Origin of the sequence: Roseobacter sinensis (assembly GCF_025755255.1) — a bacterium.
Lineage (GTDB): Bacteria > Pseudomonadota > Alphaproteobacteria > Rhodobacterales > Rhodobacteraceae > Roseobacter > Roseobacter sinensis.
In genome coordinates, this window is record NZ_JALIEB010000013.1 from 56,459 (window position 1) to 112,670 (window position 56,212).

Sequence of the window (56,212 nt, forward strand, 5' to 3'; positions counted from 1 at the left end):
GACCGCAATCTGCGCATAGGTCGGTAGCTGAACTAACCTGCCTAGGTGTTCAGTCCCGGCATCTGGTGGATTGGGTCTAGGCTGAATCGGTCCGGCTTTGATGTCCGGATTTTGCAGATGTATTCGTAGGGCTTGAGCCCGTTTAGTGTCTTGTGTCTGCGGGCGAAGTTGTAAGCTGCCATGAAGTCCGCAAGATGGGTGCGGAGCTGGTCGGGGCTGTCATAGTGGAAGCGCTTGACGGTCGCGTCCTTGATCGTGCGGTTCATCCGCTCGACCTAGCCGTTGGTCCAAGAATGGTTAGGCTGTTGATTGTCACTGAGAACTGACCCGGCATTTTCATCGAGATCTGACCCACCCAGTCGTTATGATCTGCTGATTATGATGGCGTCAATGCTGTTGCCTCCTTTCGCTTTTTCTTTGCTATTTCGGAGCTGGCCTTGAAGCGGTAGCTGTCATTGCCGGTCTCGAGGATGTGGCAGCGATGGGTGAGACGATCGAGCAGTGCTGTATTGCTGCTCTGACGGCGTGCGTTGTCGTGGCGCTCCCGTGACAAACTTGTCCCATAGGGCTTCTTTCCATTCCTGAGAAGGATCGCACCATCAAACCGTGGGATCAAACACCTAGGCCACCGCTGAGTAGCCTAGGCCCTCTTAAACGTCGGTGCCAGAATTCCAGAAACTTCAAGAAACGTAAGGTGCGTAGAGGGTGCGAACCCAAAAACTGACCGCTGTTCTGCGCAACATGAACAGTGGCTTTGCGGAACGGCAATGTAACGGTATTTCCCAAAGTGGTCGTTCGCCGCGCGGGCGACATATGTCTCACAAGCGGACGGAGCGGACGCTCGCATACAACGTCTTCCTGCTCGCTATGTCACGTTTTCGCCTGCTACATGCCGGACCAGAGCGTCCATCGCGTTGCACGTATAGTCATGGAAGTACCAACTGTCCGCTTCCGGCTGGCTTGATTGCTTGATGACCGCAACCTCCCTGTTTCGGTCAATGTAGATCCATTGGCCGTTCACTCCGAGCGCCATAATCGCTTCCGACCCGGGCGTGTTTCTGATCCACCATTGTGCGCAATAGCTCCAATGGCCATTTGCCATGTCTTCTTCCGCACTCGGGCCCCTCAGGAAGGCTTCGGTGGACCCCCCTTGCGAAAGGGTGTCGATCACCGCTCCGGGGATGATCTGGTCACCGTCCACACGGCCATTGCGGAGCATTGCCGCGGCAAAGCGCGCCATGTCCTCTGCCGTGGCGTTCAGCCCACCCCCGGCGACGAGATTGCCCGTGGCATCCAGAAGGACATATGCCTCACCGGTCATGCCGAGTCTTGACCAAAGGCGGGTTTCCAGCAGGGTCACAAAATTCTGACCGAACAGTCGACTGACCGCCCAGTTCAGGACATCGGTCTGCGGCGTCTGGTACTCGAACACCGAACCATGCGCGCGTCCCTCGAGCTTGGTCAGTGTGGTGGCATAGTCATAGAGGCTCTTTGGTCCGTCCCAATCGACCGCCTTGCTGCCGGCCCCAAGAACCGCAACGTAATCGTGGAACTCTGCGTCGGGGTCTTCATAGTCCTCACTGAATTTCAGCGATGCCGTCATGTCGAGGACCTGACCGAAGGTGGCGTCGGAAAACCCCGATCCGTTGTCGAGTTCCGGTATGATATCCACGATCGGGGTGTCCCGCGTGACCAGCCCCTCTTCGATCGCGGTCAATGCGAAGAGGCCGATGAAGGACTTGGTGCAGCTGAACATGATGTGCGGCGTGTGGGGCGTCATGCCATTGAGGTAACGCTCGTAGACGACCCTGTCCTTGTGAACTACGATCAGGCTGTCGGTGAATGTCTGCCGCAGGAAGCAATCGAAATCAGCGAGAGTGCCATCCTTGCGTCGAACCGACAGGCTGCCGATGTCAGCGTCGATCTCGCGCCTCATCGCTTTACCGTCATCGCTGGGCCGCACACGTGCTGTCGGCCAGATCCGCCGCATATTTTGGTAAGCCCACCGATTGAATGGCGGCTCCCACATACCATTGAAGCGATCCACCCGCTTATCCGCAGGCGGCGGAAACCCCTGCATAAGGCCAAGCTCCAGATGAGTTGCGGTATCGAAGGGTTCGGGGATCGCCATGGCAGTAGTCGCCTTTCCAAAACTGTCTTTCTTAGCTCCCACACCAGAGGTGAACGGCTAGGCTCGCGCGGGTCTGACTAACAGGTTAGCATTGCGTTGTAGGCATGACGACTCTCGACACCGCACATGTCCGCTTGGGGCTCGGAGCTGCCCTTCATCACACCTGATTCCAATGTCCGTTCTGAGCGCAACAGTCGCTTAAGACCGATGCGCGAGACCCGAAAGCTCACTCTCTAGTTGCTCTAATTCATTCAGCGCCTCCTGGACAGTGGCCACGTCATCTTCGTTAGCAGCCTCGACATCAAGTTCCGTTCGCGCCTCGAAATCCATCTCGAACTGGCCCTGATCATCCGCGATGACTGCGGCGCGCGCCCGCCGCGCATCCGGAGCAGAGCCAAGGTTGACACGCGAATTTCCACCGGGTTCGCCAAACCCCATCCTGGCCTCGAGATCTCGTTCCGACAGGCCTGATCCCCGCGGGGCCGTGGGCGTCGCCCTTACGCTCAAGGGTAACTCTCCCATCGGCGCTACGGGTCCTTCCGGAAACGGCAGATCCCCCTCTTGCGCGGCATGGATCTTCCTGAAGAATGGGTCCTCGTAATACACCACGCGCTTGGCCCGGACCGGCATCTGCGCATCGACGACCATAATGATCTCATCCAGCGGCAACCGGCGCGCCTCGTCCTCGGGCAGGAGCGAGACCTCCTCGGTCCGTTCGGACTGGCTCCGACCTTCGAAGGGATTCTTGCCGATGGCGCGAGATCGCGTGACTACGGTCTTCGTGGTCTTGCCCACGGCCTTGCTCAGCTCCTCGACGGTCTTTTCATCCGAAGGCGTGAGATAGAGCTTTATTCCAGCATTGCCCTGCAGCGCGCGCCGCGTGTTCTCGCCGTAGATCTCGTCAATGGCGGGGATGGTCTGGGTGACGATCGCGAGATGCCCGCGGTACTGGCGCAGGATCTCGATGCTCTCGGCCACGATGGGCATCTTGCCGAGGCGATTGAACTCGTCGAGCAGGATCATCACGGGCCAGGGCTCATCCGGGCCCGGTTCCTTGTCCTGGAGTGCCGAGAGCAGATCGGAGAAGAACAGCCGGATCAGCGGCGCCAGGGATTTTACCATGAGCGGCTGGACCACGAGATAGACACTGAACGGCTGCTTGCGGATCGTCCGGAAGTCGAAGTCTGAGACCGACGTGGCCTCATCGATCGCCGGGTTCTGCCATTGATCGAGCCCGGACGTCATCAGGAGCGAGACATAGGAGGTCAGCGTGTCGTTATTGGTCGACGCGAGCCGGGTGAAGATCAGTCGCGCGGCCGGGTTTCGGACCTCGTGAGCGCGCGCGAGATATTCCTTCTGCTTGTGCCCGCCGGAAGCGGCAATGCGGTAAATCTCGCCCAGCGTTGGTCGTTGCCGCTGAAAGGCCAAGAGCCCCGCAGCAACAAAGAGATCGATCCCGCCCTTGAGAAGCCCCTGCACACGGTCGTTGTCGTTCTGCAAAAAGAGCGTCGCGAGGAGCAATAGTTCCATCTGCTGGCGTGCCGGGTCTTTCAATTGATAGATGCGCAGAAGCGGGTTGTAGCGATGGGTGCGCTTGGTCTCCCAATCCGTCGGCGCGAAGCGGTAGACCTCGTCGCCCACCGCGGCGCGGTGACGGGCTGAGGCCTCATAGCATTCGCCCTTCACGTCGAGGACAACAGCCGAACCCTGCCAGACAAGCAGGTTCGGAATGACGAAGCCAGTTGTTTTGCCGCGCCCGGTGGGCGCCACGATGAGCGCGTGCGGGAAGGTCTTAGAGCAGAGAAATGGCGCGCGGGAGGCGGGCTTGCCAAGCTTGCCAATCACAAAGCCCGTCCCGGGGTCACCGAAAAACCCGTTCTGTTTCATTTCCCGGCGGGTCTGCCAATGGGTGGTGCCGAAGCGGGTGAGGGCCGAGCCGGACATCGCGAGGCTCATGAGCAAGCCCAGCATCCCTGCCCCACCCATGATCAGGTTGACCAGTCGGAAGTCATCCGGCCGGGTATGTCGGAACGCAAGGTAATTCTCAGCGATGTAAAAGAAGTCAATATCAGCCTGAAACCCCAGATCGCGGAAAGTCAGAACGGCGGAGGCGATCGCGTAGCCCATCGCCATGGCGACGAGGGTCACCAGCACCACGCCGACGGCGAGCCTTCCTCTCCCCATGCCATCCATCAGTGAGTCTCCCCGCGTTCTTTCTCGCCGTCGGTGAGATCGGCGCGCTGAAGTTCGTATTCCCGGTCAGCTATTTCCTCGACAACGGCCCGCGCCGCCTCACTGTTGGCCGTTGCCTCATCGGACTGAAGGTAGACCTTTGCAGCGTAGAGCCGGTCGAGACGATCCGAGATTTGTTCTTTCAGGACGTCTACGTCGCCGTCGCTGAGCCGATTGATTTGATCCGCATTGAGATCCCGTTCCACCGCCACGCGATAGTCGGAACGATGCCACGAATCCTCGAAGAGCGATGAGAGACTGCCCGCGCGCTCATGATCAATGACTCGCTGGATTTCCTTTCTCTCTGAGAGACGTATTGGACCGACAAATCCATGCTGCCGGAAGAGGTCCCGCAAGCCATCCCGATCCGACTTGATGTCTTGAAACTCTTGTTCAGTGACGATTCTGTCGCCATCGCTCCCCATTTGCAGGGCATCTTCGTAGAGGCTCAGCCTGAGGTTGTAGTCTTGTTCGACATCCCGCTCCATCCGTTCCCCAAACTGTTGCAGGGTATCCCGAATCAGAACTTCCGCGCGATGCGCCGACCTAGCGTCCAAATGTCCTTGCGTCCGATCCATGTTGAGATCAAGAACAGCTGCGCTGAGCTCGACGCCGCTTCCGTCATGCGGCCGGTCATTGGTCAAGCGACCACGTTCGAAAACGACCTTTTCGAAATACGAATACTCATCAGCTGTTCTATCAATCTGCTTCTCGACGCCGCGTTCGACATCTCGGATTATTTGGGCGTCAGAATTTGAAAATTCTGCCATTTGCACCTCATCTCGCTCCACCACGGCCCGCGCCGCCTCACTGTTGGCCGTTGCCTCATCAGACTGAAGGTAGACCTTGGCGGCGTAGAGCCGGTCGAGACGATCCGAGATCTGCTCCCTCAGGACGTCCCTGTCGCCGTCTTGCAGCCGTTCGATCTGCTCCGCATCGAGTTCCCGCTCGACGGTCTCCCGATAGGCCAGCCGCTGTTGTGTATCTGTAAAGGGCGCGGTCATCTCGCCGGACCGTTCGTGCTCGATGACCCGCCGCAATTCAGCGTCGTCGACAGGCTGGCTGACGACCTCCGGTCTCGTGGACCGCGCGAGGCGCGCGCCCTGCGCCGTATCGCTTACGCCGTCCCGCAGTCTTTCGCGCATCTCGGTCTCCCGCCGAAACTGATTGATGGCCGCGGTATTGTGCGCCTCAACAACAGCCGCATAGGTCGCGCCAAGACCGCGCGCGAGATGAACTGGCATGTCCGGATAGCGCGCCCGGAACTCATCCGTGACGGCTTCGGCAACAGGCGTCCTGAAGTCACGCTCTGCCATAATTCTATCAACATCGCGCGCAATCTCCTCCGCGCGATCCTCGTCGGTAATGTGTTCCCGGAAGGGTTCGGATCTGTCGATCACATCGCCGGGCCGTGCGAGCAGCTGCGGGTGCGCGTCGATATAGGCGCGCTGCTCCGTCTCGATCTGCCGTTGGGCCCGGAAGGCAATCCGCCCTTCACGGTCTTCGATCTGCTGCTCGGTCAGGCCCTCCGCGCGCATCGCTCGCCGGATCGTCTGTTCCATCGCCTCAGCGGCCTCGCGATGGTAATGGATCCGCTCCAAGATGGTTTCCCCTTCCATTACACGGTCCTCCCTCAGGACAGCTGCCCTCTCAAGCGTGATACCAACCTGGACATGCGCGCGGTTCAGCGCCTCGCGCGCGGTCTCAAGATCGGCGCGCCGCTCGAGGTTGAGACCGCCCGTCTCTGCCACCCGCGCCAGATCATCGGCGATCCATTGCCGCTCGAGCGCGGCGTTCTGCGCCCCCGTCTCCACCCGCGCGATGACGACAGAGGACCGGATCCCCGTGCCTCTGAGCGCGGTGTCGATCTGCGCCCGGACGTCGGATTCCTGCAACCGCACCAATTGGTCCCTGTCGATCTTTGCCTCGGAATAGATCCCACCATCCGACGGACTTTCGGTCAGCGTCCCCGACCGAAGCCCCAGCGGTTGCATATGGGCGAGCCGCGCCTGGATCTCGTTGAGCTTCCGTTCCAGCTGCGGGCGCTCCGTCTCTTGCTTCGCGGCGATCATGCCCTGGACGCGCGCGACCTGATCGGCGTAGCGGATCCTCAGATCGTCAAAGCTCTGCTCCTCAGCCATGTAGACCCCTCCCTCCAAATTAAGTCTGCCACCCCTCGCGAGAAGCTCACCGGCCCGGAAGAGCGCGGCGGAGATATCTTCACGGGCGTCGCGCGAGGCCTCCACCGCGAGCGCATGATAGACGGTCCGGGTATTGGCGATCTCAGCCAGCGCACGCTCCAGATCGGCGCCCACGCGCGGCCGCGGCGCCGCCACCCGGCTCTCCTCTTTCGCCGCATAGACCTCGCGCGTTCTGGCGGGGTAATGCACCACCCCCCGGTCCAAGCGTCGGGTCGCTTCCAGACGCACCCCGAACCTCTCGGCCTCCTCCACCATGGCGAGGCGGAAGTCGTCGTAGTTGAATCGGTGGTCGCGGCCGAGGAAGAAGAACTCTCCTTCCTGGGACCGGCGGTTCAGGACAATGTGCGCGTGCGGGTGCGCGCGGTCCTCATGCACCGCGATGATGTAATCGAAATGCGCCTCATCGGTCTGGAAGAAGCGCTCGGCGACATTCGCCGTGATGTCGCGGACGTCCTCGCCCCGTGTGCCGATCGGGTAGGACAGAAGCATATGGGTCGTCTGTCCGAGCTTTGGTTTGAAGCCCGCGCTCCAACGCTTCGCGAAGCGTTCTGTCAGCTCCTTGATCTCCTTGTTGTTGAGCTTTGCCTTGCCATCAAGGAATCCGGAACTGTCGACAATATGGGTGGACTTTGTGGTGAGATAACCAAGCTGGTTCGAGAGCTCGGATTTGGAATGGGTACCCCCGCCCCGGATGGCCTTGAAGACCGCCGCACGATGCCCTGCCGCGGCCCGAATGAGCTGCCTCTGCTTCTTGACATGGAGCCCCTGCATAGACCCGCGGATCCGGCTCCAGCCCTCCCGGAAGACCTCGCCGGTCACGTCATGGACCGCAGCGGCGGCCCGTATGGCATCATTCAGCGGCATGGGCGAACTCCCTCAAGGCGGCTGTGGCCTCCAGTTGCATCGCGTCGCGACGCCGCCGAACCAACAGGTCGATTTCGTCGGCGGCATCGAGAATGAAACGCGCCAGCCCCCGCATCTGGGCGAGCCGCAGATCGGAGAACGCGGCCGCCCCCTGCCCTGTCCGGTTGGCCTCCGCCATACATTTGGAGAGCTGCACAACGCTATTGCCGACCTCGTGCAAGGAAGTCCGGTAGCGCGCCATCTCGGCTGCCAGCGCCACATCCGGAACGAAGGTTCCGCCGGCGGCCTGGATGAGCCGTCTCAGCCCCTCTGTGCGGGTCTCGATTCCCGCCGCAAAAAATACCGCATCCAGCGCCTCGAGCTCATCGGGTGTCAGCTTCACGGTCACCGCTGCCGTCGCCACGGCGGTGTCCTTCTGCCGCTCCGCATCGGCTTTGAGCGTGTACTGAATGGCTCTCTGGGATACCCCAAACCGGTCGGAGAGAACCGCCGTCGAGACGCCTTCTGCGGCCTCACGCACGATCTCCATCTTCTGGGGTGCGGTCAGTCGTTTCATCTGGGACACGCGAAGAAAGCCCCCCTATTTCCTGCCACCTTCAGCAGCGACCTCTCCACAATCACAAAGCAAACGGTTTGTGTCAATACTGCATTATTGCAACCCGACAGGATTTCTGTTTCTGGGCCGCTTTTTGCCGAGCACCCGTGGGGAGGGGCGGCCATCGAAACGCCAAGTTTCATGCCGCCTGATGTGCGCCTCGCGGCTAACCTCACGTCAAGACTTCCGCCCGGCTTCACTTATGCCCGCGCCAGAGCTTTTGACCGAACACGCATGTGTTCGGACGGAAGCGAGGGGGCGGCGCAAATCCCCTCGGATGGGGCGGTCCAACGGCGTCAAGGGTGGCCAGATTTGGCCCCCAAATCTCTGCCGGAAAAACCCGGTAGGCGTAGCCGACGGGTTATTCCGGATGGCACCCTTGAGGCCGTTGGACCGCCCCATCACGAACCATCTCTATTCTTCCACCGGGACCGCTTGCGGTCCCGCCAACCATGACTTGAGCCGGGCCACCGGCCCGGCTCTCCTTCCCTCGCGCAGCGGTCCCGGCAACAGGCCAGGGCCGCCCGGGGGGCGACCCATCCTCGTCGGAGGATTCAGTCCTGCGGCTCCTTTGCGCTCGGCGGGAACATCACCAGCTCCGAGACCGCGACCGGGAAGTCGAGCTTGAGGCTGAAGAACTCCGAGCCGTCCCCGTTGCGGGTGTTGCGGAACATCGCACCCACGCGCTGAAAACGGGTGCGCTCCTGGCCATCGGTGTCGGTGAACTTGACGGGGACGGTGGCGACGTAGTGGTTGGTCATTTGGGTTACTCCTTGTTGCGATGGGGATCTGCCAGCACGGGGGCAAGAGGCCCGGTCGCAAGCGCAAATGCGGAGGGTCCGCGGCTCCGCCGTGGAAGCCGTATTTGTGCTTGCCGAAGCGTGAGCTGAGGGCACGAACGGGCCGACCCCGTGCGATCCACATCTATGAGCAAAAAGGAGAGACCCGGATGACCCCTGCCATCACGCCGACGCCACCATCCGCGTCCCACCGAACCTGGCCGGGGTGCTGACGAAGCGCGCCCGCGTGGGTGCGATGTTCCGCAACGCAACCCGAGGAACGCGCAAGTCTTCCGCCTAAAGTGCGACGTCTCGACCCCTCGCGTCTTGAACTGTCGAGGATACCCATGAGGCGCGCATAGCCTCCAGCCAGACCCCGATGCGGATGGACCGAACGCTGACGGACCGGGTAGAGGGATGACGGTGCTGGACGGCGCAGCCTGTCGATCTTGATACACCGACCGCACGCGCCATGAGACATGACGAAAGGGCCGCGCCAAGCGCGACCCCCTCTCTTCAATCTTGTGCAGTCTTCTTCGCCGGGTCCGCAACCCGCATGACCGTCAGGCCTTTCGCTTCCGCCTTCTGCCCTAGGTTCAGCGCGACTCCGTTGCCGCCGAAGAGCACAACCCCTGTCGCCGCGAATTTGTCGTCCAGTATCTCGTCGTTGCACTTGAACGGTGCTGCCCGCCCGTGTGCGGACCAGCGCGGATCGAAGCGCGCCTGCGCCACTCCGCGTGCCCGGGCCCACCGCGCCGCAATCATCTCCGCCCCGTGCTTGCCACCCTTGTGACAGAGGAAGATCTCCTGATTGCGGTTCTGCTTGATCCGTTCGCGAACCTTGTCGAGCGTGTTGAAGATCACATCGACATCGGTCCAGTCGGTGGCGCCCGAGACGATCAGGGGCACCCCCTCGACTTTCGACTTCTCGGCGGTTTCGCGGTCATGCTGCTCCAGCAGCTGCCGCGCCTCGAAGACCGCCCCGGTCTCTTGCGCCCGGACGCTTGCGCGCGACCCAGCGGCCGGGATGAAGGCGTGGCCGGTCTCGATCTCATAGCATTCCGCCGCCGCCTCGCTCATCACCTCGATGGCGCCGACAATCTCGCGCAGCTGCAGGAAGCGCGCCTGCGCCTCTTCGAGCGCGGTCTCGGCGATCTCCGATCCGTCGTGGGATTTTGCCAGCGCGCCGATTTTGTCGGCGGTGCGGTCGATCTCCTTGCCAAGTGCCACCTTGCGCCGCTGCAGGATCGTGGCGAGCCCATGGGCCAGCGGTTCGATTTCCGCTTCAAGCCCGGTCCCGCGCAGCGGCCCGAGCAATGCATCGAAGCATTCGCGGATGATGCGGTCGGTCAAGACGTGATCCTCGGGGATCGGCAGCTGTGCGTCCTTCTCGGTCAGCCCAAAAAGCTCGATGGTCTCGTAGGTGTTCGCAGTGTCGTAAGCCATGTCTGGTCTCCAGTATTCGGTTGAGGAGCCACCACGTGAGTGCGGGGGCATGGCCGAATGTCTGGTTTCCGAATCTGCCCGGGTCAGGGACGGCGCAGCCGCCGGCTTGCCGGGCGCGAAAGTTTTCCGCGTGCAGCAACTGACACATGCGCGCCCTCACGCACGGGACCGCCCCAAGCCACAGGCCCCGTCCTCGCCGAAAAGTTTTGCGATCCTTGACGCGGGCTGATTTGGGGGCCATCCGGAGGATATGCTTCCGCACTCATGTGTGTGTGTTTTGAGGGTAGGTTTGCCCGACCCGAGCAGGCAAACGGACCGACCGGACGCGGGAGACGGATGAAGTGGCGGGATCGTTTTGGCCTCGGGCCAAAACAGACCAGAGCGCAATCCGGCGGAGCGGCCAGGGAGAGACGTGCTCGCGAGGCGGGCAAACCGGGATGCCAGGCGCGACGCCGCGGTGAGGCCGCATGGCCGAATGCGCGACGGACCGAAGGGCCGTTCTCCCCTGCGACACGCGAAGCCGAGCTGGGGGGCAGAAGCCAGTAAACTACCAACGCGCAAGATACCATCACTGAGGAGGAATAGGTTTGCCTCGATAAGCCTTTGTGTTTCATTGATTTACGGCTACTCTCGCAAAAGGTGTGCACCGGTATTTAAGCAGAAGAATGACTTCACAATCGCAACACGACGCAACAGCTTCGGCACTAGGGTTCCGCTACCAGGAACGCTTTGCCCTTCTCCAGCTACTCGAGACAAACGATGATGAGGCCGCAGTAGCAGTTGAGGCTCTTGATGACGTTCAGCTTAAGGCCAACGGCGTAGATATTCTTGAGCAACTAAAGCATTCGCTTGTTCCAAACCCCAAGCCACTGACAACTAAATCGGTGAACCTTTGGACAACCTTCAGGATCTGGTGTGAGCTACTTCCAAACCTAGATCTAGAATGTACCAAGTTTGCGTTGATTGCAGTTGCTCCGATTGCCTCTAATTCCACTCTTCGTTGCTTAGAAACGGAAGGCTCAGACCGCGCTTCTTTGTCGTCTGAGTTACAAGCAGAGGCGAAGCGCGTCATTGAAGACGTCGAAACAGCAGAACCTGAAGGCAGAACAAAGCCTCATAAGAAGAAGGCTTCTGGGGCTGCGGCATTTCTTGCATTGTCTGAAAGTCAGAGGGCAAGCTTGCTTCAAAGGGTTTCGATACAGTCAGAAGTAGGGACGATCAGTAGCTTGGAAGGCAAACTTGCTCAGCGTCTTGACACCTACCCGAAAACTCAACGGGCGACGCTCGCGGCGAAACTCGGTGAGTGGTGGGATCGGCAGATGTTGTTGTCTTTTGACGGTAAGCGAGATCGCTTCATTAAAAGGTATGAACTGCTCGAGCAACTCTCCGAGATTAGCGCAATGCTTACATCAGAAGCTCTATTGGATAGCTTTAGCAGCAAACAACCGCCTCCTGTTTTTGATACTCATGAGATGTTGGCGAAACAATGTGAGCTAGTGGAAGCCAAGCCAGCAATGGTGAAGCTGGCTCGTATTTCAGAATGGCAAGCTAGAAATCAAAGAGCGGCTTGGTCAATTGAAGCCCCATCCAAACATAGCAAAATCGTGGAATACGACGAAAGACTTGTCTCCGAGTGGACCTACAGGCACGAAAGTGCATGCGAAAACACCGAGGCCGGAAATGAAACTGAATTGGTCACTAACGGGCAATCAGTACTGCGATGGGTCTTGGAAGAAGCTGCTCAAGAGGTAGGAACTATTGAAAGCACAGTGACATCGCCCTTCTACGTGCGAGGAAGTTATCAGGTTTTGTCAATTGAGGGTCGGGTCGGATGGCACCCTGACTATCGCAAACGTCTGGGGTTTTCAGAATGAGAACGACTTATGACCTTTTTGCTGAAACAAACCCGGCCTTCGTGTCATTTCTCCTCTATCGATTTGTAAAAAGCTATTCAGGCGATAGTGATGAGGCCCCACACATAAGTCTAGCGTATCTTGTTGTGCCCTTGGCCGTGTCACAACGCTTAGAAGCCAGTTTTTCTTCAACAAATTCTGCAACAGGTTTTCTTTCTTGGCTCAACCGTTTTCCCGAAGTCCGTATCGGACTTCAACAAGACATTGAGGTAGCAAGAAATACTACTGATCAGGGAATTCGTGCCGCCCTCTTCAGCCAATTGTTAGAGTTAGGGAACAATGGAACCATGCAGTTGGGCGGCGCGAAGAAGCCCCCAGAAAACACCAAAAGCAAGCTGTCTAATATGCCAAAGCAGGCTGTCTCGAGGGCTGAGCGACTTGGGACATGGATGTCTGGTATCGGCGGCCCGGCTACTATCTTTTCTGCCTTAGAGGTGCGACCATGACACGTTGGAATACCTCTGAGATCGCGTTCTTTGGTCTGGAAGGCCGGAGAAGAACAATCCAGTTGCGCCCAAATGAAGTAGCAATACTTACTGGCCGCTCCGGAACAGGCAAATCGGCCATCATCTCAGGAATTGATTATTGCCTTGGCTCCAGAAGCTGTGAGCTCCCTGATTATGTGCGGCGACGTACTATCGGTGTCGCAGTTCACTGGAAAAACGATCAAACCGACTTGATAGTTGGACGCGTCGTTCCCGACAGTGGCGTGGGAACAGAAAAAATGTTCGTTAAGACGGGGCGCAATTTACAGTTGCCTACTTCGTTCGAACAAATTGAAGGGCCCGCCCCTCGCGCGACTGCCAGAAAACTAATCGAACGAGCATTCCGGATCTCCGACATAGACGATGCGGACGCAGACGAGAAGTCGACGGTTGGAAAGGCCACAATCAGGCACACCACACCCTATCTGTTTCTCACCGCAGACGTGATTATCAGCAACAAGACTGTTCTTCATGACCTGAATGATCCCGACAAGGCAAAGGACATCAGGGCAACATTGCCTTACTTCCTTCAAGCGGTTGATCAGGAAACTGTCTTGGCACAAAGACGATTGCGCCAATTAGAGGCGGCGTTAGCGCGGCTTGAACGTCAGGACAAGGCAAGAAAGAAAAGCCGATCTCTGCTTACCGAGCGAGCGATAGCATTGCTTACCCAATCCGCTGGCCTAGGAATGTCTGACGCACCAGACCCCACCCTCCCAGAACATGAACTTCTTGATCTTCTGAGAGAGGTAACATCTTTCGAGATCACTCGGACCGATACGGAGACTGGCGATCAGCTTGGCGCCTTAGAACAGGATCGGCGGGAAACAGTTCGATTGGCTTCAGAAAATCGCCAAAAGCGAGATGCCTTGAAAGCGCTAGTCAAAGACGCTTCTGGTTTCGAAACGACAACCTCTGGGCAGTTTCAGAAGTTGAACCTAGTAAATCACCTGCACCTCGACAACGAAACTTGCCCAGTGTGCCAGGAAAAGAGTCAGATAGGTGCAAAAATTGCTAAGGACATTGCTGCCTCTCTTTCGCTCATTGAGAAGGAAGTTGCCTCAGTTCAGCAAGTGACCCCAGAGTTGCTTGATCAATTAGAGCAGGCAGAAGAAAATTTGCAGTCCACTAATAATCGGATCAGGGAAATTGAGCGCCAGATTCGAAGTGCCATTCAGCAAAGCGATGCCCTTAGACGAGCTGATGATCTGGCTCAGGCGCGCGCAATCACTCTTGGCCGCGTAGAGCAGTTTTTAGAAACGACCGTTGAGGATTTCGAGCAGGCTCCGGTTGATTTTGGCAGTCTTCGAAGTGAAATCGAAGGGTTAAGAGAATTTGTCGATCCGCAAGCTCTTCGCGACAAGATCGCACATGCCGAAAACATGGTGTCTAACTACGCATCTGAGATGCTTCCTTCCCTTCCCTCAACCGCTCCACTCACAGATGCCCGCCTACAATTCTTTGCTGATGGCAGAATTCGCATTATTGAAGCGGAGCGTCAACGCCAGCTCAACCTCGTCGATGTTGGTTCAGATCAGAACTATCTCGCAATTCATTTGGCACTACTATTTGGCTTGCACAAGCACTTTGAGCAGGTTGCATCGCCGGTGCCCGGCCTGCTCGTTATCGATCAGATTAGCCGTCCGTATTATCCCAAGGATGAAAAGGCTCGCGACGAACGCAGCTTGGAAGAAATGGCGCAGGATGATGATCGTCGTTCCATGGCAAGAATAATGGACTTCATCTTCAAAGAGACAGCCAAAGCTAATGGCCTCCAAGTTCTACTAATCGAACATGCATATATGGAGAATGATGATCGCTATGTTGACGCCACAGTTGAACGTTGGACTAAAGCCAACGGTATCAAGCTGATCCCAGACGATTGGCCTGTACGTGAGGCCTAGGTATTGCGGGTTGATCTTTGAGCTGAAACAACACGACCAAAAGGGGAACCGTGGTCCCACGGCTCCCCTTTCGGTTCAGATCGTCTCCTCTCGCGCGCTAATCACGCGACCAGCGAGAGCCCCGCGCCTGCGTCCTGCGGCTGCTCACCGCTGTCGATGAACGGGATGATCGAGAAGGTCTGCCCGCCGCGCTGTTCTTCGTTCTGCACGGCGTTCACGCGCAGGTCGCCATCGGGCGTGTTGATCAGCAGCGACAGGTAGTCATTGCCCGTGCGGCTGCTTTTGGCCATCCAGGCCGAGCCGACGCGGATCGGTGTGCCCCGGGGCGAGCTGACCTCGATCCGGTAATCGGGGTGGGTCTCCTCGGATTTGTAGCTGTTCTCGATCAGCATGAACTCCAGATCGAACATCATGTTGGCAATGTAGCCGGTGAAGGCGTTGTCAGCGTCCATGGCGGTGAGCTCGCCCGAGATCGAGCCGGATTTCATCAGGCCGTTCGAGACCAGCGGGATGATCTCGAACGCGCCGCTCTGGGCCGCGCGCGCCTCTTTCGTCTGCACCGCGTTGACACGGAACGGGCCCAAGCCGACATCGATCTGCATCGAGATGTAGGGGTTGCCGCTGGTATTGCCGGTCTCGTTCCAGGCCGTGCCGATACGCACCTTGCGGCCTGATTTGTTGACTGCCGTCACGTCAAAATCCGGGCTGCGTTCGGACATCTTGGCCCGCGCCTCCAACTGGATGGCGATGTCAAAGCGCGTCGAGTGGATCATGCCGGTGTACTGAGCGGCTGCGGTCTCGACATTGCGGGTGAGGGTTCCTGCGAACATGGGATGGTTCCTTTTGGATTGGCCGGTGTCTGACGTCCTTGCCAGCGCATCCGGGATTGCTTTCTCGACCCCTTGAGGGATCACAAATCAGAAAGCTTGCTTTCCTTTCAGCCCCGCCCTCGGGTCAGAGCTGCCGTACGAGTGGGAAGGCCCCCGCGCCTCCGGGTGCTACGCCCCTCCCCTGCCCGTTTGGTCTTGATTGGCTGCCCGGATTTTCCGCGCCGTCCTCCGATCGCGCGATAAAGAACTCCGCCTCTTTTCCGTTCAACCCGTGCCCGCCCCGGTCGGTCAGACCGATGCAGCTGCTGTTCGGCTGATAGGTGATGAGGTACTGACCGAGCCGGTCCTTGTGGACAACGTAGCCGGTATTAGCCCAATGCACGGTATGGCCGGCATCGACGGCGGCCTTGATTTCATCAAGTGTCATGATCTTTCCCTCCCTTGCCTATTCTGCTGCCACTGAGGGGGCATCTGGTGCCTGCCCCACGATCCGGGCCAGAATGCTTCCCGTGTCGACCCTGTCCCCATGCGGCAGGAACACCCGTAGCTGAAAGGCGATGATCTCCGTGAAACACCCCATGGCCTTGAGACCTTCAATCATGCCCCGATCCGCACCGCCCAGCTCGAGACGCATCTCGCCTGTGACCCGGCGACGGGTCAGGGTGAGACCCCGGCCCAGATCGACCGGCGCCGTGGTGCCGAGGGCGGCGGCCAGCATCTCCTGCGGCGTTTGCGGGTCGGAGACGAGGAAGCGGGCGCGGAGGGCCGCTGCCCCTTCCTCGCTCAGCGTGCGCCCGATCATGGCTTTCGCCCCATCGGGCGTGACCCGGTAGATGCGCTCATTGGTGGTCGGAATATCCTTCCAGATCGGCAGCAGCAGCCCAGTCAGCAGGTAAAGCTTGGTCGTGGTGGTTTTTGGCAGCGATGCAGCCTCGGTATCCCAAAGCCCTGCAAACTCTGGCCTTCCGATGTCTTCCCAGACCGAGGACTCGAACCGCGCCTCTTCGATATAGCTCGACCCGTTTGGCCGCACCGCCTTGCGCATCAGCGTGACGATGTCCTCGTCATACATCTGCATGGGCCGCGCCGAGATCAGCGCCGCGCGACCGGAGGCGCGATTGACCATCGGCAGCTTGTCGGGGTTGCTCGACAGGGCGTCAGCCGCCGACAGCACGTGGACCGGGTCCGTCACCTCGAGCCCGATGATCCGCGTCACTGCGCCGGATTTCGGGCAGGTCCAGAGATCCTCTGTGGAGACCTGTTCGATCTTTTCGCCGTGCAGGGTTTCGACGCCGAGATCGAGCGTGCCCGCCGCGCGCGCCCGTTCCGTCTGATCGGCAATCCGGCGCATGAACTCGGCAAAGAGTGCGTTCTGCATGTGGATGGGAAGGGCAAGCACCCGGTTGAGAAACCGCTGGATCGGGGGAAGCTCCTCAAGGAGCACCCCGTCCTTGTCGATCAGCCGCAGGGCTGTCCAGTCGGTGAAGCTCTCGTAGCTCATCGCCTCAGCGCGCCCGGCGGCAAGATCGGCGAAATACCCACGCAGCGCCGCCCGTGCGATCGGGCTTTCGAGATTGTCCTCCTCGCGGAACATGCCCTGCGAGCCGGTCTCGCGCTGACCCTTGGTCAAGGCCCCCAGCTGGTCGAGGCGTTTGGCTATAGTCGACGTGAAACGCTTTTCGCCATGCACATCCGAGGTGCAGACCCGGAAGAACGGCGCGCTGACCTGAGCCGAGCGATGCGTGCGGCCCAGCCCCTGGATGGCCGCATCCGCGCGCCAGCCGGGCTCCAGCAGGTAGTGCCGCCGCCGTTTCTGGTTCTTCGCCGTTTGCGCCGCGTGATAGGACCGGCCCGTGCCACCCGCATCGGAAAAGATCAGGATATCCTTTTCGCCGTCCATGAAGGCTTGTGTCTCGGAGGAATTGCTGCTGGCGGCGCGCTTCTCGATGAAGAGGTGGCCATCGTCCGCCTTCAGAGGTCGGATCGACCTTCCGGTCACTTCGGCCACGGCCTCGTCGCCAAAGGCCCAGAGGATCTGATCCAGCGCCGAGGGGATCGGGGCCAGCGTCATCAACTCCATCATGGCCGCATCGCGCAGGGCAAGCGCCTCGCGCGAGACAACGAGCGCCCCGGTCTCATCCCGTAAAGGTTCCACCACCATATTGCCGTCGATCTCGACGAGCTTTTGAGCATGGATTGGGAAGGCCTGTTCGAGGTAGCCCAGCACGTAGTCACGCGGCGTCAAGGCACCCTCGACGAGCTCGTCGTCGGAATCCATCGTCTCAAGCCGGCGTTTCAGCAGGCTCTCGCCTGTCGAAACCACCTGGATGACGCAAGCCTTGCCCGCTGCCAGATCGTCCTTGATCGCGCGGATGATGGTCGGGGCTTTCATGCCCATCAGGAGATGGTTGAAGAAGCGCTGCTTCGTGCTCTCGAAGCGGGACTTGGCCGAGGCGCGAGCAGCCGAGGCATTGGTCTCTCCCGAAGCATCATTGACGCCGGTCGCAGTCAACGCTGTCTCGAGATTGTGGTGGATCGTGCGAAAGGCTCCCGCATAGGCGTCGTAGATCTCGATCTGGGCCGGGGTGAGCGCGTGTTCGAGCACGTCATATTCCACGCCATCGAAGCTGAGGGCGCGGGCCGTGTAGAGGCCGAGCGTCTTGAGATCACGCGCGACCACCTCCATGGCGGCGACACCGCCTGCTTCCATCGCCGAGACGAAACTCTCGCGGCTCGGGAAGGGGTATTCGGGGCCTTGCCCCCAGAGCTCCAGCCGCGCGGCATAGGCCAGGTTGTGCACGCTCGTGGCACCCGTGGCCGAGATGTAGAAGACGCGAGCGCGGGGTGCTGCCAGTTGCAGCCGCAGGCCAGCAAGGCCCTGCTGGGAGGGTTTGACCCCCCTGCCCTGCTCGGACCCTGCCGCGTTCTGCATGGCATGGGCCTCATCGAAAGCCAGCACGCCCTCAAAGTCGTCGCCCATCCAGTCGAGGATCTGGCTCAGCCGCGTGGTGCCGCATTTGCCCGCCGAGCGCAGCGTGGCGTAGGTGACGAAGAGGATGCCGTCACCCATAGGGACGGGCTGGTCCGGTTTCCATTTGGAGAGCGGCTGGATGTCGGCTGGCGAGCCGCCGAGATCGGTCCAGTCGCGGATCGCGTCCTCGATGAGCGTGGCGGATTTGGACACCCAGATCGCCTTCCTGCGCCCGGAAAGCCAGTTGACAAGGATCAGCCCCGCGCATTCGCGCCCCTTGCCGCAACCGGTGCCATCGCCGAGGAAATAGCCGAGGCGATAGGCACGTGCATCCGGGTCATCATCGGCGCGCGTCAGCTTGGTCTGGTCGTCATCGATGGTAAACCGACCGGGCAGATCACGCCCATGGGCATCATGCGCCATGATGATGGTCTCGAGCTGCGCCTCGGAGAGATCTCCCTCCTCGACCAACCGTGCGGGCAGGCGCAAGTCATCACGACCCGTATTTGAGGGCATGGGCGGGGCAACCGAGGCCATGGCGATGCTTTCAACGAGCGGCGTGGGATGTTCCTGCGTACCCGCGATCTCGATCCGCTGCGGACGGTAGCGCGCATAGATGTCCGAGATGGGCGTGTTGTCGCGCGGGACATCGAAGCTCTTGAAAGTTAGCGGGATAGCGACATTGGCCCGGGGTTTGCAGGCGGCGACAGGCGCAGCGTCGGTCTTGCGCGGGGCAGATGATGGAACGCTCGACCGAGTATGAGGGACCACTTCTGCCCGTTGGGCGGGGCGCAACTCGGGCCGGGTTGCGGCCACGGCATCGACATATGCCAAGGCTTCATCCAGATCCCGGACACTGGCGCAGATCATCTCGCCGTCCTCCTGCACCTTGTCGAAGACCATGAGCTTGGTTTCGACAGAGGTGCCGAGCTTGCGGTAGACTTGCCCCGGCATCGTCAGCGCCAAGCGCGGCGTCAGGAGACCGCAGGCGCGGGACCAATGCGCGGCATCGCGTTCGGGCGTGAACCCCGGCGGCATGATCGCCACCAGCCGGCCACCGGGCGCGAGGCGCTTGGCAGCCGCGATGAGATGTTTGGCGGCGATGTGCTTGTCCCGCGACCGATCGACCGAGGAGGCGAAGGGCGGATTCATCACCACGACGTCGGGTAGAAGCGGCGACTGCAGCAGATCGTCGATATGCTCGCCGTCATGGCCCGTCACCTCGCCGCCGAAGAGGGCCCGCAGGAGGCGCTGGCGAAAGGGGTCGATCTCGTTGAGCAAAAGCGTGGCACCAGCCCGGGCGGCGAAAGCGGCCAGTGCACCGGTGCCAGCCGAGGGCTCCAGAACGGTCTCGCCCTTGCGGATCGCCGCGGCCCGCAAGACCAGCGCCGCGAATGGCAGCGGCGTGGAAAACTGCTGCAGCCGGATCTGCTGCTCGGAGCGGCGGGTTTCCGTCAGGAGCCGCGAGGCAAGCAGCCTTGCAGCGGCGATGTCACCTGCCGCGCCGTCCCCACGCAGCAGCACCTGGATGGCTGCGGCCTGCATCAGGTCATATGCCATGCGCCAGTCCCAGGCACCGCCGGCATCGCTGCCATGAAACGTCTCGCGCATGATGCGCGCGAGCGCTGAGCTACGCAGGGGTTGGTGGTCGATCTCCGCGCCGATTTGCGCGATGGCATTTGCGAGATCAGTGTCAGAGATTGGGAAAGCCGGGTTTGCCGGTTTGGGCTTGGACATGGGGATTTTCCTTTGGATCAGGGTCTGAATTCCAAAGGACAAAAAGCCCGCTCTACACTTTGAAGGCGTAGAGCGGGCAATTTCTTAGCGGGGGGCCTGCACCCCGATCATGGCCACTGCTGCGCAGCATGAAGAACGCGCAAAATGGTCACCATCTCAGGGCCTTCAACATAAACCACGATGTAGTTTGGCCGAACAACCATCTCCCGGGTCCCATCGACACGGCCCGCACGATACATTTGAGGGCGTTCTGGAAGAAGGGACGTCTTGTGTTCAATCTCATCTTTGAGAACTTGGGCGGCATCCGGGTTGTCGTCGGAAATGTAGTCAATGATTGCCAGCAAGTCGGCGATGGCCGTGGCTTTCCATTCAAGATTTGGCAAGGCGCTTCCCGTCAATCAACGCCTGGGCGTCTTGCATCGCCTTGGCATGGGGCGTTGTGGGCCTAGGATCGTCCAGCGCTTCCTGTACCTTCGCCCGGAACCAGGCGTCATAGGCATCCGGATCAGAAGTCAATCCGGCAGGCAAGCCGCCTTCTGCGGCCACGCGGGTCAGAAGAATACGCACCGCGTCGGAGAGCGTCAGACCGACGCCCGCAAGTGCGTCCGAAGCCTGTGCTTTCAGCTGATCGTCAACACGGACATGAAGCATGGATGTTTGGGCAGGCATGGATGTTCCTCCAGTTGATGGGAGTGATGTATCTCATTTGAGATACGAATTCAAGTCGGCAGTATGCGCGCGCGTGGTCCCGTGGTGTTGTCTCAGCGGGAAACTCAGCCACCCTGCCCCGCCAGGAACTCCGCCAGCACAGGACTGGCCGCGACTTTCGCGGAGCTGAGCAGCTCCGAGCCCGCAAGCGAAGCTCTCGAAAGGCGCACGAGCCCACCGGTTTCCTCGATGCGGTAGCAGCGGCGTTTTTGCCGCCCCCGCCTGTAGTGCGTCGCAGTGACGATCTGGCAGGTGCTGCCATCGGTGAGCGTCACAGGGGTGGCGAGCCTGATCTTGTCGCCTTCCTGGTAGTCTGGGATCGCAGCCCAATCCCGGCAGCGCTGACGCCAGTCCTGGGCGTAGCTGTCCGGGTTTTTCAGGTCGGAGAGGAGCTCGATCAGCCCAAGCGGAGCACGAGACACGTTCGGGCCAGCACTTTCCTCCATGTCCTTGTAGCCCCAGCAGCCGTCATCGTATCGGGTGAGGAAGACAGCCCCGAAAGTGATGGAGCCATCCGCATCGGTGACATAGGTCGCGTCTTCGACAGCGGTGCCGTCGAGATTGGTGACCCTTGCCGCCGCATACCAGGTTGAGCCGACCTTGCAGGCCTTGACCAGTTCGGTTTTGCGCGTTTCGCCCTCAAAAGTGCAGAGCCGGGTGATCTCCTCTCTCTCATCCACGTAGGTTTTAACGCGGCCGTCGGTGTAGAAAAGCCATCCCATTATGCCGCCCTCCGGTCATCGATCTCCATCAGCGCATCCAGCGGCACGCGGTAGGGCTGCATTGCGTCGAAATCCTCGCAATTGCCGCAGTTCTGCACGATCGCGAAGGTGTCGCAGGCATCCTTGAGGACGACCCGGAAGGTGCCGCCGAGGCCCGAGGGCACTTCGTAGGTTCCGCCGATGAGATAGTCCGAGGCCCGGCGCACAAAGACGCGGATACTGTGACCATCGGTGGCGAGCCGGATCGCCCCCTGCCCCCGGTCGATGAGCACCTGCACATCGTCGAGGATGTCGGTGTAGAACTGGCCGGTCAGATCGCGAAACGCCATGCGGCGCTGCGCCATCCAGTCGGTGTCCCGAAACGGGTTCATGCCTTCGGCGAAGGCGAAGGACGGATCGGCCTGTTCGGTGGTGACGATGCGGGTGGTCGTGCCATCGATGCCGTTTGAGCGCAGATGCACACCATTGCCGACGATGAGGATCAGGGCGGGCCTGTCCACGGGTCCGTTCCAGTTGGGCAGGAAGGTTTTGCAGGCGCGCGCATGGGCGATTTGCGCCGCGACAGCGGACGCAGAGAACTTGAGAATAGCCATGGGGATGTCTTTCTGTTCGGTTTGGAAGGGTCGACCCGCGCGGGTGGCATGATCCACGCGCGGGTCGCGTGAGGACTCAGGCCGCTTGCGCGACCTCGCCGTCAGGTTCCGGGGTTTCCGTGATCGGCGCCGTCTCATCACAGGCGCCACCGGCGGTCTGCATCATGGGCGGGCACCAGGCGGCCACGGCAGCGCGCTGCGCGTCCGTGAGTGTGGCGAAGGGTTCGGCGAAGAGCTTGTCGCAGAAGGCGACGATTTCCTTCTTGCTCGACGAGGCCAGCGTCACTGCCTCCTGGGCGAGACCCAGATCCTCGCCCAGAATCTTCAGGAGCCAGGCCTTGTTGAAGCGATTGAACAGCGCCGCATTCGGCGTCCAGTGGGCGCGGATGTCAGGCATGATCTCGATCTCGAACGCATGCATCAGGCTGTCGCGCTGGCGGTCCCGCGCGAAGCAGGACTGCGTCGTGCTGGCCGTCGCATAGGCGACGAGCTTGGCCTTCTCGCCCGGCTTCAGCGCGCGAAACGCCGCGAACTGATCGGCGGGAGACCGGGTGTCATCAAGCCACGAGAGATCAAGCGCATCATGCGCCGCCGCCACCTGCTCGAGCGAGGTCTCGTCGATCTCGTCCATCTTGGCGTGGCTGCGGTATCCCTTGCGGGCATCGATCTTGATCGCCTGCGTGACACTCATTCCACTGGCCAGAACATCACTGACCAGCTTGAAGAGCGTGAGATCGAGCGTGGCCTCAGGATGAAGCGCCATCGCGGCGCCGAGGGCCATGGCCCGCTCGGTCTTGAGGTCCTCTGCCAGCGAGGCTGGATAAGTGATTTCTCCGGCGTCCGGGGCCTCCTCTCCCGTCGGGTTAGCCGAGGAGCCGCGTGCGCCCTCCTCTTTGACGGTGTCCTCGGGGCGGACGAGGCCAACATGGAGCGTGACCTGCCCACCCTGCCACGACGCGATCACCCCGGACCGCGCGAGGTCTTCGGCGCTGTAGGCCTCCTGCAGATCGCGCGCTTCCTCTTCCAAGGCGTCCACGCGCTCGTAAAGGGCATTGTAGGCACCGTCCTCGAGCCCCTCGTCCTCCATCTCGAGCTGCAGTTTCTCGAGCTCGGCGGTGATCTCATCGATGCGCTTCTGGGCGGTCTCGTCGGGCTCGATCGGGCCGGGATAGACGCGGCCGTAGTCGGCCATGGCCGCGTAATCGTAGCGGACCATCACATCGGCCCAGGCAAAGCCCAGCCTCATACGGGCGTCCTCGGCAGCGGCACCGAGCTTCTCGAGCAGGATGGTCTCGACCAGAGCCGCATCCTCAAGCACGGAATGCTCATCCAACAGATCGGCTGCGACGGCGCCGCCGCGGGCCTCGTAGTCTTCGCGCACGAAAGCCCCGATATCGTCGCTGACCTGCACCCCGCGGGATTTGAGGGCCTGACGGACAGTATAGGCCTGAAGATAGCCGCCGTCTTTCGTGAGCGCCTCGAAGACCTCGCGCTGCGCCTCCTGGCTTGGATGCTCAGCAAAGGCCTTCATCGTGTCGAGCGTGATCGTCTTGGCCCTAGCCGCGGCGCGGATGTCGGGGTGGATCAGACCGTAGCGCAACCGGCCTTTCACGGCGGCGACCGTGGTGCCAAAGGTTTTTGCGATCGTCTCGGGCGTCTGGCCGTCGACCTCCATCATCCGCGCAAAGGCCTCGAATTCGTCGATGGCGTTCATCGGGGCTTGCGTGATGTTCTCGGCGAGCGACAAGACCGTGGTGACATCGCAATCCTCGGGCACGAGGCGGCAGTCGACCTTGGTTTTCGCGGTGAACCCCTTGGCTGCCTTGTCGGCGACCAGCTCCTTCAGCGCGGCATGGCGTCGGCCACCGGCGAGGACGGCATATTTGCCGTCAAGCTTCTGGACCAAGAGCGGCTGAAGCAGGCCCAGCACAGCGATGCTGGCTTTCAGATGCGCGATGTTTTCGAGGTCATAAGTTTGAGGTGAGTTGCTGCGCACATTCGCGGGATGCGGGACCAGATCACCGATGGCGACGGTGAGAGGGGCAAAGCTTGTGGTCATGGGATATCCTTCCAGGTGGGTGAGATGCGGCCCGCGCGCTTGCGCGTGACCAATCCCCGGCTTCAGGGATCACCACGACAAAAGGCCCACTCTCCCTTTGAGGGTCAGTGGGCCTTCATTGCCTAGGGTTACAGGAGGGGGTGTCCCCTGCCCTACCAGTCGCGCGCCAGCATGATGGTCAGCACGCGCATGGTGGAGGCAGGATTGTCCGGGGTCTCAGCCCCGTAGCGGAAGTCCGAATCTGCCTCATAGAGATCTATTTTCCAGAACGCGGTCTCGCCCCGGATCTCGACCGCGCCAAAATCGTGCCAGCCTTCCGGGTCATTCTCAGGCTCGAATGTGGCAAACTCACCGGTGGCCTTCACCACCTCGGCCATGAAGCCATCACCGGCCTCCATGAGCGCGCGGGTGACATGCATCCGGCCCTGGATGGGCTGCGCGGGCGGCACTCCGAGGCATGCGAGCTTGCGAAACGCGTCGTTCTGCGCCGCGATCACACTCGGATCCGGCCGGTCTGGCTGGGGTTGAACGATCATGGACATGGGGATCTCCTTTGAGAAGTTGAAACACCCTTCCCAAAGCCCGCTTTTCCTTTTCCGCTTGGCGGATGAATTGAGGTCTAAGGCGCTTTGCCCGAAAAGCCCTCTGGCTCTGTGGTTCGGGTTGGGGATGGTTTCGATCCAGCCACCCTGTTCCTTGATGCTCTCGAGCGCTGCCGAGAGCGGATAAGCGCCCTCGGCAGCGCTCCACCAATAGGCACCGCGCTTGAAGGTGATGATCTTGCGGCGGCCGTCTTCGAAGCAGGCCACCCGCAGCGTCTTGGGTTCCTTACGTGACATGGGTGTCTCCGTTCTCCGTGCGGTCAGGCGGCCTCGGCACTGCGACCTGCCCTGCCCACCTCCGATCTGGCGATCAGATAATCACAGGCGCGCTGCGCATCTGCGGCGTGCCGGAAGATCGCGCCCTTGTCCGACCGAAGGACCCGCAACCAGTTGTGCAGGTAGGCGGCATTCATCTCGAGCGTATGCGCCGTGAAGCCGAGCGTCTGACCCAGGAACACCGAGGTCAATTCCGCGACGATCTCCTCGCGCGCATAGGACGTGTTGCCAAACTTCGAGAACCCGAAATCACGGTTCAGTCGATGGGGGGCCTTCGTGGCATGGGCCAGCTCATGGGCCCAGACCCCGTAGAAATTGCGCGGGTCCTGGAACCGCGTGATGGATGGCATGTAAACCTTGTCCACGGGCGGCAAATAGTACGCCTCCGTGCCCGTGAAGACGGTCATGATGTCGATGGCATCGAAAAACGCCTGCATGTGCAGGATCGGCTCGGAGGGCGGATGCTCGGGCGCTGGCTCCGGGTCGGGGAAGAAGCTCTCGGGCAGACCCTCGATCTGGCAGGCATTGAACACGCGGTAGGATTTCTGGAAGCGGAATAAACGGGCTTCCTCGGAGCGATCATCCCCGTCGCTGCGGTCATGCTCATCGCCGCCCGCGTCTTTCCGGCTTTGACCGTAATAAACGACGACAGAGGACTTTTCGCCCTTGCGGACCTTGGCATCCAACGCATTGGCCTGCGGCAGCGTCATCCAGAAAGGTGAGCTGTGGCCCGCCATCACGGTCCGCATTGTCAGCAGGAAGTTGTTCACTCCCTGGTAGGGTTCTCCGCCCACGCGCAGGGGACGAGAGCTGCCACCTGCGGTCCAGGGCTTGCGCCACGGCAGGACGCCGCGCTCGATGATGCGGATGATTTCGTTCGTGATGACCTCGGAGGCATCAAATTTGGGCGTGCGGGATCGGGCCATGTCTGGCCTCCTTTCGTGTGTGGGTGAGAAGTTTGGGGATCAGATTGACCGACGGGGTCGCGGATCATTGAGAATCCTCGCACCGAGCTTTTCGACCATGTCGATGTAGGTGCTCAGCGAGACAGACTTGCCGGCACCCGAATGGCCAGGGTCGACCGATCCGTCACGCGTCACGCGCGGCAGGTTCGCGAAGGCGATGACATCCGTGTCGTGTCGGATATCGATGAACGGGGTTCCTCGTGCGACCGCAAGTGCGGCCAAGGGAAAGCGCTCGATCGGCGCAAAGGTCGACACGGTAGTCCAGCCGAGATGGAGGAACGTCCCACCCTCCCCGCAGATCACGTGCGCGTTTGGCAGAGTCGCAGCCTGCCTGAGATAGCCGAGATCGCGGAGAACGGCTTTCCGCTCGAGCCGCCGGGCCAGCTCCGTCTCGCCGGTTCGGCGCAGTTCTCTAAGCCGCCACCAGGAGGCAGCGGTTGCGCGCAACACGCGCAAGACACCTGTTTGCATGGGAATGCCCTTCATCAGAAACGGCAGACTGGAACCCGGCCCGGACCCATCCGAGGGACCCCAAGGGCCCTCATCCGTCAGTCACAAAACCCGAAGGACACTTTCACTTTCTGCGGGCAGTAAGCAGAAACAGACCGGAAACCCCGACATATCCGCCAATAACTGCGATCCTATCCAGCAAGTCCGGATCGCCCCCCCGGATCGGCAAGTAATATCGGTGAATGTAGCCAATACATTCGTTTGTTTCTTATTATTATCAATGGCTTATATGATATCATGGATTTTGCGAGGCTTGCGTCCTCAGGCACATCAAGAACTTCGCATAGGCCGGCCAGTTCGAACCAAGCAAAATCACGACACCGCTGCGCACGTGTCCGCGGATCGCTATGACAGTTGGGCGTTGTCAGGACGCACTGCAACGGGCGGCGCGTATGAGCTCAGACAAGACACAGCGCCGTTCGCGCGAATTGATCGAGGTATTCAACAAGCTTAAGCCCTGGTTCAGATTGGAACCGCGTACCGTGGTTCGGTCGGTTTATGTAGGGCACCTTATGAGTCTAACCTGACTGCATCACAGAAATGAACTTGCTCCCAATATCCGGATTGGCGGTGAAGGCTATGAGTTGATCCAGCGTCACCTCATCCTCAGCATCAAGACCTAGTAGGGCAGGGACTGCAGAGGTTTATTTAATGCGATGCTCGACCTGCTGTGGTGAACCGAAGGCGCAGCCGCGGTATTCCGCGCGCTCAAGCCCTGCAGTGGACCCCAGTTTACGATATCTCCAGACCATCCTTCCAGCGATGTTCCGACTTTGATGCGCCAGACGTTGGGCTGGCTCTGCACACGCTTGTCAAAGGGGTTGTCCCACGATTGGAACAGGGTGGCTTTCTGAGCCGCCTTGATCATCAGATGTTCTCCACGACAGCCGCCGACACCCATTTTCCCAATCTGTCTCACCGGTGTCCAAAAAACCTCCAGTCCTTGATCTGCTAAAAAGTACTTGGCGGTCAGACCAGACTTAACAGCTGTTAAGTCACATCAGAGCGGCCCACTTTCACCGGACACTTAACAGCTGTTAAGCCGCGCTCCGTCGGCCGATCAGCGCCATGACCATCGGCCCGCAGGAGAACTCGCCCGCCGCTGCCTTCGATGTCAGCGCGCGGAGATATCCACCCGGCGATCTGATGTCGGCAAAGCGTTCCAGCATGGCAACGACAACGATCGACGCCTGCTCGGGCCCCATGAACCGCTGCGCTTCTTCCCAGGCGGACGCACTGATGCCCATTGCTGGCCGCACATGGCAGGCAGCGTCGAAAAGTTGGTGCCAGTGCCGAACATCCCCTTGGTAGAAAGTTTTGAGCGAAGGACAGGCCGCAATCACCAGATGAAGTGGGATCCTGGGCACCCGCTGTGTGTCCGGCCCTTCAACGTCAGCCAAAGGCTCATCGTTATCCTTCTCTGGAACATCGGCCGCCGCCCCGCCTTTTTCTAAGGCAGGTTCAAGATCTATAGATTCTTTATTTGAATTATGATGGTGACGCTCGAAACGGGCATCACTGGTGTTCATTTCTTCTGTTTCAGGGCCATCAATAGCGTCGCGTGCCTGGTCAAGAAGAGCTTCTAGGTTCGCGCGACGGGCTGCGAGATCCTCGAGTGGAAGCTTGCGGCGAAGGGCCCGGGCCGTGAGGACGGCCGTATCGCGAAGCTGATCCCAGAGCCCAAGCCCAGGCTGAACTTCTTCACCAAACTCCGCCAAGGCTGCGAGATCGCGCCGCATGAGGCTCACAACCTCTCTCAGACGCCTGACACGCTCCTCAGCCTCACGCACGGCCTCTGCGGCTCGCGCGACCTCTTCTGCCCGGCAGTAAAGCGGGGAGAGATCGAAGCCGAAGGCCACGCGTTCTTCGCCATGCTTGCGGACGTAACGTTTGCCGTTGGGGCTGTCGCGCCGCACAAGCAAGCCAGCTTCTACCAAACGCGCGAGGTGGCGCCGCATCGTCGAGCAGGGCATACCGTTCAGCCGCTCGCAAATGGCCTTGTTGGACGGGAAGACGACCATTTCAGCGTTCCCGCCAAGCTTGTCGTCTGGAAAGAAGCTGAGAAGCCCCTGAAGAACGGTCAGATCGCGCTCGGAAATCCCAAAGGCGGCCTGGGCCTTGGACAGCTCGCGGAGGAGCTCCCACTTGTTGACGGGCTTGCCCGGAACAGACGCCTCGGGCCGCTCGACCACACGCAGATGAGCGTGCGAGATCGACCGCATAAACGGTGAAATCGGTGTGTACTCCATGATGTCATTCACGAAGGCAAAATTTTACTGGGCCCGCGAATCGCTTTGCGCTTGCGGGATAGGGGCCAGAACGCTACATTCAGAGGTGCGAAAACTGAAGTTTTGTAGCGGGCTGGTCCCGTGCGAAACCTAAGAAAGGTCTCGTGAAGTTAGCTTCTCGGGGCCTTTTTCTTTTTTGCCTGTATCGTGCCTCCTTTTTGTTTGTTGCTCTTCCTCAGTCTTCCGAACGCTTCCAGCGCTCGTGAAGCTCGGTAAGCAGCTGTGGGGCATTGCCTTCCAACCAGCTGACAAAATCGCTGTCCTCGGCCTTCAGCTCGAGTTTGAGTTGTTTGCCACGACGTCCAGTCGTAACTGTCGCCGCCCCAACGCCCGGAATGACCGTGGCGGGTCGCCCACGCGGGCGAGGTGCGGATTCGGAGTTATCGGGCTTTCCGGCTGCGGAAAGGGCCGCCAAAAATGCCTGATCGGACTTCTCATCAATGCCGCCAGGGAATGCGCTCTTTGCCTCACTGGCCAAGGCAGCGAGCAGTTCGCGATCAGCCTCTGAAGTTCCGATCAGCTTCTTCAGCTCTTCCCATCGTGGCCGCCCGATACCTGGCGCGGCACCGATGGCCAGTACCAGTTCTTCTCCAACGGTACGGACCACGCTCAACAACTGAGACACCCCGGCCTCGGTCAGATTGAGAACCTCGGCGACACCTTTGTTGGTCCGTTCAGAAGGGCTCAGATGATCACCTTCGAGCAAGGCGGAGGCCACGAGCGCACGTTCAATGAAGCTTAGATCACGCCGCTCCTGGTTCTCCAAAAGCTGATCGCGAAGGGCCTGATCACCCTCCATCTCGGTGACGATGGCGCGGACCTTGATGCCAAGTTCTCTGCAAGCTTCCAGCCGACGACGGCCATAGATCAGGCTGTATCGGTCATCTTCAAGCGGACGGACAAGAATCGGAACTCGCTGGCCATTTTTAGAGATCGACGCCTTGAGACCCTCGATCTCAATTTGCAGACGGTCGTCTAGCCGTCCAGCTGTCTCGATATGGCCAGGATCAATTTCAAACACACCACCGCGTAGCCGGCGCCCCTCAAGAGCGTCGGGAGCATTGCGAAGTGTCTGCAGGGGCAGACCCAATTTAGGCTTTCTTGCCATTGCGTCCCCACGTGTTCTGGATGATCGCAGCGATCTCGTCGTTTACGGCGTTCATGGACTCGATCGCGCGATCAAAAGTCTGGCGCGTGAAGTCCTTCTTGTCAGCCTCGTAGAGCGTCTGCTTCGTCAGCCCTGCATCAGAGATAGCCGTCGACTCGACCATGTGGTTGGTCAGGACTGACCTGCCGAACAGACCCCGGATGAAGGCAATCACCTCGGTCTGTGGGGCGTCGCCCACCTTGTATCGGGTTGGCAAAAAACGCAGCCAGTCGAAGCGGAGGTTTGCGCCGGCATCTCGGATGACGCCAAGCAGATCGGCGGTCATGCGCAGGAACTGCGACATGGACATCAGATCGAGCATCTGCGGGTGAACGGTTACAAGCACCCCAGAGGATGCGGAGAGGGCGGACATGGTAAGGAAGCCAAGTTGCGGCGGGCAGTCGATGACAACGACATCATAGTCCGCTTCGACACTGTCGAGCGCGTCACGTACACGGGCGAAGAAGGCGCGGGCGCCACCGCGCTGGATGGCGGCGGGTGTTTCGTGCTCGAATTCCATGAGTTCGAGGTTGCCCGGAATAAGATCAAGACCGCGGATGTAGGTCTTGCGGATCACATCTGAGATCGGGACCGGTTCATCGTAGCGAACCGCGTCATACAGTGTGCCACCCTCCATCAGGTCCAGCTCGGGCTGGATACCATGCAGCGCAGAGAGAGATGCCTGCGGATCCAGATCGATCGCAAGGACACGATATCCCTTGAGAGCCAAGCGCTGTGCAAGGTGAGCCGATGTTGTCGTTTTTCCGCTTCCGCCCTTGAAGTTCACAACAGAGACGATTTGAAGCTCGTCACCGGCACGGCGACCCGGAACGTAGGTTCCAGGCTTCTTCGCGTTTTTCTCAAGGGCATGGCGAATCTCCCAGATATCATCGAGGGTATATCGCCTGTGGCTGCCAGCGGTGGTTTCGACGTCAGCGATCTTTCCTTCTCGATGAAGCTTGCGAAGGTAGGTATGATCAACGCCAAGCAACTCTGCGGCTTCACCGCTGGTCAAGGTGCGCATGACCTTTTTGGCGTCTGGGGGAAAGTGGGCGGCACGTTGCGCATGAAGGTTCGACGCGAGAAGCTCTGCGTACTGCCCGATGGCAATGTCTAGGTCCTGCTCAGCTTCGCTCATGTATGCCTCGATCCGTGGGCGCGTTTTTTATGTGATTGCGCGGTATTTTTCGAGACTATTGCCCGAGCGATGAGATTCGCGCAAGCTCTTTCTAGATTTAGTGTAGCTGATCGCAGCAGGCACAAGAGCCGAGGCCGCTGAATTCAATCCAGCAGACCCAACCTTTCAGCCCGTTCCAGCAGCATCTTCACCGAAGACGGCTGCCAGCTTGTCCTCCCACGGGGCGTGCGTTCGCGCATCGCCTCCAGGCGGCTGCAGATCGCCTGAAGCGTGATGTCGGGATCCGCGCCCTTGATGGCCGCGACGATTGCGGGCAGGCGGTCGTCCGTTTCGCGGCGCCCGGCGCGGGTTAGCACCTCGGCAGGCAGGAAGCCGTCCCGGACATAGACGTTGACGGCGCGCAGCAGGCGGCTTTGCGTCCAGTGTCGGTCGTGGGGCAGGGGGCCGTTAACGACGCGCAGCACGTCCTCCCAAGCCATATCGGGGCGCAAGCGGCGCACGTGGGGCACCCAGTCCTGCGCCGTCTGGTTCAACCGCTCCATGTAGCCGTCCTGTCGGGCCAGCCGGACCTTGCGAAGAGCGGCTGGGTCTTTGGCCCGGAGCCCAGGGTTTCCGCCCACGCGGCCTTTTGTTCGGGCACTGGCGAGGCCGGCCTTCGTGCGTTCCCGGATCAGGGCGCGCTCGAACTCGGCCGCAGCGCCCAGAACCTGCAGCGTGAACTTGCCTTGCGGGGATCCGGTGTCGATCGGGTCCTGAATAGAACGGAAGAACGCACCCTTGGCCTCGAGCCGCTCGATCACCTCCAGCAGATGCGACAACGACCGCGCCAGGCGGTCGATCCGCACGACAACGAGCGTGTCGCCCTTGCCGATGCGTTCCAACACCCGCGCAAGCACCGGCCGCGCACGATTGCCGCCCGAGGCTTGCTCCTCAAATATCTCGACGCAACCTGCAGTCTTCAGAGCCTCTGACTGGGGCAGGGGGGTCTGATCCTCGGTTGATACGCGGGCATAACCTATCGGCGGCATCAAAACAGGCCGTTTGCAGTTTCATATACCGCCAATAAACGACCGTTTGTAAACGAATGCAAGTAGGTGCTCTCTCGTCGCACTCGTCTAAAAACCCTTGGTTTCCTTGCGCTGTGGGCGATCTGAGAGGTTCCACCTGCAGTCGCGTGCGCATACTATATAAAGAGTAAAGGCAGCCGCCACAAAATCACTTGGGTAATGTGCAAAAGAACAGTATTTTGCACATATGAAGCCCCAAGCATCCGCTTTGACTGATGATTTCGATGACCCCCTCATCACCACCGAGGAGGATGAAGAAGCTCACGAAGAGGATCTCTGGTTTCTGCCGGGACCACTCGATGAAGAACCAGATGATTTGCCTCCTGGGCCACGGGCAGAACCGCCCGACACTGCGGTCATCGAAGACTGGGCAAAGGCAGAAAGCGTTCACGCTGCGCGACTGGCACGGGTTGCCGGACGTCTGGGTGCTCTGGATGACCGGCTGCTGCGCGGCCCCAAAGGCTGGCGGCATCGCCTCGCTTTGATCGAGGCAGCGAACCTCAGCTGGGTCGCAGGGGATAGGGTGAGTTCTGATCGTCTGGCGCTCTGGATATCGATGCGGCTATCAGGTGCACAGGATGACCCAAATGCCCTAGCAAGAGTTGGATGGGCTGTTCGGCGCCTGACAGGCGGTCCCGGACCGAAGGCTGACTTGGCCGCCTTCTTGGATCGCCGGGATCCCGAGAACATTGAAGGCAGCGCTGAGCGTTTCGAAGATCGCGCGGGCGGATGGTTGGACGTAATGGCGGCAGCAATCCAACTCCACCCAATCACGCGGGCTTGCATGGGCTTTCATCTCTGGAGCCTGGCCGGCCTCGGACAGCACAGCCATCAGATAGAAGCCGCCGTCACCGCGTCCAGGTTCGCGGCCAGCGATGGAAGCGGCGTCATCTTCGCGCCGCTCGCCATGGGCGGGGCAGGGGGGCTGCGTGTGTCGGGTTTGCCAGCCGAACGCTTGGTACGCTGGTTGGATGGGATGAACAGCGCAATTCTGGCGGCGATGCGAACGCTTGATGATATTGAAGCGTGGAACGGGCGGGCAGAAAACGTCATGGAGCAACTATCTGGTCGGACGCCAGCCGCCTTGCGAAAGGTTCTTACGGAGTGGCCTCTGGTCTCCGCCCCAATGGCTGAGGCCATGACCAGAGCGAGTCGCTCCGCTGTTCAGCGAAATCTGGCGTGGATGGAAGAAAGCGGTTTGATCCGCGAGGTGACTGGGCACGGGCGATATCGTATGTGGTGCATTGCTGACTAAGCTTATCGGCAACCATTTGAATTATGCTCTGAATTCAGGCGGTAAGTGTACGGTCAGCCATTGAAGTGCGTTACCCGAGCGTCAGCACCATGTTGTCGGACAAGGCCAGAGGTGGAATGTGCAGGTTCTCCGGCGCAGGCCCTTTGCGAATACGACCCGCGGTATCGTAGTGCGACCCGTGGCAGGGACAGAACCATCCTCCAAAATCGCCCGCGCCATCGCCAAGCGGGACACATCCCAAATGCGTGCAGACACCGATCATCACCAGATAGGCGTCATGGCCCGGAATGGCGCGGTTCTCATCCCGCGCTGCGGCCTCGCCAGGAAGGTTGGGATTGCGCGCATCGGTGTCTGGCAACGCGGAGACCGCCTGTTCACGCGCTTGGGCCAACTCCGCTTGCGTCCGGTGGCGGATGAAGACGGGTTTTCCGCGCCAATTGACGGTCAGTTGCGTGCCTTCTGCGAGCCCGGAGATATCCACCGAGATTGTCGCCAGGGCGCGCACATCCGCCGAAGGGTTCATCTGATTGATCAGCGGCCAGAGCGCCGCACCGGAGGCGACGACGCCCGCGCCAGCAGTGGCATAATATAGGAAATCCCTGCGTTCAGTGTCGTCGGTGGCATCCATAGCACAGCGAGTGTGCAACCTTCCCGCCCCGGAACGTCAACGCGGGTTTTGTAATGTTTTGTCTGCAACCCGGGGGCTGGCGGAGGGAAACTGTGGCGGATCTTCAGCTCAATGGTGGGGCGGTTCGCCTTTTGCCATCATGAGGTGATGCTCCTGGTGATGCGCGCCGATGGTCATCAGCCCGAAGAACCCAAGACCCTGTATCTGGTCGGAATCGCCATCGACGAGGAGGGCAACACCATCCCCGAGATCCTCTGTCGTGACCTCCCAACCCGTCTCGGATGCAAGGAACGGCGCATGGGCAGGCACCATGGTGCGAATGGCTTCGAGAACGCGCGGTGCTCCGCGGATTTCGAACCGGATACCGGCGGGCCGCACACTGCGGGTAACCTCGGCCTCCATCGTCACAAGCTCCATGTCCACGAGATGTCGCCTCAGAGCCGCGATATCGACATTTGCCCAATCGGTGTCCGGATCGGCGCGCAGGAGCGCCACGATCTCGGCCATGGCGGCAAAGGCCGATTGCCCGGTTTCCTGCGGACCCGGCATCGCATGCCCGGTTGCGGAATGGCTGTGCTGGGCCGCGACGGGTCCAGACAATGACAGGGCAAGCAGGAGAGCAACAAGGCGCATGGGGGGATCCTTTTGAACGGCACGATACCCGTTTTTCGTAGCACGCAGGCCTGCTCTGGAATATGATTTCAATCATATGCTGCCAGAGCCCTACGACCTTCTCCCGACAACTGCGCGTCAGTCGCAAACCATTGCGACTGGCGACGTGCTCTTTCGACAGGGTGCAAGGACCCTTGGCCTCTATGTGCTGAAGACCGGGCGCGTGCATCTCGAGCGGGTTGGTCCGAATGGCGAGCGGCTCATCATTCACCGGGCGACATCCGGGACCAGCTTTGCCGAAGCCTCGGTCTTTTCGGAGCGCTATCATTGCGATGCCATCGTGATGGATGCAGGTGCGTTGATCCGGATCGACAAATCCGCGGTTCTCGCCGGCTTTGCGAACCCGGACTTTGCGCGGACCTATGGACGCCAGGCGGCCCAACAGGTTCAGGCGCACCGGCAGATCATGGAAATTGTCGGCATCCGACGCGCCGAGGATCGGGTGATGGCGGGGATCGTCGCGGGTCTTCTGGAGGGCACCGTCGTCGACTTTGCCGCGCGCCTCCAGCTGACGCATGAGGCGACCTACCGTGCGCTGCGGGCGCTTGTCGAAGCGGGTCGGGTCAACAACCCATCCCGCGGAACCTACCGATTGGCCTAGCTGTGACTGGCAAAGACCGATGTCGCGCCATCGGGCCCGACAAGCAGCGTATCAAACGTATCGCCGGCACCGGGACCGCCCATGCCAGGGGAACTCATCGGCATACCCGGCACGCTCAGCCCGCGCGCCGCCGGTTGCTCTGAGAGAAGCCGGGCGATGTCTTCTGCCGGCACATGGCCCTCAATGAAGTAATCGCCCACCACGGCGGTGTGGCACCCGGCCAGTTCCGGCGCGATCTGAAGCCCATTTTTCAGCGCATAGAGGGCGTCCTGATCGACATCCTGGGCCTCGACCTGAAACCCGGCCTGCCGGACATGATCGACCCAGGCCGTGCAGCATCCGCAGGTCGCGGTTTTGACAACCTTGATGATGGGCCCGGCATCGGCCGTGGCCGAAAGCGCGATTGTGGCGGCAGCGCCGGTCAGCAGAAAGCTACGTCGTTTCATATGTCGTTTCCTTTTGAATTGTGTTCGAGATTAGCATCCGGAGCGGCACTGTCGAGGTGATCGCGGTGCACGGGTGGTGCATGAAGCTCTGCCTGCGGCCCTATCGATTGCGTGACGTCCAAATCGTCCGCGTGGCGCTCGTCGAGGCAATCGGTTTCAAGCTGCAGGGTCACCATGTGAAACCGGTGATGCTTGGTCAGGTGCATATAGGCGGTCTCAAGGATGCGCGCGGCATCGGCAGGTTCTGCATGGCGCAGATGGGCCGAGAAGGCATGCTTGCCGCTGGTCAGGGTCCAGGCGTGGACATGGTGGACATCGAGAACGCCGTCCTGCGCGCGCAGATCAGCGGTCACGGCCGAGAGATCAGTATCCGCCGGGGTGCCTTCCAACAGAATATGCACTGCCTCGCGGATAACTCCGATCGAGGCCCAGAGGAGCACGACCCCGAAGGCCATACCAAGGATCGGGTCGATCGCCAGAAATCCAGTGAACTCGATGACAAGCGCGGTCACGATGATCAGCAGGCTGCCGACGAAGGTCTGGATGATGTGCCAGAGGGCCCCGCGGGCGTTCAGATCATCCTGGCTGGATTTCCACATCAGGCCGAGCGAGATCACCTCGGTGACCAAGCCACCGAAGGCCACCCAGAGCATCGGTCCCGTGGGCAGATGGATCGGATTTCCCAGTCGCATCGCCCCCATCCAGATCACCAGAAGCGCCATGCCGAGAAGAAAGCCGCCATTCACCAGCGCGCCAATGATCTCTGCGCGATACCACCCGTAACTGCGCGCCATATCCGCCGGGCGGCGCGCGATCCGCTGCGCGATGATGGCGACGAGCACGCCCCCGACGGCGGACAACGTGTGAAACGCATCTGACAGCACCGCGATCGAGCCGGTCCAGAGCCCGACGGCCAGTTCGATCACGAAGTAGATGCCGGTCAGCCAGGCAGATATGACCAGAGCTTCTCCCGACGACGGCATATGTCCCGCATGTGAATGAGTGGCCATGTCAGATCTCCTTCTTCGGCGTGCGGCGGTCGCGCCAGACCGCAAAGAGGACGGAAAGGGCGGTAAATGCTCCAAGCGCCAGCGCCGTCCAGGTGGCAGTTTGCACGTCCCCATTCATGGCTTCGCTGCCGAGACGGGCGAGCAAGAAGCTGGCCGGAATGATCCCCGCGAGTGTCGCCAGGGCAAACCGCCAAAGGTGCAAGACGCTCAATCCTGCAGCGTAGCTGACCATGTCGAAGGACAGGAACGGCAGAAGTCGGCTTCCGAAGACCAGAAACGTCAGTGTATTCTGTGACCCCAGAAGTCCACGTCCGATCGTCTCGCCGACATGGCGTTCCACGAAAGGGCGCCCCAGCCCGCGCGCGAGCAGAAACGCGGTAAGCGCGCCGAGCACGACGAGCAGTGTTCCGTAGGTGTGACCATAGGCGGCCCCGGCAGCCAGCGCGATCGGCGCCGAGGGCAGGGGACTGGCCACGATCGCCAGCGTCATCAGCGCCACGACCAGAAGCGGACCAAGAAGACCAGCCGCCTCGATCCAGCGCCGCAGGTCGTCGCGCTCCGGCAGATCGGCATCGAGCCCCACAAGGTCCGGACGCGCCAGGACGAGAAGTAAGAGCCCCAGAAGGACAAGAACAACGACACGCACCATGGCCTACCTCGTATAAAGCAGCACAAGAAAGGCTGCCGCCATCAGGTAAAAGACGACGCAAAACGGGATGTACCAGTGTGGGACCCGGGCAAGGCGGACCGCATTGTGATGGGCAAGATCCCATAGCGCATGGAGCGCGAGACCCAGAGGCAAGGCTGCCCAATGCCAAAGGAGACCCGCTACGGCCGCCGCCCCAAAGACGAGAGCAACCGCCAGCTCAGACCAGAACACGGAGCGACGGCCATCGGCGGCACCGAACCCGATATAGGCCCCGCCAATCAGGGCCAGTGTGACCGCTGCCAAGGCAAGCGAGTCTGCCTGTTCCAGGAGGAGGTGGGCGGGCATTGTGACCACAAAAAGCGCAAATCCGATCCAAGCGGGCGCCGCCATGGTCCGGTGCACTGATTGGGCGGGATGTTGCCCCGATATGTCTGGTCTTGCGCCTGTCATGCCCCGTCAGATGGGGCTTCCAGCAGCTGGAGGGTCAAGACATGTCAGGTCTATTGATACATATTGCGACAAACGAGGTGCGGGTCTTTCCCGAAAGAACAGTCTATTCTGGCTGTTATGGAACTCAGTCTATTAAACAGTGGGCCGATCGGCCAGACGTGCCGATGTGTGGGACCCGATCGCTGATGGCGGCATCGGCGCATATTCTGGTCGTCGATGATCATGCCGAGATCCGGCACTCCGTGACGCGCTACCTGGAGAAAAACGGGCTGCGCGCGACGGGAGCCAAAAGTGCGGGCGAGATGAATGCACGATTGAGCGAGGACAAATTCGATCTGATCGTGCTCGATATCATGATGCCGGGAGAGGACGGGCTCGCGGCCTGCGCACGGCTGCGCCGGGAGCAGCAGAAAACCCCGATTCTCATGCTGACGGCGCTCGGCGACGATGACGCTCGGATCAAGGGGCTCGACACCGGTGCCGATGACTACCTGTCTAAGCCCTTCAATCCGCGCGAGCTTCTGGCCCGGATCAACGCGATACTGCGCCGCGCGGGAGACGGATACGCACCCCATGGCGGAACATTTGCGGGCAAGCGGGCCGTATTTGCCGGGATCACATTCGATCACGACGCCAGCCATGTCATTTGCCCCGATGGCACGGTCAATACACTGACCACGGCCGAAGCAAAGTTGCTGACGGTGTTATTGGAGCGTCCCCGGGCGGTGATCGGCCGGGATGAGCTTCTGGAATTGAGCGCCGGCCGAGTCGCCGGACCATTTGACCGTACGATCGACAATCAGGTTTCGCGCCTGCGCCGGAAAATCGAACCCGATGTGCTTCGCCCCCGGATCATATCGACGGTGCGCAATGGTGGATATTGCCTGAACTGTGATGTGGAGGTCGAGGCTTGATGCGGATGGGATTCCGCTCACAGATCGCCCTTTTGGTGGTGGTGGTCCTGTTCGTGGCGCAGGTCGTGGGTCTGTGGCTTTTTGTCGATGAACGGTCGCTTGCCGTGCAGGCGGCCATCGGCAGCGAGGCAGCTGGACGCGCGGCAAACGTCGCCCGCCTGATCGAGGAGGCACCGCCGACGTTGCATGAGGATATCGTGGCCGCGGCAAACTCGCCCCTTGTACGCTTCGATCTCGGCGACACGCCTGCCGTAACGCATACCCACCATGATGAGAACGGAGCGATCGAAGCGCGGGTGCGGGCGCTTTTGAACGATGGCTACACCCGCGATATCCGGGTCGAAGTGCATGAGATTGAACAGGGGCTGTTGCCGCTGCCGAACCTCTCTCCGGAAATGGCGGAAATGCACGCCGAGATGATGCAGGGCACCCTGGCGGCCCTCGAGATGGAGGTCTCGATCGCCATTGCCGGAGGCCAATGGCTGAACGTCGCCACCCGGTTCGAGCGGCCGCCCATACAATGGTCCTGGGCCTCCACGCTGTCTTTCGTGTTGACGGCAGCCGTTTTGCTGCTGGCGATCTTCTGGTTTCTTCTGACGCGCCTAACGCGGCCCCTGAATGATCTCGCCGCGGCAGCCGAGGAGTTCGGGCGCGGTGGCGGGCAGGGACCCCTCTCGCCGGTCGGCCCAAATGAAGTGCGGAACCTGACGACAGCCTTCAATGACATGCAGACGCGCCTGGCTCGCTTTGTCACGGACAGGACGCAAATGCTGGCCGCCCTGGCTCATGACTTGAGATCGCCACTCACCGCGCTCAGGGTTCATGCCGAGATGGTGGAGGATGCGGAGACCAAGACCGGCATCACGGCCTCTCTCGACGAGATGCAGGATATGGTGGAAGCAACGCTGGCCTATGCGCGCGGTGTGGGACAGGACGAGGCCCTGCAACGGACCGAGATTGGCGCGTTCCTGACCGACATTCGGGACGCAACCCACGGTGCGTTGGACGTGCGCCCGGGACCCGAGGCAACGGTGCAGATCAAGCCCAAGGCACTGCGTCGTGCTTTGCGCAATCTCATCGACAATGCGGGGCGCTACGGGCGCAACCCGACCCTGACCTGGGGCGTCTCTGACGAGAGCATCGAGATTTTGGTCGAGGACGATGGGCCGGGGATCCCCGATGACCGGTTGCGCGATGTCTTCCAGCCCTTCCTGCGCCTTGAGGGATCGCGCTCCCGCGAAACCGGCGGCCATGGGCTGGGCCTTTCAATCGCCCGCAGCATCGTTTTGCAACACGGTGGCACGATCTCCCTGTCGAACCGCGCGGAGGGTGGACTCCGTGCGCGCATTGTTTTGCCCGTGACTGCGCATCAATCCGCGATGACACCCTCGCCCGAGTATCCCGAAGCGCGCGCCGAAACCGGATTTTCGGCTCGGACCAAAAAAGTGTAGCGCCACCGTCCAACCGGCGGGTTGATACATAACCTTACAAAATTCCGGGCCTTCCTGCGTTCCGTCGCTCACTGATCTTCGATAGAAAACAAAGTGTTCGACATGGAAACGAGGCAGAGCCATGCAGGCAAGAAATCGATCCTTTTGGTCGCGTCGTCATTTTGTCGGCGGCGTCGGCGCGGCGCTCCTGTTTGCGCCTTCGGTGCTGCGCGCAGAAACACGCGCACCGGTTCGGCGCAACGCTTCGAGCTTCAGAACCCACGATTGGCAAGACCACTTCGATCATCTGGGCAAAGGCATCATTATCGCGGACACCAATTCCCGGGCGCTTCAGCAATGGACAGCCGACGGTGAAATGTTTCTTTATCCGACATCGGTTCCAATGACGGATGAGCTGACGCGGCGGGGCTATACAGAGATCGTTTTCAAAGATCCTGAGCCGGATTGGACGCCCACGCCATCCATGCGCGAGCGCGATCCGTCCTTGCCGGCCTATATGTCGCCAGGTCCGGACAATCCGCTCGGGGTGCGGTCGCTGCATTTGACCTGGCAATATTATCGCATTCACGGGACACACGATACGCGCAAGATTGGTCGTCGTTCGTCGAGCGGCTGCATCGGCCTCTACAACGAACATATCATTGAGGTTTACAATCGGACACCGGTCGGAACGCAGGTCAAATTGATCTGATGGGGCGTTACACGATCTTATCCGTCGCCCTTGCGGTGGTTCTTGGCATTGGCTTCTGGTGGACAGGACCAACTGACGATGACGTGGCAACGACCACGGACGACGCGTCTCGCGCCAACGGACCCATGGTCGATGTCGCCTTGCCGGAAGCGCTGTCGGCCAACGCGGAGGTCGGCAAACTGGCCTACGATGCGAAATGTGCAGCCTGTCACGGCGCAAATGCGGCCGGGCAGGACGGTGTGGCGCCCCCTCTTGTGCATAAAATCTACGAACCCAGCCACCATGGGGATGCCGCCTTCCTTCTGGCGGCCAAGAATGGTGTCCGTGCGCATCATTGGCGCTTTGGGAACATGCCGCCGGTCGAAGGTGTCACCGATGGCGATGTGAAAATGATCGTGGCCTACGTGCGTGAGTTGCAACGCGCGAATGGTATAAACTGACTGAAGAAACCGACGAAGGACGATCCGTGATATACAGAGTCGCACTGACAATTCTTTTGGCGCTGACCAGCGCGCAAGCCCTCGCCCATTCTGAAAAGGAAAGCATGACGCCTGCAGACGGAGCCATTCTTGACGCCGTACCAGAGACGATTGGATTGCGCTTCAACGATGGGATGCGATTGACGAAAGTCGAAATGACCCATGCTGAGACGCACACCGAGGCTCTGGACCTCGGCACCCAATCCGGTTTTGTCAAAGAATTCTCGCTTCCTCTCACGCCCATGGGGCCGGGCATGTATCACATTGAATGGCGCGGGCTTGGTGTTGATGGGCACCCGATGAACGGTGTCTTCTCGTTTGAAGTGAAGTGAGCGGTGCCGGATATCTGGGGACAGGCTGCGGTTGCCACAAAGTTTTTGCTCTATCTCGGCGTCCTCACGAGTGCCGGGCTGATACTCTGTCGCCAAGTCTTTTCCGAGCAGTTGGCTGGGCTCGACCGTTTTCTACGCGCCTGGGCCGTCTTCTTTGCGCTTTTGGCGGCTGCAATGTCATTCCTCGGCTTTGCCGTGCGGGGCGCAGTGCTCATGGATGATGCTTCAGGCATGACTGATCTGGCGATCCTGGCGTTGCTCTGGGAAACGCCGCCCGGAGACGCCCTGCTGTTGCGGCTACTGGGCCTGGGGGCACTCCTGACCGGTGTGGTCTTGGGGGGGCGGTGGCTATGGGTCGCGCTCTTGGGCAGTTTCTTGGCAATCTGGAGTTTTTGCGAGATCGGTCATGTCGCCAGCGAAGATCGCCTGTGGTTTCAGAGCGTCTTGTTCGGTCATCTGATCGTTGCCGCATTCTGGATCGGCGTCCTTCTTCCGCTCCATAAGCTTGCGGGGTCTGCGGACACATTGCGAGTTGCTGCCGTGCTTGGACATCGCTTTGGACAGGTCGCATCTGTTGCGGTCCCACTCCTACTACTCGCTGGCGTGGTAATGACCTGGCGACTGGTGGGTTCGTTATCCGCGCTTCTCGGCACTGCCTATGGTTTGACACTTCTGGCAAAGATTGCCGTCGTGACGCTGCTTCTGGCCCTTGCCGCCATCAACAAAACACGGATTGTGCCCGCTTTGCAGAGCGGTGATCCCAAAGCTGGGCCGCACCTTGCAAGATCGATTTCTCTCGAATGGGTTTGTATCAGTGTCATCTTGCTTGCCACGGCTGTCTTCACCTCAATCCTAACGGTGCCATCATGAAACTTTCAAAACGCGATTTTCTTCGCATGAGTGCTGCCGGTTTGGCGTGCATGCCGAATTCACTGTTCGCGCAGACAGACATGCGCGCGGTGACAGCCCGGGTCGCAGATATACAGCTTTTGCCTGATGACTATGGAAAAACGCAGATCTGGGGGTTCGATGGTATCGCGCCGGGCCCGGAAATCCGGGTTACGCAAGGCGCGCGGGTACAGAGACGTATTATCAATGAGTTACCCGATCCGACATCGACCCATTGGCACGGGATCCGCATCGACAATGCGATGGACGGGGTGGCCGGTCTGACGCAGGACGCCATTCGCCCCGGGGACAGCTTTGACTACGATTTCGTTGTCCCCGACGCGGGCACATACTGGTATCACGCGCACAACCGCTCGTTCGAGCAGGTCGCACGTGGTCTTCAGGGTGCGCTGATCGTCGAAGAGCCGGAGCCGATCGATATCGACCATGAAGAAGTCCTGATCCTCGACGATTGGCGCATCGATCCGGAGACAGCACAGATTGCGGATACCTTCGGGGCGATGCATGACCTCAGCCATGCCGGGCGCCTTGGGAACTACATCACAACGAACGGCGTCTACAATCTCGCGAAGAATGTGAAACGGCATGAGCGTCTGCGTCTGCGGCTGATCAATGCGTCCAACGCCCGGATTTTCCAACTTGCGCTGGAGGGGCTCGAAGGCTGGATTGTGGCCATGGACGGGATGCCGCTGGCCGTGCCGCAACCCGTGGAAGGTTCATTCCTGCTGTCGTCGGCACAACGGGTGGACCTGATCGTCGACGTGACCGCAGAGGTCGGCAGCGCGGGCCATATCGTGCAATTGAGCCGCGATGAAAGCTTTTCTCAGGTGGCTTTCGGGGTGACAGGCAACGGTACAAGCGCGCGGCGCGGAACGCCTCAACCCTTGCCGCCGAATGCCCATGCCATGCCCGATCTGGGATCGGCAAGGGACATCGGATTGCTGATGGAAGGGGGGGCCATGGGCGGCATGCGCGGTGCCATGATGGGCGGTCGGATGTCTTCGATGCGCGACATGATGGAGACAGGAAACTTCTGGGCCTTCAATGGCGCGGTGGGTGGCATGGATGGTCCAGCACTGGCGGAGTTGTCGCGTGGCGAATCCGTTCGGCTGAAGATCACCAATGACACATCGTTTCCGCATGCCATGCATCTTCATGGCATGCATTTTCACGAGATCGCACCCGATGGCAGTCTCGGCGCGCTGCGCGACACCACGCTGCTCGACCGGGGCGAAGTGCGCGACATTGCTTTCGTGGCAGACAACCCCGGAAAATGGCTGCTGCATTGCCATATGCTGTCACACGCGGCGTCGGGCATGATGGCATGGGTCAATGTGGCATGAGAGCTATGACTGCCATCCTGGGGATTGGTGTCCTGGCGGCTCTCGGGGCGGCGGCTTATGTCTGGACCGGGTCTGCCGGTGATGTCCAAAGCGGTGTGATGCCGGAAAGCGTCGATCTCGTCGCCGGCAAGGCGCTTTATGCCGAGACCTGTGCCGCGTGCCATGGGGTCAATCTGGAAGGTCAGGACAGCTGGCGGAGTCCGGGCGAGGACGGTCGGCTGCCCGCACCACCCCATGATGAAACCGGTCACACCTGGCATCACGAAGACCAGGTTCTGTTTAACTACACGAGACTAGGAGGCCGCGAGATGATGGCGGCGCAAGGCATGGAGTTCGACAGCGGCATGCCCGGCTTCGGAGATCAACTCACCGATCAGGAAATCTGGAATGTCCTCGGGTACATTAAGTCAACCTGGCCCGAGGAAATTCAGGACATGCAAGCCGCGCGCACCAATGGCGTGCCGGTGAACTAGGAGAACGCTCATGAAGATCGCAACGGCAATGGCATTGGTTGCCACTCTGGTTACCCCACTCGCGTCTCATGCTGACGCGCTCAGCGAAGACCGGGTCAAGGAATTGGTTCTGGAGGCCATCCGCGAAAACCCGGAAATCGTCCTCGAGGCGGTTCAGATCATTGAACAGCGTGAACAGGCGCGGCAGACGGCCGCAGCGGCGAGTGTCCTCTCCGAAAACCGCGATCTCCTCGAGAACGACCCGAACGCGCCGGTTCTCGGAAATCCAGACGGCGACGTCACGGTCGTGGAGTTCTTCGATTACAACTGTCCCTATTGTCGTCGGGTGAAGCCGCATATCGAAGCGCTCTTGGACGAAGATCCCAATGTGAGGCTGGTCTATCGAGAGTGGCCGATCCTCGGAGACGGCTCTGTTTTTGCCGCGCGCGCCGCATTGGCCGCGCGAGAGCAGGGCAAATACGAGGAATTTCACTGGGCGTTGATGCGCATGCAAGGCCGGGCCGAGGAAGCATCCGTCATCCAGGTCGCGCAGGAAATTGGTTTGGATATCGCGCAGCTGCGACGGGACATGCAGGCGCCTGAGATCGATGCCCATATCGCGGCGTCAATGGAGATGAGCCGTCAGCTCGGCTTCAATGGCACCCCGTCTTTCGTGATCGGAGATGCGCTGGTTCCGGGCGTCATCGAGGCAGATCAAATGATCCGTCTCACCCAAGAGGCGCGGGCTATGAAGAAATAAGTTCAGCTGCGTATCCGGCAGTTTTGATCGCCTCGACGACAGCACTGATCGTGCACGACGTGTCCACATCGACCGTTCGCGAGTCTAGGTTCGCCCTAACGCTCGCTGAAGTGTCCAGGGCCGTGATCTCTTTGGTAATCGCTGCGGTACAATGGCCGCAGCTCATGCCCGGAACGTGAAGTCGCATGGAGCACCCTTTCTTTCACCAGATGAGAGATGGGGCTTGCGGTTGGTAGAAGGTCAAGCGTCCATTGATGTCTGGACAGGGATTTTTGCCTCGCCGGGCGCGTCGCTGTTCGATGTCTTGCGATCTCCATGGCAGGATTCTCCCATGAAAAAGAACATCACGCCATGTGCGCCGAGGCAGAGTATGATCGGGGTTAGAACGCCGAAACTGTCCTGCAGGCCAGAAAGTGTGCCGCCGCGGGCAAAGAAGACAAGCAGTGGAAGCAGCATGACCGCGCAGCACACCCACATGCCGACGTGCATCATCTTTGAATTCTGCGGCTGCTTTTCTTGATCTGAACTATTCATTGTACACGCTCCGAAACTGGAAATAGCGCACCAATCGCTCGTGCGACAAGTTTACAAATCGATACATTTCAATCGGAAAGAGGGGGTTAGAGAGACTGTAGGCTGATGCTGTGCCGGTTGAAAAAGAAATCTCCGATAAACCCCTTGAGCTTCCAGTGACTGGAAGCCCTATATCTGCCTCGAGTACGAAATCGAGGTAGCAAGCCATGACCGACACCAGCCATACAACGCTCAGCATCGAAGGCATGACCTGTGCATCCTGCGTGGGGCGTGTTGAAAAGGCCTTGGCGGGGCTCGACGGGGTTTCCGACGTCGCCGTCAACCTCGCGTCTGAGACGGCGCGCCTTTCGCTGGATGATCCGTCTCGGCTTACCGACGCCACGCAGACGCTTGCCTCCTTGGGTTATCCCGCGCGAACATCCAAGGTCACCTTGAACATTGCGTCCATGTCCTGCGCATCCTGCGTCGGACGGGTGGACAAGGCACTGGCGGACGTGCCCGGAGTGCTTTCCGTCAGCGTGAACCTGGCGGCAGAAACGGCGACGGTCGAGTATCTCGAGGGTGCGGTGTCCTTGGGCGACTTGATGGCCGCATCAACGGCGATTGGTTACCCGGCTGACATTGCAGAGTCGCAGGCGAGCCAGTCTCGCGTCGCACTCAAGGCAGAAGAAGCCGACGGACTGCGCCGCAGCGTCCTTTTGGCAGCAATTCTAACGCTACCGGTCTTCATCCTAGAAATGGGCTCCCACCTTATTCCGGCATTTCATCACTTGGTGATGACGACGATTGGTCTCCAAGCGTCTTGGATCATCCAGTTCGTCCTCGCAACACTCGTCCTCTTCGGGCCGGGACGCCATTTCTACACCAAGGGGTTTCACGCGCTTTTCAAGGGCGCCCCGGACATGAACAGCCTCGTCGCCGTCGGCACCGGCGCGGCCTGGGGATATTCGGTGGTCGCAACCTTTCTTCCCGGACTTTTGCCAGAGGGTGTGCGCGCGGTCTATTTCGAGGCCGCTGCGGTCATCGTCGTCCTTATTCTGATTGGCCGGTGGCTCGAAGCACGCGCCAAGGGCCGCACCGGCGCTGCGATTCAGGCTCTGCTGGGCCTGCAGGTCCGCAACGCGCGCGTCGTCCGGGGTGGTGACACGGTAGAGGTCGATGTAGATGCACTCGCCGTCGGCGATGTGATCCTGGTCCGCCCGGGTGAGCGGATCCCTGTGGACGGCGAGGTTACCGAGGGATCGAGCAATGTGGATGAGAGCATGATTACCGGAGAGCCTGTGCCCGTGCAGAAGGCTGCAGGTGCGGCCGTAACGGGCGGGACCGTCAACGGCACTGGCAGCCTGACGTTCAAGGCCGCACGGGTCGGGTCGGATACCACGCTCGCACAGATCATCCGCATGGTCGAGGAGGCGCAAGGCGCCAAGCTGCCCATCCAGGGCCTTGTTGACCGCGTGACCCTGTGGTTCGTGCCTGCGGTCATGGTGCTGTCCGCGCTCACGGTGGTGGTCTGGTTGCTTGTCGGACCGGACCCGGCTTTGACCTTTGCGCTGGTGGCCGGCGTCTCGGTTCTGATCATCGCCTGTCCTTGCGCCATGGGCTTGGCCACACCCACGTCGATTATGGTGGGCACCGGGCGCGCCGCAGAGATGGGAGTCTTGTTTCGCAAGGGGGATGCGCTCCAGGCCTTGTCCGAAGTCGATGTCATCGCACTCGACAAGACGGGGACTGTCACCGAAGGCCAGCCGTCACTGACCGATCTGGTCACCGCCGACGGTTTCGACCGAGACAAAGTGCTGAGCCTGATCGCCGCTGTGGAGGCCCAGTCTGAGCATCCCATCGCCGAAGCCATTGGCCGCGGCGCGCGGGCCGAAGGGATCGCCGTTCCGAATGCCACGGGCTTCCGGTCGATCACCGGTTACGGCGTCGCCGCGACTGTCGAAGGTCAGGAGGTGATGGTCGGCGCGGACCGTTATATGTCCCGCGAAGGGATCGAAATCGCCGCCTTGGTCGAAACGGAAGCCGAGCTGGCAGGGCGGGGCCGGACAGCGCTTTATGCGGCGATCGACGGCAAACTGGCCGCAGTGATCGCCGTGGCGGACCCCGTGAAACCCGCCAGCCAGGAAGCCATTGCAGCCCTGCACGCGCGCGGCTTCAAGGTTGCGATGATCACCGGAGACAAACGCGAGACGGCGGAGGCCATCGCGCGCGAAACCGGAATCGACCACGTGATCGCGGGTGTCCTGCCGGATGGCAAGGTCGCAGCGCTCGACGATCTGCGCGCGGGAGACCGAATGATTGCTTTCGTCGGCGACGGCATCAATGATGCACCGGCCCTGGCCCATGCGGATGTCGGCATCGCCATCGGCACCGGAACCGATGTCGCTATCGAATCCGCCGATGTGGTCTTGATGTCAGGCGATCTGCGCGGCGTGGTGAATGCGGTTGAGGTTTCCAGGCGCACCATGTCGAACATTCGCCAGAACCTCGTCTGGGCCTTCGGGTACAATGTCGCGCTGATCCCGGTCGCCGCCGGGGTTCTCTATCCGGCCTTTGGTTTGCTTCTTTCCCCGGTCTTCGCGGCGGGTGCTATGGCCCTGTCGTCGGTATCGGTTCTGACAAACGCCCTGCGTCTGCGCCGCATCGCGCCGGCCTTGCGTGAAGACAGAGACATCACCGCACCACGGATCAGTGCACAGACCCAACCCGCGGAATAGGAGGATCGTGTCGTGAACATTGGAGAAGTTGCAGAGCGGTCAGGGATCCCACCCAAAACCATCCGCTACTATGAGGATATCGGCCTGGTCAGGCCGCAGCGCAGCGGCAACGGATACCGCACGTTCCGCGAGACCGATCTGCACAAACTTGCATTCCTGGGTCGCGCGCGCGCTCTCGGGTTTTCGATTGAAGGTTGCCGTAATCTCTTGAGCCTTTACGAAGATGAAACGCGGGAAAGCGCCCAGGTGAAGGCCATCGCTGAAGAGCATCTGAGCGCAATCGACGACAAGATCGCGCAGCTTCAAGCGATGCGCGAGACCTTGTCGCATCTCGTCGAGGCCTGCCATGGCGACCACCGACCGGATTGCCCGATCCTAAAGGATCTTTCTGGTGCGCTCGCTGGATGCAAACCAACGACCGGAAGAAGCGCGGATTAGCGCAACGTTTTCCAAATTCCTCTTTTCGTTGGCGAAATCCCTTGGAACCATCCAGTGCTGGAAGGTTGTTCGGTTGATAAGTGCGAAAAAGACAGGAGGGAACACATGTCGGTCGGACAAGAATTCACCAGCCATTCTAGCAGCGGTGGGCCGCTGATTCACTGTCTGTACGAACCCGATACCGGGTCGTGGCAATACATCTGTGCGGATCCCGCCACTGGAAAGTGCGCAATCATTGATCCGGTGCTGGATTTCGATCCCGCCCATGCCCGCACGTCAACCGAGTCTGCGGAAAAGCTTTTGGGGATCGTGAAGCAGCACGGCTACGACGTGCAATGGATCCTCGACACACATCCGCATGCCGACCACCTGACCGCCGGACGGTGGCTGGCGGACTGCACCGGTGCGCCGCATGTCATAGGAGAAAAGGTCACCGAGATCGCGAAGCTTTGGCGGGACTATTATCATCTGCCTGACGCTTTTCCGGTGGCAGATGATTTCGACCGTCTGCTTCCCGAGGGCATCGATTTCTCCATCGGTGAACTTGGTGTCAAAGTCCTGCTTTCGGCAGGACACACGCTCGGCTCTGTCAGCTATGTCGTTGGCGATGCGGCGTTCGTACATGACACGTTAATGCATGTCGATGTGGGGACCGCGCGCGCAGACTTTCCGGGTGGCAGCACCGGGGAGCTTTGGAACTCGATACAGGAAATTCTGTCGTTGCCAGAAAACACCCGTCTTTTTATCGGTCACGACTACGGGACCGATAAACGCGAGAGACCGGCCTGCGAGGCAACTGTCGCCCAACACCGGGCCGACAATCCGCACGTCGGCGGCAATCAGTCGAAAGAGGCGTTCATCAAACTTCGGGAAGAGCGCGACGCGACGCTGGGGCTACCTGATCGCATGCTCTTTGCCTTGCAAGTCAACCTGCGTGGTGGGCGTCTTCCACCAGCGGAGGCCGACGGTAATTCCTATTTCAAGATACCTGCAAACAAATTCTGAGGTGAGGCAATGAAGAAAGAAATGGTTGATGGTGGTGCCCTCGAAACCTGGACGCCGGAAGAGGTTGAAGCAGCCTTGCGCAAGGGTGAGATCGTCCTCGTGGATGTCCGCACGCCAGCCGAATATGCATTTGAGCACGTCGAGGGCGCCTTGCTTCTGCCCATGGCGTTTTTCGATCCGCGATTCTTGCCAGAAGACAACGAAAAGCGACTTATTCTGATGTGCGGGTCGTCGGCGCGATCGGAAAAGATGGCGCGAAAAACGCTACAATCCGGCGCGAAACGGATCGCCCATCTGGAAGGAGGATTTGGCGCGTGGAAAGACGCAAAGCTGGATTATGTCACGACGGATATGGCCAGTGGTGCGCCTGTACGGAAATCAGTCAAATAGCACAGGCTAGGGTACGGTGACGGATCACGGATTGATCGCTGTCCCTGATCACTATCCTGTTCTTCTCGCACGTCAGAGACGGCCGCGCAAAGCAACCGAACAGAGATCAACAAATGCTTCAGTCAATGCTTCTTGCGGCGCTTCTCATCCTTGCGTGCACAGCAATTCATTACGGCGCTCTTCGTTTTGCGACGCGGATTGTTGATCCGGCAGCGCACCCCAGAAGATGTTTATTCATCTCTGTCTCGTTGATCACCGCAGCGCACATCATAGAGGCGGCCATCTACGCCTCGGCCTTTTGGGTTGCTGTGCACCAGATTGACATTGGCTCTTTGCAATTGGCGCAGGATCCCACAGCGAACTTGTACCCCATGGATTATTTTTATTTCGCGCTTGTGAACCTCACCACGCTTGGCCGGGGTGATCTGCAACCATCAGGTCATTTGCGGTTCCTGACTGGTATCAGCGCGTTTCATGGCTTTCTGCTTATCACTGCGTCGGGTGGCTATTTGTTGCAGGTGATGTCTGGAAAGAACCCTTTTCGAAAATAAATTTGAACCGTTGGGAACCCTCCAGCGCTGGAGCCTAGTTTTGGATGAAAGCGAAAGGAACTCCTATGTCAGATTCAACATATCAAAATCACTCGAGAGTTGAGGGTGAAGAAAGCAATAAGGCGCACAGCAAGTCATCGTATGGCCGCTTTCTCGCAATGGTTGGTACGTCAACCGCCATCATGTTCGGGTTGATGTACCTCAACTCCTACTCACTTGAGCACATCTATTGGAGCGAGACACGTTTCTACATGACGTTCGTCATGGGCGCGACGATGGCAGTCGTGATGCTTCTTTTCATGTGGGGCATGTACAAAAACATGGCGGCCAATGTTGCCATCCTTGCGGGCTCTGCAGTGATGTTCGCTGGCGCGCTCTGGCTTGTGCGCAGCCAAGAGACCGTCCAGGACGAAAGCTGGATGAGTGCTATGATCCCCCACCATTCGATCGCCATCATGACAAGTGAGAGAGCCGAAATCACCGACCCACGTGTCAAAGTCCTCGCTGAAGAAATTGTCGTGGCTCAAGATCGGGAAATCGCGGAGATGCGCTTCTTGCTGGCTGACATCGCGGCCAATGGTGAAGCCAGGTCAGATTGGCCGCTTGGTAAGTCAGAAGGTCCTGCGCCGTTGGAGAGCTTGACGCAAGCGATTTCGACCCCGGTCATTGCAGGCATTCGTCCCGCTCCGCTCTCGGCCGAAGAGATTGACCGTGGCCTGAAAGCCCAACCGGTTTGCACTTTTGTTCGCGCGGTCAATGCTGATCCGATTTTGGCGACAGATGGCAACGGACAGGCCATTGCAAAGGTATCTGGCGCGTTGGTGACGTTCAGCGCGCAGGGTAGTGTCGCGTCAGGTGGTGTGCTGGCAGCCGACGGTGGCCAAGTGACATTGACGCCAAGCGACGCCGATGATGGTGAAGTCTCAAGCCTTCTCTTCGAGCTGACGGGTGAAACGCCTCTAGCAGTCGGCTTTATGGGATATTGGACCTGCAGCAGCTGAAGAATAGGAATTAGACATGCCAAAAGATAGCAATCAACCAACTCAAAAGGCCATTCTTTATCGGATGGTTATGGAAGACCATTTGTGTCCCTACGGATTGAAATCAAAGGACCTTCTGGAGCGGGAAGGATACACGGTGGAGGACCATCACCTTACTTCCCGAGAAGAAACTGATGCTTTCAAGGAAGAGTATTCGGTCGAGACCACACCGCAGACATTTATCGGTGGGGAGCGCATCGGCGGATACGACGCGTTACGTGAGCACTTCGGATGGGAGGTCCGCGGCGATGATGAAACGTCCTACCAGCCCGTCATCGCAATTTTCTCTGTCGCTTTCTTGATGGCTTTGGGTCTTAGTTGGGCGTTTTATGGTTCGGTTTTCACCGTTCGCGCGTTCGAATGGTTCATCGCGATCTCAATGTGTTTCCTCGCCGTGCAGAAACTCCAGGATATCGAAGGATTTTCCACGATGTTCCTGAACTACGATTTACTCGCGCAGCGTTGGGTACGGTACGGCTACGTCTATCCATTTGGGGAAGCCATCGCCGGCATTCTCATGGTAGCGGGGGCTCTTCTCTGGATCAGCGCGCCGATTGCACTCGTCATTGGGACCATCGGTGCGGTATCCGTGTTCAAAGCTGTCTACATCGACAAGAGGGAGTTGAAGTGTGCTTGCGTCGGTGGCGGCTCGAACGTCCCCCTTGGCTTTGTGTCGTTGACCGAGAACCTTATGATGATCTTTATGGGTCTCTGGATGCCAGCGCGGGCTCTTGGGTGGATTTAGGGCCGATGTCCAATGCTCGAAATCGGAACAGGCGCCAACGCGAAATGTATCAAATTGTAAGGCACTGTTCCCATTGACAGTTTCCCATCCATTCGGCAGACGTATGGGATGATGCAGCGCCTTTGGACACCTCAGTTACGTTTGGCTTTTCTGAAGCTAGTCGTAGTATTTACGCTGGTCGTTGCGACATCCGGACTCGGACATGCTGGTTCACATGCGCCTGATCACGCTTTTCCGAACGTGGTCCATGTACACAGTCTGATCTCTGATAATGAAGCAAACCATTGTGAGTTCCATGCCGCATCAGGCATCTGTGAGACACAGCCACTGGCCGCGGGCGAACATCAGGCATCTGTTGAGTGCTGCGATGGCGTTTGCATGTCCTTCATGCCACCACAGCCCCGAGAAGCTGCTGTGCGTGTAGAGGCGTCCGAGACTTTTGTACGGGCCGCAGAATTTGAACCCTCAGCAGGTGCGACTGCCGATCTGCGGCCGCCTCGAGAATTGATCTGATTTTTCTTCTTTGAGGTTTGTCATCTGGCCCTCGTGCCGCGACGACATCGTCCACTAAAGTCAGGTAATATCCATGAAATCCTATGTTTTTTCGGGGGCCTCTGCCCTCGTGCTCGGCGCATGTGCGTATGAGCCCACCCCTCTACCGATCGTAATTGATCAGCAAGCAGCCACGAACAGTTCCGTCCTTTCACCGGTCCAATATCAGGACCCGTTGGCCGGCTATACCTATCGCGCACCCACCGGTCCACGCGACTGGCGCTCGGTCAACGAAGAACAGACGGAGGGCAACTGATGCGCGTCTCAAAACTTCCCGTAATATTTGGAATTCCTTTGCTACTAGGTGCCTGCGCAACAGCCGTACCCAGTGCCTATACCGAGCCGAAAGCAGGTTTCCTTAACGTTTCCAACCAGACTTCTGCTGCTCTTGGCAAACGGACTGCTTTCGCGCAGACACAAGCCGAGAACGTGGCGTTGACCAAAGAAGTCAGATCCATGATTCACGGAAAAACCATTTCTGCGGAAACCGCGGTTCAGGTCGCGCTTTTGAACAACAAAGGGTTGCAGGCTGCCTATGCAAATGTAGGATTGTCAGCGGCGGAAGCCTGGCAGCAGGCAACACCTGAAAACCCGGTCATCTCCATCGGGCTGATCGGGATCGGCGCACCGGAATTGGGAGTCTACCGGTCCATCGAGGGGCTGATCCGGACCAACATTCTGGACGCGACAACCCGCAAGCAGCGTATCGCGATCGCAGATGCCAACTTTCAGGGTGCTCAGCTGGAAGCGGTCAGCGACACGCTGGCGCTGGCCAATGAAACGCGTATGGCGTGGATCGAAGCTGTCGCCGCTTTTGAGACAGCAGATTACCTCAAGAAGGCAAAGGCCACATCGGATGCGGGGTCCGAGCTTGCTCTGCGTCTGGGCGAGACCGGCGCGTTGAACAAAGCAGGGCAGGCAAGGGAGCAGGCATTCAACGCCGAACTCGCCGGCCAACTGGCGAAGGCGCGTCTGAACGCAACTCTCGCCAAAGAGCGGCTGACCCGGCTGATGGGACTCTGGGGCAGCGATGTTAATTACTATGTTCCGGATGCCTTGCCCGCTTTGCCTGGATCCGTCGGGCGAGTGACAAGCATCGAACAAAAAGCGCTGGCCAACCGCGTCGATCTTCGCGTGGCAAAACTCGGCTTGGAAGCACAGGCGAGAGCTTTCGAACTGACGGACCAAACCCGCATCGTTAGCGATCTAGAGCTTGTCGCCGGTGTCGAATCGGAACGTGAGCGCGAGGATGGCAATACGGAAACCGAAACCCTGCCGCAACTTGAGGTCGAATTCGCGATCCCCATCTACGACACTGGCAAGGCACGCATGCGCAAGGCTGAACTGATGTACCTTCAGGCGGCCAATGTTCTGGCCGAAAGGGCGGTGAATGTCCGGTCAGAGGCCAGAAGCGCGGAAGTCGCTTATCACTCCTCATACAAGATCGCACGGCACTATCGGGACGTTTTGGTTCCGTTGCGCGCGACGGTCGAGGAGGAGGGTCTGCTTTCCTACAACGGGATGATCACCAACACTTTTGAATTGCTGACGGACGTCCGTCAGAAACTGGCCGCTTCCTTGGAAGCAGCTAACGCGAAGCGCGACTTCTACATTGCCCAAGCCAACATTACAGCCGCGATCTACGGCGGTGGCGTCGCCGGTGGTGGCGATGGTGAGGGCGCAGCCGTAGCCGCCGGCGGCGGCCCAGGACACTGAAAGGAATGATGATATGTTAAATAGACGTCAACTACTCGGAGCCGGTGCCGCAGGTGCGACCCTGGTATCCTCCAAAGCTTGGGGCCAGACACTGAACATGGGTCTGCCGGAAGCGGCACTTATGGACACCGCTGCCACACAGGTGACGCCGCGCCCCTCTTCGGGCGTGGATTATACCCCGGTTGTCACGCTGAACGGCTGGACGTTGCCTTATCGGATGAACAACGGCGTCAAGGAATTCCATCTTGTTGCCGAACCCGTCGAACGCGAACTTGCAGACGGCATGATCGCGCATTTGTGGGGCTACAATGGCCAGTCCACGGGTCCCACAATCGAGGCGGTCGAGGGCGATCGAGTACGTATCTACGTCACCAACAAGCTACCCGAAGGAACGACAGTTCATTGGCACGGGCTCATCCTGCCCTCGGGCATGGACGGTGTTTCAGGTCTGAGCCATCCTAGTATCCCACCGGGCAAGACATTCATTTACGAGTTCGATTTGGTGAAGTCGGGCACGTTCATGTACCATCCACACGGCGATGAGATGACCCAGATGGCGATGGGAATGATGGGGATGTTTGTGATCCACCCCAAGGACCCGAAATTCATGCCCGTGGATCGCGACTTCCTGATCATGTTGAATGCATTCGATATTGATCCCGGCACCTACGTGCCACGTATCATGACGATGACTGACTTCAACCTCTGGACGTGGAACAGCCGGATCTTCCCGGACATTGACCCTCTGGTCGTCAACAAGGGCGACCGCGTGCGGGTTCGGGTCGGCAACCTGACCATGACGAACCATCCGATCCACATGCACGGCTATGACTTCAAGGTCACCTGCACAGATGGCGGCTGGGTGCCGCCAGAAGCGCAATGGCCGGAGGTCAGCATCGACATCCCCGTGGGCGCGATGCGCGCATATGAGTTCGTCGCAGACCATCTGGGTGACTGGGCGATTCACTGCCACAAGTCGCACCACACCATGAATGCGATGGGACACGACGTGCCCACATTCATCGGGGTCAACAAGAAACCACTGACCCAGAAGATCCGTCAATTCCAGCCGGAATACATGCCCATGGGGATGTCCGGCATGGGGGACATGGCGAAAATGGAAATGCCGCTGCCTGACAACACCATCCCGATGATGACGGGTTGGGGGCCCTACGGCCCCATCGAGATGGGCGGCATGTTTTCGGTCGTAAAGGTGCGGGACGGCATCGACGCGGACGATTACTCCGACCCCGGCTGGTACGAAAATCCTCCGGGCGAGATGGCCTACGAATGGACCGGCGAGTTGCCCGAGTTCGCCT

General features: G+C 59.8%; 54 protein-coding genes and 3 pseudogenes (1 of these 57 only partly in view). 25 read left to right on the plus strand and 32 right to left on the minus strand.

Annotated features, from left to right (window positions below; translation table 11 throughout):
- On the plus strand, nt 1–27 hold the end of the coding sequence (locus tag MUB52_RS17605; RefSeq protein WP_220800892.1) for a type IV secretion system protein. The gene continues 1,059 nt to the left of window position 1, outside the view; 27 of the gene's 1,086 nt are visible here — the last part of the coding sequence; its start codon lies beyond the left edge, outside the window; it ends in the stop codon at nt 25–27.
- A gap of 14 nt (nt 28–41) precedes the next feature.
- On the opposite strand, the pseudogene MUB52_RS17610 reads toward MUB52_RS17605, so the two are convergent.
- The 8 genes and pseudogenes from MUB52_RS17610 to MUB52_RS17645 form a co-directional block, all read right to left on the minus strand.
- Nucleotides 42–299: pseudogene (locus MUB52_RS17610) on the minus strand (integrase core domain-containing protein); the annotation flags it as partial.
- Between the two features lie 77 nt (nt 300–376).
- A pseudogene (locus tag MUB52_RS17615) lies at nt 377–508 on the minus strand (ATP-binding protein); the annotation flags it as partial.
- Between the two features lie 357 nt (nt 509–865).
- The gene (locus MUB52_RS17620; protein WP_263845512.1) at nt 866–1,936 is read right to left on the minus strand and encodes a serine hydrolase domain-containing protein; all 1,071 of its coding nucleotides are present in this window, start codon (nt 1,934–1,936) and stop codon (nt 866–868) included.
- A 393-nt stretch (nt 1,937–2,329) separates the two neighbouring features.
- Nucleotides 2,330–4,315, minus strand: a complete 1,986-nt coding sequence (locus MUB52_RS17625; protein WP_220800914.1) for a type IV secretory system conjugative DNA transfer family protein — start codon at nt 4,313–4,315, stop codon at nt 2,330–2,332.
- A gap of 8 nt (nt 4,316–4,323) precedes the next feature.
- Nucleotides 4,324–7,428, minus strand: a complete 3,105-nt coding sequence (locus tag MUB52_RS17630; RefSeq protein ID WP_263845513.1) for a relaxase/mobilization nuclease domain-containing protein — start codon at nt 7,426–7,428, stop codon at nt 4,324–4,326.
- Complete coding sequence (locus tag MUB52_RS17635; RefSeq protein WP_220800895.1) at nt 7,415–7,993, minus strand: transposase; 579 nt, start codon at nt 7,991–7,993, stop codon at nt 7,415–7,417. Before MUB52_RS17635 ends, MUB52_RS17630 begins: the two co-directional genes overlap by 14 nt.
- 584 nt (nt 7,994–8,577) lie before the next feature.
- Nucleotides 8,578–8,784: a hypothetical protein gene (locus MUB52_RS17640; RefSeq protein WP_103911512.1), complete on the minus strand. Its 207-nt coding sequence runs from the start codon at nt 8,782–8,784 to the stop codon at nt 8,578–8,580.
- Between the two features lie 534 nt (nt 8,785–9,318).
- Entirely contained in the window at nt 9,319–10,248 is a 930-nt protein-coding gene (locus MUB52_RS17645) for a DUF2493 domain-containing protein (protein ID WP_220800896.1), read from the minus strand.
- A gap of 665 nt (nt 10,249–10,913) precedes the next feature.
- Between MUB52_RS17645 and MUB52_RS17650 the strand changes: the two genes are divergently transcribed.
- From MUB52_RS17650 to MUB52_RS17660, 3 genes are read left to right on the plus strand one after another with little or no spacing between them, the layout of a single operon-like run.
- Nucleotides 10,914–12,122 carry an ABC-three component system protein gene (locus MUB52_RS17650; RefSeq protein ID WP_220800897.1) on the plus strand — a complete coding sequence of 403 codons (1,209 nt, stop codon included), beginning with the start codon at nt 10,914–10,916 and terminating at the stop codon, nt 12,120–12,122.
- Nucleotides 12,119–12,607 carry a three component ABC system middle component gene (locus MUB52_RS17655; RefSeq protein ID WP_220800898.1) on the plus strand — a complete coding sequence of 163 codons (489 nt, stop codon included), beginning with the start codon at nt 12,119–12,121 and terminating at the stop codon, nt 12,605–12,607. The genes MUB52_RS17650 and MUB52_RS17655 overlap by 4 nt, the downstream gene beginning before the upstream one ends.
- A complete protein-coding gene (locus MUB52_RS17660; RefSeq protein ID WP_220800899.1) occupies nt 12,604–14,550 on the plus strand; it encodes a DUF3732 domain-containing protein in 1,947 nt (648 codons plus the stop codon). Before MUB52_RS17655 ends, MUB52_RS17660 begins: the two co-directional genes overlap by 4 nt.
- A 101-nt stretch (nt 14,551–14,651) precedes the next feature.
- Here the strand turns inward: MUB52_RS17660 and MUB52_RS17665 are convergent, their stop codons facing one another.
- From MUB52_RS17665 to MUB52_RS17735, 16 genes and pseudogenes are all read right to left on the minus strand, one after another.
- Entirely contained in the window at nt 14,652–15,380 is a 729-nt protein-coding gene (locus MUB52_RS17665; protein ID WP_220800900.1) for a DUF736 family protein, read from the minus strand.
- Nucleotides 15,381–15,504: 124 nt separating this feature from the next.
- Nucleotides 15,505–15,807: a hypothetical protein gene (locus MUB52_RS17670; protein WP_220800901.1), complete on the minus strand. Its 303-nt coding sequence runs from the start codon at nt 15,805–15,807 to the stop codon at nt 15,505–15,507.
- Nucleotides 15,808–15,825: 18 nt separating this feature from the next.
- Nucleotides 15,826–20,088, minus strand: a complete 4,263-nt coding sequence (locus MUB52_RS17675; protein ID WP_263845514.1) for a strawberry notch-like NTP hydrolase domain-containing protein — start codon at nt 20,086–20,088, stop codon at nt 15,826–15,828.
- A gap of 107 nt (nt 20,089–20,195) precedes the next feature.
- Nucleotides 20,196–20,471: a type II toxin-antitoxin system RelE/ParE family toxin gene (locus MUB52_RS17680; protein ID WP_040884151.1), complete on the minus strand. Its 276-nt coding sequence runs from the start codon at nt 20,469–20,471 to the stop codon at nt 20,196–20,198.
- Entirely contained in the window at nt 20,458–20,757 is a 300-nt protein-coding gene (locus tag MUB52_RS17685) for a type II toxin-antitoxin system RelB/DinJ family antitoxin (protein WP_008327444.1), read from the minus strand. The genes MUB52_RS17680 and MUB52_RS17685 overlap by 14 nt, the downstream gene beginning before the upstream one ends.
- A 104-nt stretch (nt 20,758–20,861) precedes the next feature.
- Nucleotides 20,862–21,518, minus strand: a complete 657-nt coding sequence (locus MUB52_RS17690) for a DUF6927 domain-containing protein (RefSeq protein ID WP_220800821.1) — start codon at nt 21,516–21,518, stop codon at nt 20,862–20,864.
- Nucleotides 21,518–22,111 carry a regulator gene (locus MUB52_RS17695; RefSeq protein ID WP_220800902.1) on the minus strand — a complete coding sequence of 198 codons (594 nt, stop codon included), beginning with the start codon at nt 22,109–22,111 and terminating at the stop codon, nt 21,518–21,520. The genes MUB52_RS17690 and MUB52_RS17695 overlap by 1 nt, the downstream gene beginning before the upstream one ends.
- 76 nt (nt 22,112–22,187) lie before the next feature.
- Entirely contained in the window at nt 22,188–24,170 is a 1,983-nt protein-coding gene (locus tag MUB52_RS17700; RefSeq protein WP_263845515.1) for a ParB/RepB/Spo0J family partition protein, read from the minus strand.
- Between the two features lie 152 nt (nt 24,171–24,322).
- Entirely contained in the window at nt 24,323–24,712 is a 390-nt protein-coding gene (locus tag MUB52_RS24020) for a DUF3768 domain-containing protein (protein WP_220800903.1), read from the minus strand.
- A 90-nt stretch (nt 24,713–24,802) separates the two neighbouring features.
- A pseudogene (locus MUB52_RS24025) lies at nt 24,803–25,009 on the minus strand (DUF6330 family protein); the annotation flags it as partial.
- Between the two features lie 23 nt (nt 25,010–25,032).
- Nucleotides 25,033–25,974, minus strand: a complete 942-nt coding sequence (locus MUB52_RS17710; protein WP_220800824.1) for an ArdC family protein — start codon at nt 25,972–25,974, stop codon at nt 25,033–25,035.
- A 39-nt stretch (nt 25,975–26,013) separates the two neighbouring features.
- Nucleotides 26,014–26,499 (minus strand): hypothetical protein, encoded by a 486-nt coding sequence (locus MUB52_RS17715; protein ID WP_220800825.1) that lies wholly within the window; start codon nt 26,497–26,499, stop codon nt 26,014–26,016.
- 1,061 nt (nt 26,500–27,560) lie between these two features.
- On the minus strand, nt 27,561–28,772 hold the full coding sequence (repC, locus tag MUB52_RS17720) for a plasmid replication protein RepC (RefSeq protein ID WP_220800826.1): 1,212 nt from the start codon (nt 28,770–28,772) through the stop codon (nt 27,561–27,563).
- Between the two features lie 214 nt (nt 28,773–28,986).
- Nucleotides 28,987–29,919 carry a plasmid partitioning protein RepB gene (gene repB / locus MUB52_RS17725; protein WP_188479601.1) on the minus strand — a complete coding sequence of 311 codons (933 nt, stop codon included), beginning with the start codon at nt 29,917–29,919 and terminating at the stop codon, nt 28,987–28,989.
- Nucleotides 29,903–31,096 (minus strand): plasmid partitioning protein RepA, encoded by a 1,194-nt coding sequence (gene repA, locus MUB52_RS17730; RefSeq protein ID WP_132998387.1) that lies wholly within the window; start codon nt 31,094–31,096, stop codon nt 29,903–29,905. Before repA ends, repB begins: the two co-directional genes overlap by 17 nt.
- A gap of 143 nt (nt 31,097–31,239) precedes the next feature.
- Entirely contained in the window at nt 31,240–32,124 is an 885-nt protein-coding gene (locus MUB52_RS17735) for a recombinase family protein (RefSeq protein ID WP_220800827.1), read from the minus strand.
- A 226-nt stretch (nt 32,125–32,350) separates the two neighbouring features.
- Between MUB52_RS17735 and MUB52_RS17740 the strand changes: the two genes are divergently transcribed.
- Complete coding sequence (locus MUB52_RS17740) at nt 32,351–33,418, plus strand: helix-turn-helix domain-containing protein (protein ID WP_220800828.1); 1,068 nt, start codon at nt 32,351–32,353, stop codon at nt 33,416–33,418.
- 70 nt (nt 33,419–33,488) lie between these two features.
- Here the strand turns inward: MUB52_RS17740 and petA are convergent, their stop codons facing one another.
- Together petA and MUB52_RS17750 are read right to left on the minus strand one after the other, a co-directional pair.
- A complete protein-coding gene (petA, locus tag MUB52_RS17745; protein ID WP_220800829.1) occupies nt 33,489–34,046 on the minus strand; it encodes a ubiquinol-cytochrome c reductase iron-sulfur subunit in 558 nt (185 codons plus the stop codon).
- Between the two features lie 108 nt (nt 34,047–34,154).
- Nucleotides 34,155–34,679 carry a hypothetical protein gene (locus tag MUB52_RS17750; RefSeq protein WP_220800830.1) on the minus strand — a complete coding sequence of 175 codons (525 nt, stop codon included), beginning with the start codon at nt 34,677–34,679 and terminating at the stop codon, nt 34,155–34,157.
- 76 nt (nt 34,680–34,755) lie between these two features.
- Here MUB52_RS17750 and MUB52_RS17755 point away from each other — a divergent pair, with 76 nt between their 5' ends.
- Nucleotides 34,756–35,319, plus strand: a complete 564-nt coding sequence (locus MUB52_RS17755) for a Crp/Fnr family transcriptional regulator (RefSeq protein WP_220800831.1) — start codon at nt 34,756–34,758, stop codon at nt 35,317–35,319.
- Here MUB52_RS17755 and MUB52_RS17760 read toward each other — a convergent pair.
- The 4 genes from MUB52_RS17760 to MUB52_RS17775 are packed head-to-tail and all read right to left on the minus strand — an operon-like array spanning nt 35,316 to nt 37,874.
- Nucleotides 35,316–35,765 (minus strand): DUF411 domain-containing protein, encoded by a 450-nt coding sequence (locus tag MUB52_RS17760; protein ID WP_220800832.1) that lies wholly within the window; start codon nt 35,763–35,765, stop codon nt 35,316–35,318. The two genes, MUB52_RS17755 and MUB52_RS17760, sit on opposite strands and share 4 nt — an antisense overlap.
- Nucleotides 35,762–36,775 (minus strand): cation diffusion facilitator family transporter, encoded by a 1,014-nt coding sequence (locus tag MUB52_RS17765; RefSeq protein WP_220800833.1) that lies wholly within the window; start codon nt 36,773–36,775, stop codon nt 35,762–35,764. Before MUB52_RS17765 ends, MUB52_RS17760 begins: the two co-directional genes overlap by 4 nt.
- 1 nt (nt 36,776) lies before the next feature.
- Nucleotides 36,777–37,424, minus strand: coding sequence for a TVP38/TMEM64 family protein (locus tag MUB52_RS17770; protein WP_220800834.1), 648 nt, complete (start codon nt 37,422–37,424; stop codon nt 36,777–36,779).
- Between the two features lie 3 nt (nt 37,425–37,427).
- The gene (locus MUB52_RS17775; RefSeq protein ID WP_404818249.1) at nt 37,428–37,874 is read right to left on the minus strand and encodes a DUF6010 family protein; all 447 of its coding nucleotides are present in this window, start codon (nt 37,872–37,874) and stop codon (nt 37,428–37,430) included.
- A 185-nt stretch (nt 37,875–38,059) separates the two neighbouring features.
- Here MUB52_RS17775 and MUB52_RS17780 point away from each other — a divergent pair, with 185 nt between their 5' ends.
- The 9 genes from MUB52_RS17780 to MUB52_RS17820 all read left to right on the plus strand — a co-directional run bounded on the left by MUB52_RS17780 (nt 38,060) and on the right by MUB52_RS17820 (nt 45,205).
- Nucleotides 38,060–38,788 carry a response regulator gene (locus MUB52_RS17780; RefSeq protein WP_220800835.1) on the plus strand — a complete coding sequence of 243 codons (729 nt, stop codon included), beginning with the start codon at nt 38,060–38,062 and terminating at the stop codon, nt 38,786–38,788.
- A 5-nt stretch (nt 38,789–38,793) separates the two neighbouring features.
- Nucleotides 38,794–40,239 carry an ATP-binding protein gene (locus tag MUB52_RS17785; protein ID WP_259650579.1) on the plus strand — a complete coding sequence of 482 codons (1,446 nt, stop codon included), beginning with the start codon at nt 38,794–38,796 and terminating at the stop codon, nt 40,237–40,239.
- A gap of 121 nt (nt 40,240–40,360) precedes the next feature.
- Complete coding sequence (locus tag MUB52_RS17790; protein ID WP_220800836.1) at nt 40,361–40,930, plus strand: L,D-transpeptidase; 570 nt, start codon at nt 40,361–40,363, stop codon at nt 40,928–40,930.
- Nucleotides 40,931–41,055: 125 nt separating this feature from the next.
- Nucleotides 41,056–41,370 (plus strand): c-type cytochrome, encoded by a 315-nt coding sequence (locus tag MUB52_RS17795; protein ID WP_259650590.1) that lies wholly within the window; start codon nt 41,056–41,058, stop codon nt 41,368–41,370.
- 26 nt (nt 41,371–41,396) lie between these two features.
- Nucleotides 41,397–41,741, plus strand: coding sequence for a copper resistance CopC family protein (locus MUB52_RS17800; protein WP_220800838.1), 345 nt, complete (start codon nt 41,397–41,399; stop codon nt 41,739–41,741).
- A gap of 3 nt (nt 41,742–41,744) precedes the next feature.
- Complete coding sequence (locus tag MUB52_RS17805; RefSeq protein ID WP_220800839.1) at nt 41,745–42,611, plus strand: copper resistance D family protein; 867 nt, start codon at nt 41,745–41,747, stop codon at nt 42,609–42,611.
- A complete protein-coding gene (locus MUB52_RS17810) occupies nt 42,608–43,993 on the plus strand; it encodes a multicopper oxidase family protein (protein ID WP_220800840.1) in 1,386 nt (461 codons plus the stop codon). Before MUB52_RS17805 ends, MUB52_RS17810 begins: the two co-directional genes overlap by 4 nt.
- Nucleotides 43,990–44,466, plus strand: a complete 477-nt coding sequence (locus MUB52_RS17815) for a c-type cytochrome (protein WP_220800841.1) — start codon at nt 43,990–43,992, stop codon at nt 44,464–44,466. Before MUB52_RS17810 ends, MUB52_RS17815 begins: the two co-directional genes overlap by 4 nt.
- Before the next feature lie 10 nt (nt 44,467–44,476).
- Nucleotides 44,477–45,205, plus strand: coding sequence for a DsbA family protein (locus tag MUB52_RS17820; RefSeq protein WP_263845517.1), 729 nt, complete (start codon nt 44,477–44,479; stop codon nt 45,203–45,205).
- Here MUB52_RS17820 and MUB52_RS17825 read toward each other — a convergent pair.
- Nucleotides 45,192–45,392: a heavy-metal-associated domain-containing protein gene (locus MUB52_RS17825; RefSeq protein ID WP_220800843.1), complete on the minus strand. Its 201-nt coding sequence runs from the start codon at nt 45,390–45,392 to the stop codon at nt 45,192–45,194. The genes MUB52_RS17820 and MUB52_RS17825 overlap by 14 nt on opposite strands.
- A gap of 53 nt (nt 45,393–45,445) precedes the next feature.
- Nucleotides 45,446–45,739, minus strand: a complete 294-nt coding sequence (locus MUB52_RS17830; RefSeq protein ID WP_220800844.1) for a DUF2933 domain-containing protein — start codon at nt 45,737–45,739, stop codon at nt 45,446–45,448.
- A 206-nt stretch (nt 45,740–45,945) separates the two neighbouring features.
- Here MUB52_RS17830 and MUB52_RS17835 point away from each other — a divergent pair, with 206 nt between their 5' ends.
- The 10 genes from MUB52_RS17835 to MUB52_RS17880 all read left to right on the plus strand — a co-directional run.
- Entirely contained in the window at nt 45,946–48,456 is a 2,511-nt protein-coding gene (locus MUB52_RS17835) for a heavy metal translocating P-type ATPase (RefSeq protein ID WP_220800845.1), read from the plus strand.
- A 12-nt stretch (nt 48,457–48,468) separates the two neighbouring features.
- A complete protein-coding gene (gene cueR / locus MUB52_RS17840; RefSeq protein ID WP_220800846.1) occupies nt 48,469–48,894 on the plus strand; it encodes a Cu(I)-responsive transcriptional regulator in 426 nt (141 codons plus the stop codon).
- A 105-nt stretch (nt 48,895–48,999) separates the two neighbouring features.
- Entirely contained in the window at nt 49,000–49,899 is a 900-nt protein-coding gene (locus MUB52_RS17845; RefSeq protein WP_220800847.1) for an MBL fold metallo-hydrolase, read from the plus strand.
- A gap of 9 nt (nt 49,900–49,908) precedes the next feature.
- Nucleotides 49,909–50,289 carry a rhodanese-like domain-containing protein gene (locus MUB52_RS17850; protein ID WP_220800848.1) on the plus strand — a complete coding sequence of 127 codons (381 nt, stop codon included), beginning with the start codon at nt 49,909–49,911 and terminating at the stop codon, nt 50,287–50,289.
- Nucleotides 50,290–50,402: 113 nt separating this feature from the next.
- Nucleotides 50,403–50,840 carry an ion channel gene (locus MUB52_RS17855; RefSeq protein ID WP_220800849.1) on the plus strand — a complete coding sequence of 146 codons (438 nt, stop codon included), beginning with the start codon at nt 50,403–50,405 and terminating at the stop codon, nt 50,838–50,840.
- Between the two features lie 65 nt (nt 50,841–50,905).
- The gene (locus MUB52_RS17860) at nt 50,906–51,841 is read left to right on the plus strand and encodes a DUF305 domain-containing protein (protein WP_220800850.1); all 936 of its coding nucleotides are present in this window, start codon (nt 50,906–50,908) and stop codon (nt 51,839–51,841) included.
- A 16-nt stretch (nt 51,842–51,857) separates the two neighbouring features.
- Entirely contained in the window at nt 51,858–52,625 is a 768-nt protein-coding gene (locus MUB52_RS17865; RefSeq protein ID WP_220800851.1) for a MauE/DoxX family redox-associated membrane protein, read from the plus strand.
- Nucleotides 52,626–53,211: 586 nt separating this feature from the next.
- Entirely contained in the window at nt 53,212–53,433 is a 222-nt protein-coding gene (locus tag MUB52_RS17870) for a hypothetical protein (RefSeq protein ID WP_220800852.1), read from the plus strand.
- Nucleotides 53,433–54,893: a TolC family protein gene (locus MUB52_RS17875; protein WP_220800853.1), complete on the plus strand. Its 1,461-nt coding sequence runs from the start codon at nt 53,433–53,435 to the stop codon at nt 54,891–54,893. Before MUB52_RS17870 ends, MUB52_RS17875 begins: the two co-directional genes overlap by 1 nt.
- A 13-nt stretch (nt 54,894–54,906) precedes the next feature.
- Nucleotides 54,907–56,212 (plus strand): multicopper oxidase family protein (locus MUB52_RS17880; protein WP_263845518.1); only part of this gene is annotated, 1,306 nt, incomplete at its 3' end.

Bases quoted from the DNA above. Each gene is read 5' to 3' on its own strand.
- MUB52_RS17630 (WP_263845513.1), bottom strand. From the start codon at position 7,428: ATGCCGCTGAATGATGCCATACGGGCCGCCGCTGCGGTCCATGACGTG.
- MUB52_RS24020 (WP_220800903.1), bottom strand. From the start codon at position 24,712: ATGTCCATGATCGTTCAACCCCAGCCAGACCGGCCGGATCCGAGTGTG.
- MUB52_RS17795 (WP_259650590.1), top strand. From the start codon at position 41,056: ATGGTCGATGTCGCCTTGCCGGAAGCGCTGTCGGCCAACGCGGAGGTC.
- MUB52_RS17655 (WP_220800898.1), top strand. From the start codon at position 12,119: ATGAGAACGACTTATGACCTTTTTGCTGAAACAAACCCGGCCTTCGTG.
- MUB52_RS17700 (WP_263845515.1), bottom strand. From the start codon at position 24,170: ATGACCACAAGCTTTGCCCCTCTCACCGTCGCCATCGGTGATCTGGTC.
- MUB52_RS17640 (WP_103911512.1), bottom strand. From the start codon at position 8,784: ATGACCAACCACTACGTCGCCACCGTCCCCGTCAAGTTCACCGACACC.
- MUB52_RS17710 (WP_220800824.1), bottom strand. From the start codon at position 25,974: ATGGCCCGATCCCGCACGCCCAAATTTGATGCCTCCGAGGTCATCACG.
- repB (WP_188479601.1), bottom strand. From the start codon at position 29,919: ATGGCAAGAAAGCCTAAATTGGGTCTGCCCCTGCAGACACTTCGCAAT.
- MUB52_RS17670 (WP_220800901.1), bottom strand. From the start codon at position 15,807: ATGACACTTGATGAAATCAAGGCCGCCGTCGATGCCGGCCATACCGTG.
- MUB52_RS17660 (WP_220800899.1), top strand. From the start codon at position 12,604: ATGACACGTTGGAATACCTCTGAGATCGCGTTCTTTGGTCTGGAAGGC.
- MUB52_RS17690 (WP_220800821.1), bottom strand. From the start codon at position 21,518: ATGGGATGGCTTTTCTACACCGACGGCCGCGTTAAAACCTACGTGGAT.
- MUB52_RS17830 (WP_220800844.1), bottom strand. From the start codon at position 45,739: ATGAATAGTTCAGATCAAGAAAAGCAGCCGCAGAATTCAAAGATGATG.
- MUB52_RS17845 (WP_220800847.1), top strand. From the start codon at position 49,000: ATGTCGGTCGGACAAGAATTCACCAGCCATTCTAGCAGCGGTGGGCCG.
- MUB52_RS17750 (WP_220800830.1), bottom strand. From the start codon at position 34,679: ATGCGCCTTGTTGCTCTCCTGCTTGCCCTGTCATTGTCTGGACCCGTC.
- MUB52_RS17875 (WP_220800853.1), top strand. From the start codon at position 53,433: ATGCGCGTCTCAAAACTTCCCGTAATATTTGGAATTCCTTTGCTACTA.
- MUB52_RS17645 (WP_220800896.1), bottom strand. From the start codon at position 10,248: ATGGCTTACGACACTGCGAACACCTACGAGACCATCGAGCTTTTTGGG.
- MUB52_RS17810 (WP_220800840.1), top strand. From the start codon at position 42,608: ATGAAACTTTCAAAACGCGATTTTCTTCGCATGAGTGCTGCCGGTTTG.
- MUB52_RS17665 (WP_220800900.1), bottom strand. From the start codon at position 15,380: ATGTTCGCAGGAACCCTCACCCGCAATGTCGAGACCGCAGCCGCTCAG.
- MUB52_RS17790 (WP_220800836.1), top strand. From the start codon at position 40,361: ATGCAGGCAAGAAATCGATCCTTTTGGTCGCGTCGTCATTTTGTCGGC.
- repA (WP_132998387.1), bottom strand. From the start codon at position 31,096: ATGAGCGAAGCTGAGCAGGACCTAGACATTGCCATCGGGCAGTACGCA.
- MUB52_RS17785 (WP_259650579.1), top strand. From the start codon at position 38,794: ATGGGATTCCGCTCACAGATCGCCCTTTTGGTGGTGGTGGTCCTGTTC.
- MUB52_RS17815 (WP_220800841.1), top strand. From the start codon at position 43,990: ATGAGAGCTATGACTGCCATCCTGGGGATTGGTGTCCTGGCGGCTCTC.
- MUB52_RS17760 (WP_220800832.1), bottom strand. From the start codon at position 35,765: ATGAAACGACGTAGCTTTCTGCTGACCGGCGCTGCCGCCACAATCGCG.
- MUB52_RS17740 (WP_220800828.1), top strand. From the start codon at position 32,351: ATGAAGCCCCAAGCATCCGCTTTGACTGATGATTTCGATGACCCCCTC.
- MUB52_RS17755 (WP_220800831.1), top strand. From the start codon at position 34,756: ATGCTGCCAGAGCCCTACGACCTTCTCCCGACAACTGCGCGTCAGTCG.
- MUB52_RS17735 (WP_220800827.1), bottom strand. From the start codon at position 32,124: ATGCCGCCGATAGGTTATGCCCGCGTATCAACCGAGGATCAGACCCCC.
- MUB52_RS17695 (WP_220800902.1), bottom strand. From the start codon at position 22,111: ATGGCTATTCTCAAGTTCTCTGCGTCCGCTGTCGCGGCGCAAATCGCC.
- petA (WP_220800829.1), bottom strand. From the start codon at position 34,046: ATGGATGCCACCGACGACACTGAACGCAGGGATTTCCTATATTATGCC.
- MUB52_RS17850 (WP_220800848.1), top strand. From the start codon at position 49,909: ATGAAGAAAGAAATGGTTGATGGTGGTGCCCTCGAAACCTGGACGCCG.
- MUB52_RS17835 (WP_220800845.1), top strand. From the start codon at position 45,946: ATGACCGACACCAGCCATACAACGCTCAGCATCGAAGGCATGACCTGT.
- MUB52_RS17870 (WP_220800852.1), top strand. From the start codon at position 53,212: ATGAAATCCTATGTTTTTTCGGGGGCCTCTGCCCTCGTGCTCGGCGCA.
- MUB52_RS17650 (WP_220800897.1), top strand. From the start codon at position 10,914: ATGACTTCACAATCGCAACACGACGCAACAGCTTCGGCACTAGGGTTC.
- MUB52_RS17820 (WP_263845517.1), top strand. From the start codon at position 44,477: ATGAAGATCGCAACGGCAATGGCATTGGTTGCCACTCTGGTTACCCCA.
- repC (WP_220800826.1), bottom strand. From the start codon at position 28,772: ATGGAGTACACACCGATTTCACCGTTTATGCGGTCGATCTCGCACGCT.
- MUB52_RS17715 (WP_220800825.1), bottom strand. From the start codon at position 26,499: ATGAAGGGCATTCCCATGCAAACAGGTGTCTTGCGCGTGTTGCGCGCA.
- MUB52_RS17765 (WP_220800833.1), bottom strand. From the start codon at position 36,775: ATGGCCACTCATTCACATGCGGGACATATGCCGTCGTCGGGAGAAGCT.
- MUB52_RS17770 (WP_220800834.1), bottom strand. From the start codon at position 37,424: ATGGTGCGTGTCGTTGTTCTTGTCCTTCTGGGGCTCTTACTTCTCGTC.
- MUB52_RS17675 (WP_263845514.1), bottom strand. From the start codon at position 20,088: ATGTCCAAGCCCAAACCGGCAAACCCGGCTTTCCCAATCTCTGACACT.
- MUB52_RS17865 (WP_220800851.1), top strand. From the start codon at position 51,858: ATGCCAAAAGATAGCAATCAACCAACTCAAAAGGCCATTCTTTATCGG.
- MUB52_RS17780 (WP_220800835.1), top strand. From the start codon at position 38,060: ATGGCGGCATCGGCGCATATTCTGGTCGTCGATGATCATGCCGAGATC.
- MUB52_RS17855 (WP_220800849.1), top strand. From the start codon at position 50,403: ATGCTTCAGTCAATGCTTCTTGCGGCGCTTCTCATCCTTGCGTGCACA.
- MUB52_RS17825 (WP_220800843.1), bottom strand. From the start codon at position 45,392: ATGCGACTTCACGTTCCGGGCATGAGCTGCGGCCATTGTACCGCAGCG.
- MUB52_RS17775 (WP_404818249.1), bottom strand. From the start codon at position 37,874: ATGACAGGCGCAAGACCAGACATATCGGGGCAACATCCCGCCCAATCA.
- MUB52_RS17860 (WP_220800850.1), top strand. From the start codon at position 50,906: ATGTCAGATTCAACATATCAAAATCACTCGAGAGTTGAGGGTGAAGAA.
- MUB52_RS17685 (WP_008327444.1), bottom strand. From the start codon at position 20,757: ATGCCTGCCCAAACATCCATGCTTCATGTCCGTGTTGACGATCAGCTG.
- MUB52_RS17625 (WP_220800914.1), bottom strand. From the start codon at position 4,315: ATGGGGAGAGGAAGGCTCGCCGTCGGCGTGGTGCTGGTGACCCTCGTC.
- MUB52_RS17620 (WP_263845512.1), bottom strand. From the start codon at position 1,936: ATGAGGCGCGAGATCGACGCTGACATCGGCAGCCTGTCGGTTCGACGC.